Below are 54,665 nucleotides of genomic sequence, written 5' to 3'. Positions count from 1 at the left end.
TCGCGGACCCCCACCCACCCCCTCCCACCCACAAACGGGAGGGGACGGGGCTGTGGGGTTGGGGGTTGTCGGACGTAAAGCGCAGCAGTCCGACAACCCCCAACCCCACAGCCCCGGCACCGCACCCAAATCAGCCCCGCGCAGCGGCCCCGCCGAAGGCGCAAAAGAAACACCCCCAAGGCGGCAAACCCCACAACGCGGGAAGCCCCCAAACGCCAGCGGATACCCTCGGCCCCGTGCAAAAGAACATCCCCACCCCCGGCTTCGCCGACGACGACGGCTCCGCAGACCCCGCCCTCGCCGCGGCACTCGCGGCATACGCGGCGGACCCCGGCACCGAACCCGCCCTCCTGACGGCCCTGGCCGACGCCCGCCTCCTGGTCCCGGTCGTGGCGGTCCTCGGCGAGGTCGAGACCGGCCCCGACGGGCTGCGCCGGGAGAAGACCAGCGACATGGCGGTGCCCACCCTGACCGCCCCCGACGGGCGTCGCGCCCTCCCCGCCTTCACCTCCATGGAGACCCTCCAGCGCTGGCGCCCGGACGCCCGCCCGGTCGCGGTGCCGCTGCGGCAGGCCCTGTCGGCCGCCGCGCACGAGCAGGCCGACACGGTCGTCATCGACCTGGCCGGTCCGGCCACGTACCAGCTGACCGGCGCCGCCCTGCGCGCCCTCGCCGAGGGCCGGACCACCGCCGATCCGCTCGCCGACCCGGCCGTGACCGAGGCGCTGCGCGCCGTCCTCGCCGCCGAGCCCGCGGTTCTCCTGGCGCACCTGACGCCGTCCGCGGAGACCGACGGCACCCTCGCCCTCGGCCTGGCCCCGGGTACGGTCCCCGCCGAGGCCGCCCAGCGGCTGGCGCAGGCGCTGTCCACGGACGAGACCCTCCGCGGCCGGCTGGTCCGCGGACTGGACCTGGCCCTCCTCCCGCCGGGTGCCGAAGCCGCCGGGGAGCCGCTCTACCAGCGCTGATCCGCCGGATTCCGCTCGTGTGCCGCCCGCGCCCAACGGGCGGCTTCGTGCTCCGGGCCGCACAATGCGAGGAGAGCTCAAGATCCACGCGAGGAGAGCCCATGGAGACCACGGAGACCCGCACGGTCGTATCCGAATTCCTCGGCACGCTGCTCCTGGTGTTCTTCGCCGTCGGCGCGGCAGTGCTGGCCGGCGAATACATCGGCACCTTCGGCATCGCCCTGGCCTTCGGATTCGTCATGCTGGCGCTTGCCTACACCCTCGGCCCGATCTCGGGCTGCCACATCAACCCCGCGGTGACGCTCGGCATGCTGTTGGCCCGGCGCATCACGGTCCGTACGGCCGTCGAGTACTGGATCGCGCAGATCCTCGGCGGCATCGTCGGTGCGGCCCTGCTCTTCCTGGTCGCCAAGCAGGTGCCGGGGCTCCAGACCCACGCCGCGTTCGGCACGAACGGCTGGGGCGACCGCTCGGCGGTGCACATCAACCTCGGCGGCGCGTTCGTCGCCGAGATCGTGATGACGTTCCTGTTCGTCTTCGTGGTGCTCGGCGTCACCCACAAGGTGGCGGTGCTGGGCTTCGGCGGCCTGGCGATCGGCCTGGCCCTGGGCACCGTCCACCTCATCGGCATCCCGCTGGACGGCACCTCGGTGAACCCGGCGCGGAGCCTCGGCCCGGCGATCTTCGCGGGCGGTGCGGCCATCACCCAGGTGTGGCTCTTCATCATCGCGCCCCTGATCGGCGGCGCGCTGGCGGCGCTGGTGCACCAGATCACCCACCCGCCGCAGGAGCCGGTCGTGGTCGCCGACCGGGCCGCCCGCGGCGAGCCCAGCACGCCGGACGAGCCGGCGTCCGGCGACCGTGTCTGAGGCGCCCGCCACGCCCCGCGACGACGACGAGCCCCGGCCGCATGGCGGCCGGGGCTCGTCGTCGCGTGCGGGTCCGCCCGCCGGGCTCAGCCGTAGACCGGCCCGGTGAACTTCTCGCCGGGGCCCTGGCCCGGCTCGTCCGGCACCACGGACGCCTCGCGGAAGGCGAGCTGGAGCGACTTCAGGCCGTCCCGCAGCGGTGCCGCGTGGTAGGAGCCGATCTCGGTGGCGCTGGCGGTGACCAGACCGGCCAGCGCCTGGATGAGCTTGCGGGCCTCGTCGAGGTCCTTGTGGTCCTCGCCGTCCTCGGCGAGCCCGAGGTTGACCGCCGCCGAGCTCATCAGGTGCACCGCGACCGTGGTGATGACCTCGACGGCCGGGACCTCCGAGATGTCCCGGGTCATGGTCTCGAAGTCGGGCCGCGCCGGGCCGGCGGCCTCCGGGTCGGCCGGCTGCTGGGGGGTCTGCTCGCTCATGGGCTGGGGCTTCACTTCCTGCTGAGGGGTCGCCCCCCAGCCTATGGCCCTCGTCCGGCGGTCCCGCGCCCGGGAGCCGCCGTCCCCGGGGACGGCGGGTGTCCGGCCGTACGGCGACCGTCACCCGTCCGCACGAGAGTGCGGCTCCCCTCTTGACTCGTGTATTCTGGTTGCTGCGACCGGCCGGACACATAGGTGACCGGCCCACAAGTGGAGGCTCCGATCTCCCACCCGACCGATCTCAGGTTGGCGGGTCAACGGTCCGGCTGCGCCCCGCGGATGTTTCGCGGCGGTGCTCCTGATCCACGTGGAGCCCCGCCTGTGTCCCGTCGGGGCATTTTTTGATGTACCGGCGCGGTTGGTCACACCGAACAGACGTTACGCGGCAGTCCGCCAGGCCGTCGCGTGGTGCTACCGAGGAGGATCCATCAGCGCCGAGCCCCGCATCAACGACCGGATTCGCGTCCCCGAGGTGCGACTCGTCGGTCCCAGTGGCGAGCAGGTCGGCATTGTGCCGCTTGCCAAGGCCCTGGAGCTTGCGCAGGAGTACGACCTCGACCTGGTCGAGGTGGCGGCGAACGCCCGTCCGCCGGTCTGCAAGCTCATGGACTACGGAAAGTTCAAGTACGAGTCGGCAATGAAGGCCCGTGAGGCGCGCAAGAACCAGGCGCACACGGTCATCAAGGAGATGAAGCTCCGGCCGAAGATCGACCCGCACGACTACGACACCAAAAAGGGTCACGTCGTTCGGTTCCTCAAGCAGGGTGACAAGGTCAAGATCACGATCATGTTCCGTGGTCGCGAGCAGTCCCGCCCCGAACTGGGCTTCCGACTGCTCCAGCGGCTCGCGGAGGACGTCCAGGACCTCGGCTTCATCGAGTCGAACCCGAAGCAGGACGGCCGGAACATGATCATGGTCCTCGGTCCGCACAAGAAGAAGACCGAGGCGATGGCCGAGGCCCGCGAGGCGCAGGCTGCCCGCAAGGCGGAGCGCCAGGGTGGTGCTCCCGCGGAGGCTGTTGAGGCGCCCGCCGAGGAGCCCGCCGAGGCGTGACCTCTTGGGTGAGTTGCCCCGGATGCACGCCGGGGCACCCGCCCCGGAATAACCGACACATCTGACGCTCCCACATGCCGGTCCCCGCCGGTGGGAGCGCCACTGACGAGGAGAGAACGGCGCATGCCGAAGAACAAGACGCACAGCGGTGCCAGCAAGCGCTTCAAGGTCACCGGCTCCGGCAAGGTGCTGCGCGAGCGCGCCGGCAAGCGCCACCTGCTCGAGCACAAGTCGTCCCGCGTGACGCGTCGCCTCACCGGCAACGCCGAGATGGCCCCGGGCGACGCCGCGAAGATCAAGAAGCTTCTCGGCAAGTGAGCCGGGGCGCGCCGCCACACGGGCGGGGCGCACCGACCGAACCGGGACCCACGTCGAACCGGGTCGTGTGACGAACAACCACGACCCCGCTACAAGGAGTTAACAAGTGGCACGCGTCAAGCGGGCAGTCAACGCTCACAAGAAGCGCCGGGCGATCCTGGAGCAGGCCAGCGGTTACCGCGGCCAGCGCTCCCGCCTGTACCGCAAGGCCAAGGAGCAGGTGACCCACTCCTTCGTCTACAACTACAACGACCGCAAGAAGCGCAAGGGCGACTTCCGTCAGCTGTGGATCCAGCGCATCAACGCCGCTGCCCGCGCCAACGGCATGACCTACAACCGCTTCATCCAGGGTCTGAAGGCCGCCAACATCGAGGTGGACCGCAAGATCCTCGCCGACCTGGCCGTGACCGACGCCAACGCGTTCGCCGCGCTGGTCGAGGCCGCCCAGAAGGCGCTGCCGAGCGACGTCAACGCCCCGAAGGCCGCCGCCTGAAGCGCAGTCTGACAGCGTGCCGACGTCGTGACGACGTCGTGAGTGCGGACCCGTGGGCCCCGGCCTGCGGGTCCGCCGCGTTTCCGGGCCCTTCCCCGGGCCCTCGGTCCGCCCCCGCCCCTCGACGCCGTACGAGCGGGGACCCCTGAGCGGGGGAGACCCCCTGCGCCCGACCGGGCGCCCGCACCGAACGAAAGAAGCGAGCCGCCGCCGATGGGCACCCCCGAGCTGATCTCCCCGCGTTCCCCGCGCGTCGCCGCCGCCCGGCGTCTGGCCCGCCGCCACTTCCGGGGCAAGGAACGCCGGTTCATCGCCGAGGGCCCGCAGGCCGTCCGCGAGGCCGTCGCGCACCGGGTCGGTGCAGCGCCCACCCTCATCGAGCTGTTCGCCACCGTCGAGGCGGCCGAGCGGCACGTCGAGATCGTCGAGGCGGCCCGGGCGGCCGGGGTGCCGGTGCACTTCGCCGACGACCGGACCGTCGCCGACGTCTCGCAGACCGTCACCCCGCAGGGGCTGGTGGGCGTCTGCCGCTTCCTGGACTCGCCGTTCGAGGAGGTCCTCGCCGCCCGCCCGCAGTTGGTCGCGGTGCTGGCCAACGTCCGGGACCCCGGAAACGCCGGTACGGTGCTGCGCTGCGCGGACGCCGCGGGTGCCGACGCGGTGGTGCTGACCGACGCCTCGGTGGACCTCTACAACCCCAAGTCGGTGCGGGCGTCGGTGGGTTCGCTCTTCCACCTGCCGGTCGCGGTGGGCGTACCGGTCGAGCAGGTCGTCACCGGGTTGCAGGGCGTCGGGGTGCGGATCGTCGCCGCCGACGGGGCCGGCGACCGCGATCTGGACGCGGAGTTGGACGCCGGCGCGATGGGCGGGCCGACCGCCTGGGTGTTCGGCAACGAGGCGTGGGGGCTGCCCGCGGAGACCCGGGCGCTGGCGGACGCCGTCGTGCGGGTGCCGATCCACGGCAAGGCCGAGAGCCTCAACCTGGCGACCGCCGCCGCGGTGTGCCTGTACGCCTCCGCGCGCGCCCAGCGCACCACCGGAGGCTGCCGCGCGACGTCACCCGCCGGAGGGGCGTAGCCGCGATCCCGACGGTCGGGCCGGGCCGAGCTAGTAGTCTTGCCAGCTCCGGCCCGGAAGGGGGTAACACGGCGATGACGGCGAGGACTTCGGCCAGCACTGCCGCCGCTGACGAGCGCCCGTCCGAGGTGGCCGGCGCGGTCCTCGGCCTGACCCCCGACGACCTCCCCGACGGCCTGGTCGTCGCCGACGAGCACGGTCGGGTGATCTGCTTCAACGCCGCCGCCGCCCGGATCACCGGAATCGAGCCGCCGGCCGCGCTGGGGCGGCCGGTCGGGGACGCGCTGCCGTTGCAGGACCTGGAGGGCCGGCGCTGGTGGCAGCTGACCGACCCGTACGGAGGGCTCGCCATCCGGCGCGGCCAGCCGGAGCGGAACCTGCTGCTCGGGGGCCGCGAGGTGCTGGTCTCCGCCCGCTACGTCCGCACCCGGCCCACCGGCCCGGTGCGGCGCCTGGTGATCGCGCTGCGCGGCACCGAGGCGCGCCGGCGCACCGAGCTGAGCCATGCCGAGCTGATCGCCACCGTCGCCCACGAGCTGCGCTCGCCGCTCACCTCCGTCAAGGGCTTCACCGCCACCCTCCTCCAGAAGTGGGAACGCTTCACCGACGACCAGAAGCGGCTGATGCTGGAGACGGTGGACGCCGACGCCAACCGCGTCACCCGGTTGATCGCCGAGCTGCTGGACATCTCCCGGATCGACTCCGGGCGGCTGGAGGTCCGCCGCCAGCGGGTCGACATGATCGCCGCGGTCCGGCGGCACGTGCAGGCGCAGACCACCGCGGGCCAGCTGCCGGACCGCTTCTTGATCCGGTTGCGGGAGCCGCTGCCCGATCTGTGGGCAGATCCGGACAAGGTGGACCAGGTGCTGGGCAACCTCCTGGAAAACGCGGTGCGCCACGGCGAGGGAACCGTCACCATCGAGGTCGGACCGGTGAAGGACACCAGTGGGGGAGGGGGGACGAGCGTCACCGTGAGCGACGAGGGTCCCGGCATCCCCGAGGAGTCGATGAGCCGCGTGTTCACCCGTTTCTGGCGGGGCAGCAAGCGCGGCGGCACCGGGCTGGGCCTCTACATCGTCAAGGGCATCGTCGAGGCCCACGGCGGCACGATCACGGTCGGCCGGGCCCCGGCCGGCGGCGCCCAGTTCCGATTTAGCCTGCCCGTCGCGACCCCGGCCTTCCTGGCCTGAGGGGGCGGCGGGCGCCCCGCGTCGGCCCGGACGGGGTCGACGGCGGGTCCGGGAGGGCCCGCCCCTTAGACTTGACCTTTGGCACCTTTGGCGCACAGGCATCGCGGACACGCGGGCGCAGAGCCGAGGCGAAGCCAGCCGCGCCAAGCCACACCACCGGAAGCACGGGAAGAGATGTCCGCACCCAATAAGTCGTACGACCCTGTCGAGGTCGAAGCCCTGAAACCGGAAGAGATCGCCCGACGGGTCGATGAGGCGCTGGCCGCCATCGCCGCCGCGGGGGACCTCGACGCGCTCGCCCAGGCGAAGATCGCGCACGCCGGTGGCACGTCGCCGCTCGCCCTCGCCAACCGTGAGATCGGCGCCCTCCCCCCGCACGCCAAGGCGGACGCCGGCAAGCGCGTCGGCCAGGCCCGCGGCCGGGTCAACCAGGCGCTCAAGGTCCGCCAGGAAGAGCTGGAGGCGGAGCGCGACGCGCGCGTCCTGGTCGAGGAGGCGGTGGACGTCACGCTGCCGTACGACCGGGTTCCGGCCGGCGCCCGGCATCCGCTGACCACCTTCATGGAGCGGGTCGCCGACGTCTTCGTCGCCATGGGCTACGAGGTCGCCGAGGGCCCCGAGGTCGAGGCGGAGTGGTTCAACTTCGACGCCCTGAACTTCGTGCCGGACCACCCGGCGCGCCAGATGCAGGACACCTTCTTCGTGCGGGGCAACGGCACCGAGGGCGACGAGTCCGGCGTGGTGCTGCGCACCCACACCTCGCCGGTGCAGGCCCGTACGCTGGTCGACCGCGAGCCGCCGGTCTACGTCGTCTGCCCGGGGCGGGTCTACCGCACCGACGAGCTGGACGCCACGCACTCGCCGGTCTTCCACCAGATCGAGCTGCTCGCCGTCGACGAGGGCCTGACCATGGCGGACCTCAAGGGCACCCTGGACCACATGGTCCAGGCGCTGTTCGGTCCGGACATGAAGACCCGGCTGCGGCCGAACTACTTCCCGTTCACCGAGCCGTCCGCCGAGATGGACATGGTCTGCTACGTCTGCCGCGGCGCGTCCGTGGGCGACCCGGACCGGCCCTGCCGCACCTGCTCCAGCGAGGGCTGGATCGAGCTGGGCGGCTGCGGGATGGTCAACCCCAAGGTGCTGATCGCCTGCGGCGTCGACCCCGAGAAGTACAGCGGCTTCGCCTTCGGGTTCGGAATCGACCGGATGCTGATGTTCCGGCACAACGTGGAAGACATGCGCGACATGTTCGAGGGCGACGTCCGGTTCACCCGGCCGTTCGGGATGGAGATCTGATGCGGGTCCCGCTTTCTTGGCTGCGGGAGTACGTCGACCTGCCGGCGACGACGACCGGCCGTGACCTGCAGGAGAAGCTGATCGGGGTCGGCCTGGAGGTCGAGACCGTCGAGCGGCTCGGCGAGGGCCTGACGGGTCCGCTGGTCGTCGGCCAGGTGCTGACCATCGAGGAGCTGGACGGCTTCAAGAAGCCGATCCGCTTCTGCACGGTGGACGTCGCCCAGGCCAACGGCACCGGTGAGCCGCAGGAGATCGTCTGCGGTGCCCGCAACTTCGCGGTCGGCGACAAGGTCGTCGTGGTGCTGCCCGGCGCGGTGCTGCCCGGCGACTTCAAGATCGCCGCCCGTAAGACGTACGGCAGGAAGTCGCACGGCATGATCTGCTCCGGCGACGAGCTGGGGATGGGCGACGACGGGTCCGGCGGCATCATCGTGCTGCCCCCGGAGGCCGAGGTCGGCGCCGACGCGATCGAGCTGCTGGAGCTCCGCGACGAGGTGCTGGACATCGCCGTCACCCCGGACCGCGGCTACTGCCTGTCGATGCGCGGCGTGGCCCGCGAGGCGGCCATCGCCTTCGGGCTGCCGCTGCGCGACCCGGCGCTGCTGGACGTGCCGCCGCCGAACGCCGGCGGCTACCCGGTCCAGGTCGGCGACCCGATCGGCTGCGACCGCTTCACCGCGCGCACCGTGACCGGCCTGGAGCCGGAGGCCCGCAGCCCGATCTGGCTCCAGCGCCGGCTGCAGAAGGCCGGTATGCGGCCGGTCTCGCTCGCCGTGGACGTCACCAACTACGTGATGTTGGAGCTGGGCCAGCCGCTGCACGCCTACGACCGTTCGACCGTGGACGGTCCGATCGGCGTGCGCCGCGCCACGCCCGGCGAGGAACTGGTCACCCTGGACGGCACCAAGCGGGTGCTGGACGGCGCGGACCTGGTCATCACCGACAACCGCGGCCCGATCGGGCTGGCCGGTGTCATGGGCGGCGCCAACACCGAGATCGCCGCGCCGGCCGTCGACCCGGAGACCGGGCGGCTGAGCGGCACCACCGACGTGGTGATCGAGGCCGCGCACTTCGACGCGATCACCATCGCCCGGACCGCCCGCCGCCACAAGCTCTCGTCGGAGGCCGCCAAGCGCTTCGAGCGCGGGGTGGACCCGGAGGCGGCGTCCGCGGCCGCGCAGCGGACCGTGGACCTGCTGGTGCTGCTCGCCGGCGGCACCGCGGAGGTGGGCGTCACCGAGGTCGTCTCGCCGCGCGGGCCGCGGACGATCACCATCCCGGCGCACCACCCGGACCGGGTCGCCGGTGTGACGTACGGCCGGGAGACCGTCGTCCGCCGCCTCCAGCAGGTGGGCTGCGACGTCTACGGGCAGGACGAGCTGGTGGTCACCGTGCCGTCCTGGCGCCCCGACCTCAGCGAACCGAACGACCTGGCCGAGGAAGTCATCCGGCTGGAGGGCTACGAGAACCTCCCGTCCACGCTGCCGCTGCCGCCCGCCGGCCGCGGGCTGACGGAGCGTCAGCGCCTGCACCGCCGGGTCGGCCGGGTACTGGCCGGCGCCGGCTACGTCGAGGCGCTGAACTACCCGTTCACCGGCCAGGCGGTGCTGGACCAGCTCGGCATCGAGCCGGACGACCCGCGGCGGGACGCGGTCACCCTGGTGAACCCGCTGTCCGACGAGGAGCCGGACCTGCGCACCACCCTGATCCCCGGGCTGCTGGCCGCGCTGCGCCGCAACTACGGGCGGGGCAACCACGACGTGGCCCTCTTCGAGACCGGCCCGGTGTTCCGGGCGACCGGTCAGGAGCAGCCGGCGCGCCGCCTGGTGGTGGACCGCCGGCCGACCGACGACGAGATCGCGTCGCTGGACGCCTCGCTGCCGCAGCAGCCGCGCCGGGCCGCCGTGGTCCTGGCCGGCGCGCGCGAGCAGGCCGGCTGGTGGGGCTCCGGCTACCCGGCCGGGTGGGCCGACACCATCGAGGCGGGCCGGCGGGTCGCCCGCGAGGCCGGCGTCGAGCTGATCGTGCGTCAGGACCAGCACGCCCCGTGGCACCCGGGCCGGTGCGCGGCGCTGCTCGCCCTCGTCGACGGCGAGGAGGTGCTCGTCGGCAACGCCGGTGAGCTGCACCCGCGCGTCGTCAAGACGCTGGGCCTGCCGGACCGCACCAGCGCGATGGAGATCGACCTGGACCGCCTGGAGCGGGCCGCGGCCGGTGCGCTGAAGGCGCCGCGGATCTCCACGTTCCCGGTCGCCACGCAGGACGTCGCGCTGATCGTCGACGCCTCGGTGGCGACGGCGGACGTCGAGGCCGCCCTCCGGGACGGTGCCGGCGCACTGCTGGAGTCGGTCCGGCTGTTCGACGTCTTCACCGGTGAGCAGGTGGGTGCCGGCAAGAAGTCGCTGGCCTACGCGCTGCGGTTCCGGGCGGACGACCGCACGCTGACCGCCGAGGAGGCCACCACGGCCCGGGACGCGGCGGTCGCCGTCGCGCTGGAGCGGGTGGGCGCGGTCCTGCGCGGCTGACGCCCCGGCCCCGTGCCCCGTACGGGCCCCCGTCCACACTGGTGGGCGGGGGCCCGTACGCGTGCCGCGGGCGGCCGCCACCTGCGCGTCCCCCGGTCGCCGCGTTCCGGCCCCGACCGTTCGCGGCCGGTTCACACGGGGTGCGAACTCCCCCTGATTACGCTGGACTTACGGAGTCCGTACGTCCCTGGGGGGCGAGGCATGGAGCCCAACACGCTGCTCGACGCGATCCTGGACGAGGCCGGCATCTCCCACGCCGGGCTCGCGGCGCGGGTCAACCACCTCGGGCGGCAGCGCGGGCTGGCGCTGCGCTACGAGCACACCGCGGTGGCGCGGTGGCTCAAGGGACAGCGGCCGCGCGGGCAGGTCCCGGACCTGATCTGCGAGATCCTCGGCGAGCGGCTGCACCGGCCGGTGGGGCTGGCCGACATCGGGTTCAGCGGGCCGGACACGCGCCAGGCCCCGGGCACCCCGCTGTCGGGGTTCGTCGAGCGGGCCACCGCGCTGTGGCGGTCCGACGAGCAGCAGCGGCCGCACGTGGTCGCCGCCCCCGCGCTCACCGGGACGTCGGCGATCATCCCGGTGTGGGAGTGGGAGAACCCGCCGGAGGACTTCGACGTCTCGCGCGACGGGGTGGCCCGGGTCGGAATGGCCGACATCGAGATGCTCCGGGTGGCGCGGACCCACTACGAGCAGATGTACCGGAAGGCGGGTGGTGTCGCTACCAGAGCACGCATCGTCGGATTCCTCAACACCGAGGCGGCGCCGCTGCTGCGGGGCAGCTACAGCGATGCGACGGGGCGTCAGCTGCACCGGGCGACCGGTGGGCTGGTGGCCGTCGCGGGCATCTGCGCGTACGACTCGGACGCTCTCGGGCTGGCCCAGCGCTACTTCCATCAGGCGCTGCGGCTGGCGAAGGCCAGCGGGGACCGCGGGCTCGGCGCGTACATCATCGCGCTGTTGGTCAACCAGTCCCTCTTCGTACGGGAACACCGCCAGGCGGTCGCCTTCGCGGAGGCGGCCCTGCGCGCCGCGGGCGGACAGCTCACCCCGGCGCTCTCGGCCGACCTGCACGCCATGCAGGCCAAGGCGTACGCGCGGCTGGGCGACGGCGCCGGCGCACTGGACTGCATCCGGCGGGCCGAGGCCGCGGCGGAGCGGATCCGCCCCGGGATGGAGCCCGCCGAGACGGGCTACGTGCAGCCGGGCCTGGTGAACGTACAAGTGGCGGAGGCGCTGCTCAGCCTGGGGGACCTGCGGGCCGCCCGGGAGCAGGCGGACGCCGCCGTGGACACCCCCGCACACGACCGCGGCCGGGTGCACCGGCTGGCCATGCTCACCCACATCGAGCTGCGCCAAGGGGACACGGACCGGGCCGTGGCCAACGCCGCGGAGATGACGGAGCAGGCTCGGGGCATGGAGTCGCAGCGCCTGCGGGACCGCCTGCGAGCAGTGCGCGAGCATCTGGCGGAGACCGGGAGCTCCGCGACGGACGAGGCTGCCGATCTCATCGACGAGGTGCTGCGCGTTCCGCTGTGACCGGGCTCGTGTCACCTTGCCGGCTCAACAGCGGAAGGTGGCAGTTACGTGCGTTGGAACAATCTCAGCGAAAAGCCGGTCTACGCGAATCCCTGGTTCCGGGTCAACCTGGCCGATGTGGCGCTGCCCGACGGCCGTCACCTGGATCACTTCCTGATCCGGATGCGGGCGGTCGCGGTGGCCACCGCGGTCAACGAGGCCAATGAGGTGCTGCTGCTGTGGCGGCACCGGTTCATCACCGACAGCTGGGGCTGGGAACTGGCCGCCGGCGTCGTGGAGGACGGGGAGGATCCGGCCGCCGCGGCCGCGCGGGAGATGGAGGAGGAGACCGGGTGGCGCCCCGGACCGCTCCACCACCTCCTCACGGTGGAGCCGTCCAACGGCCTCACCGACGCGCGGCACCACATCTACTGGTCCGACCGTGCCGAGTACCTCGGCGTCCCGGAGGACGACTTCGAGTCGGACCGGCGCGAGTGGGTCGACCTCAAGCTGGTGCCCGACATGGTGCTCAGGGGGGAGGTGCCGGCCGCCAACATGGCCGCGGCGCTGCTGATGCTGCACCACATCCGGCTCGGCTGAGGTCGGTCGGAGTCAGCGTCCGGAGAGCTGCCACAAGGTGGCCGCCAGCGCGGCGAGCCCCGTGAGGGCGACGAGCGAGGGCAGTGGCCAGCGGCGGCTCTCCAACCGCGTGACGCGGGCCTGCAGTTCGTCTGCTTCCCGCGTGTTCTGCTCGCAGCGCTCGGCCTGCAACCTGAGCTGGCCGTCGACGGTAGCGGTGCGCACGTCGAGTAGGCGTCTGAGCTCCGCTAAGTCGGCGGTGATCGGATCGGGGTCCCGGTGGGCGGTCACGTTCCGCTCCTCTTTCCTTCTCCTGGTGGCGGTCGGGGGGTTACCCGCACCAGTCAACTGTGCTGCGGAGAAAGGCGGGAGCGTGTGCGGAGGGCCGATCCGGGTCAGCGGTTCACACCCCGTGCGAAGTGACGCACGGTGAGCATTTCGCACGGGGTGCGAAGCGGGCGCACCGAGATGGCGCATTCACACACTGTCATCAACGGCCGGAAGGAGGTTGACTCTTAGGTACGGGGGCCGAAGCCGGCGGTCGGGCGCCCGCCGGCCGGATCCGCCCGCCGAACCATCCCCCGAGCGGCGGGCGGACGGCCCCCGTACCTCCGCCCGCGGAGCGGGCCCGTCAGTAGGAGTAGAACCCCGACCTGCGGTTTCCGGCTCTTCCCGGGGCCTGCGGGGTACTCAGTGCCTCTTCAGGGACAGTTGGCTGTGAGGCGCGGGCGCCTCTGCTCTACGGGCTTCTGGCCTGGCGCACACCCCACGACCCGCTACGCGCGCCGCCACTTCTGCGTCACCGCGCTGCTGGCGGAGGTGGAGGTCGAGAAGGGTGAACCAACTGCTCGACGGACTGGCGGACGTGGAGCTGGCAGGCGGCGGAACCGCTGGAGCGGGGGGTGTTCACGCCGGAGCAGACGTTGCGGGTGCGCTTCAGGCCAGTGTGTAGGAGCGAGGATCGATGGCTAGGGGGGCGTGGGTCCCGCCAGGACCTCGGTCTTGGCGGGACCCACGCCGATGAATTCTTTAGGCGTACTGCTTGACGGACGGATTGCAGATGGTCGGAGCAGTAGCAGCTGAAGTCTCTTGGACCGCGCGGGTGTGTGAGGTAGAAGGGACGACGACTGCCAATGGGTGGGTCGTGGAGGGCGCTTGGGCGGCGGGCGTCGCCACGGTCGGGATGAGGGCGAGCAGACCAATAGAGGCAGCACGCATCATGAGGTTAGCCTTACTTTATTCATGCCCCTGTACCCGTGCGCACATGTGAAGGCACGGTTAATGGGGTCGAGGAAGTGTTGAAGCGTGTGGGCGACGCTACACGGGGCCGCGGATCATTCCTAATCCTCAGTCCGTCGCCCCATTCGAGGTTTGTTGCAGCCGGCCACCCACCCGTGCGGCTGCGCCCTCGTCGCCTAGTTCGCGGAATATGCCAAGGGCATTTTGCCAGAGTGTTTTGGCTGTATCGAGTGCGCCTTCAACGTGCCGGATTTCCGCCAAGGCCTCCAATGCTCGCCCCGTTTCCTCGGGATCCTGGGTGCGACGGGCCAAGAGGAGCGCGGACTCGAAGTGCTCGGCGGCCTGCCGCAGCTGTCGTATGGCGGCTTCCGCGTTCCCCAGGTGGCGTAGGGCGCGGCACTCCTCGTAGCGGGCGCCGATGCTGCGCGCGAGGTCAAGCGCCCGGGTGTGATAGTCGATGGCCTCAGGGAAGCGCCCCAGGTCGTGCTGGGCGGTGCCGAGACCGATGAGTCCGTTGGCCTCGTTCTTCCGGTCACCGAGTCGCTGAAAATCGAGGAGGCAGTCCCGGTAGAGATTTGACGCTTCCTGGGCGTTTCCGGCGAGAGCCGTGACATCTGCGAGGTTGAACCGGGCTATCGCCTCGTCATGCGGATTTCTGATTTCCTTCGCGATATCGAGTGCTTCCTCGATGTACCGTCGAGCGGATGAGATATTTCCCAACCGCACATGGAGATCGCCCAGATTGTTCTTCGTCTTGCCGACAGTCCTCGTATCGCCGGCCCGCTGGGATTCGTCAATTGCTTCCAGGAAACGCTCCTGCGCCTTTTGGTACTCGCCCAGGTGCAGCAGGACGATGGCGATGTTGTTCATGTACTTGGCGCGGTTCGCGGCGTTTCCGGATTCGTTCTGTACGGCGAGCGCCTGCAAGTAGAAGTCCAGCGCCGTCCGATACTTTCCGCGATTCCAGTCGAGCACGCCGAGCGCGCGCAGCGCCTCGCTCTTCGCATCCGGGTCGCCCAGGGTGCGGGCCAGTTCCAGTGCGCGGTGGCAGGCTTCCTCGGCCTGCGGGTAGTGGCCGGTCTGCGCGTGCGCGCCGCCTAGATCCAGCAGGGCGAGGCAGAGCGCGCGCTGGTCATCGGCGCGCTGCCAGTGACTGACGGCGTGCCCGTGCAACCGGTCGGCGTGCGTCCAGTGGCATTCGGCGTCGAGGAAGCCGGCCAGTACGTGACAGAGCTGGGCGGCACGCCCGGGGGAGCCGTGAACGCGGTCGTAGTGCTCTGTGGTGAGGAGGTTGGCGCGTTCGAGGCTCAGCCATGACCGCGCGTCAGCAACATCCCGGAAGGGAGGCAACGGCCAAGGCCCTGGATCGAGTTCACGGTCCAGGCGCAGCCGCTGAGGGTAGATCAGTGCGTCGGCCCGTGACGCAGTACACAGATAAAAATCGGTTAATCGGTTAAGGGCGTTACGCCGCTCGGTCTCGTCGCTCTTGGCGTTGGCCAGGGCGCGCGCGTACTCACCCAGAAGATCATGGAATCGGTACCGATGAGGGGCGGGTTCCTGCAGCAGGTGGCACTGCAGTAATGCCTCAAGGAGCCGCTCGGTTGCCTCCAGCGACCGGTTCAGCAGGGCGGCAGCCGCGTACGGTCCGAACTCCGATCCCAAATGCAGACCGAGCAGGCGGAATGCGGACTGTTGCCCGGGCGTCAGCGTTTGGTACGAGATTTCGAATGCGCGGCCTATTTCGCGGAAGCCGTCCCGGATTTCTCCCAGCCGTCCAGAACCGCGTGTGAGGTGCTCGCGGAGGGTGGCCAGCGTCCATGACGGGTGGGCGCTGAAGCGGTTGGCGACCAGCTCGATCGCCAGCGGCAAATGCCCGCAGAGGCGGACGATTTGCGCGACTTCCCTGGTGTCCTGGCTGCGGTGCTCCCCGGCGAACTGCAGAAAGAGCGCAATCGCGTCCTGTGGCGGCAGTACGTCCAGAGCCAGTGAGTGGGCGCCGGGCAGGCCGGCCAGGTGCAGTCGGCTCGTGACGATCGCCAGGCTGGGGGAGTCGCTGGGGAGGAGGGGGATGACCTGGGAGGGCGAGGCGGCATCGTCCAGGACGAGGATCACCCGCCGGCGCGCCAGCAGGGTGCGCCACAGTGCGGTGCGTTCCTCGACGTCGGCAGGGATGGCGTCGGCGGGGACGCCCAGCAGGCGCAGCAGCATGGCGAGCGCCTGGCCGGCTTCCAGTGGTTCCTGTACGCGCGCGTGGGCGCGGAGATCGAGATAGAGCTGCCCGTCGGGGAACCGGTCGCCCATGTGCCGCGCGGCGTTGATCGCCAGCGCCGTCTTGCCGATCCCGGCCATCCCGGAGATCGATTCCAGGGTGACCACCGACCCGTGGTCGGCAACCGCACGGACGGCCTGGCTCAGCCGCTGTAGCTCCGCCTGCCGTCCGATGAGGGCGGATTGCCGGGGCAGATTGTGCGGTGCAGGCATCACAACGGGCGGTACGGCGCGGGAGGGGGCCGCGACGGACCCGGTGGTCGCGATGGCGCCGGCGGATGCGAGGGACATGGCGGGCTCTGCGGGCCTCGTGGTGGACCCGGCTGAATCGGCGCTCCCGGGGAGCAGGTCCTGCATCGGCGCGCGCCGGAGGATGCGCTGATGGATGTCCGCCAGTTCCTGCCCCGGCTCCGTGCCCAATTCGGCGCGCAGTCTGCGTAAGGCGACCTGGTAGACGCGGAGGGCGTCGGCATGCCGTCTGCATCCGTAGTAGGCGACCATGAGGTGGCCGATCAGTGTTTCGTCGTCGGGGTGCTGGTCCACCAGGTCGGCCAGGTCCCCGACGACGTCGGCAAAACGGTGCAGCCGCAGTTCGAGGGCGATCCGGGAGGACGTGACGCCGAGGCGCCGCTGGGCGAGCTTCCTTCGTGTGCGCTCGGGCCACAGTCCGGGTAGCCCGGCGAGCGCATCGCCCCGCCAGAGACCGTCGGCCTGGTGCAGGAGGTCGATGGCGGTTTTGGTGTCCCCGCCGTCCGCTGTGGAACGGGCCTCGGAGGTCAGGTGCTGGAAGCGGTGCCAGTCGATCGAGCCTGCGTCAGCACGCAGCGCGTAGGTGTGCGCGTGACGTGAGATATGTGGTGTGTCGGGTCCGGAACCGTACTCGCGCAGCGCCTTGCGGATGCGCGACACGTAGACGTGGACGTTCTTACGGTCGTTGGCCGGCGGATCGCCCTCCCAGAGGCGGCCGACGAGCGCATCCAGCGAGACCGGACGGCCGGCTTCCAGCGCGAGTGAGGCCAGGACCAGACGTTCTTTGTCCGAACCGAGGCCGAAACAGCGGCTTTGTGCCACGAGTCCGACCGGGCCGAGCACTTGGATTTCCACCAGCGCCTCCCCCTGGCAGCGCACCCCCCGCCGTTAACGACTATGACAGGGGTCACAAAAGAGGGGCCAGAGGGCCTGACGCAATGGCCGAATTCCTATGCCGTTGCTCTATGTCAGGGTCTCCATGCCGCACTTGATGGGTAGTTACCCTCCGGTCAATGTCCGACCGATCATGTATACGTGATCGATTTGTGAGCGAGGTGATCCACTTTTTGGCGCAGAAGTGATCGGCAGTGGGGTCGGTGGAACTGGGGGGCGGATGGGTCGGGACGGGAACGTGGTCGGCGGCGAGGCGCAGCTCAACGGCCCCGTCATCCAGGCGGGAGAGGTGACCGGCGGCATCCATCTTCATGGCGCCGGGCGACAGTCAGCCCTTCCGGTACCACGCCAACTCCCACCCCTCACGGCCCATTTCATGGGCCGCTCCGACGACCTGGCGGCCCTGGACGATCTGCGTTCCCGGCACGATGGGCACTCGGCGCCGCTGATAGTGGTCAGCGGTCCTGCCGGCGTCGGGAAGACGGCGTTGGTGACACGGTGGCTGCGCGACACCGACGAGGCGTATCCGGACGGCCATCTCTACGCCGACCTGCGCGGGCACTCCCCCGAGGGGCCCGCCGAGCCCGGAGAGATCCTCGGCCAGTTCTTACGTGCCCTCGGAGTGGGCCCGGTCCCGGCTGGGTTGGCCGAACAAGCCGCGCTCTGGCGTTCGGTCACGGCGAACCTCCGGATCGGCATAGTGATCGACAACGTTCTGTCCGCGGCCCAGGTCCGGCCCATCCTGCCCGGCGGCAGTCGAGGACTCACCGTCGTGACCAGCAGAAACCGGCTGACTGGACTGGGCGTGGACGGCGCTCGGGTGTACCACCTAGGCGTCTTGGATCCGGCAGCGGCCGAGGAACTCCTGTCGCGTGGAGTGGGTAGGGAACGGGTGCAGAAGGAGGCCGCGGCGGCTCGCGAGGTGGTTCTGCTGTGCGCCGGCCTCCCCCTGGCCGTATGCCTGGCTGCCGCGCGTCTCGCAGCGCGGCCCCAGCAGCCGCTGCGCGCCCTGGTCGACGCGCTGGCCGAGGACCGTGATCGCCTGGAGGAGTTGACAGTGGAAGGGGAAAAGGCGGTACGCAGCGGGCTGGACGGCTCGTATGCGGTCCTGTCGGAGGGCGCCGCGAGGCTGTACCGGCGTTGGGGCCTGCTGCCGGTGCGGGTATTCGAAGTACGCAGCGCGGCGGCGGTCTGCGGGGTGCCGATGCGGGTGGCCGAGCGGCTGATCGACGCGCTGCTCGAGGCCAATCTGCTCGAGGAGTCCGGGCCTGACGCCTATCGCTTCCATGATCTGGTGCGGCTCCATGCGCGTGAGCGTGGTTTCCTGGACGAGACGGACGACGCCCGAAGCGAGACCCTGCGTCGGGCGTGCGACTGGTACCTGGCGACCGCCACTGAGGCTCAACGGCTGTTGACGCCCATTCAGCTCACCCTGCGGCGGGACTTCGCCTTCTGCCCCGAAGGTCTCCCGCTCCCGTTCGACGACGAGACCGGGGCACTGGAGTGGTTGGCCGCGCACCGACTGGACCTGCTGGAAGCCGTCCGCACCGCGACCGGACAGGGCTGGTACGACACGGGCTGGCAGATCGTCGATGCGATGTGGCCGCTGTTCCTGCGGTTGAGGCACTACGGCCTGTGGATCGAGGCCCACGAACTGGGGCTCGCCGCCGCGGAGCGCGCCGGTGACCGGGCCGCGGAGCGCCAGATGCTCAACTCCGGCGCCATCGGCTTCACCAGCGCGCATCGCATCGACGACGCCATCGACTGGTACCACCGGTCCTTGATCGCCGCGCGCGAGGCCGGCGATGTACGAGACGAAGGACAGGCACTGCACGGTCTGGGCACTTGCCATCGCGAGGCGGGCCGCACGGGGCAGGCCGTCTCGTACCTCTCCCAGGCCATCACGGCGTGGGAGGGTTGCGGATATCAGCGCGGCGCCGCGCTGTCCCGGATCATCGTCGGTGAGATCGCCCTGGAGAGCGGCGACATCGACCGAGCCGTCGACTGTTTCTCCCAGGCGCACACCTTGCTGACCGAGGTACGGGACCCGTACGACGCGGCGCGGGCGCTGGCCTTCCTCGGATACGCGCACACACTGGGCGCAGGCCCGAGGCAACGGGCCGCAGACGCCGGGGCCGATGCCTACGAGCGAGGCATCGGCGAACTCCGGGAGGCGCTGGCCGTATTCGAGGGGTCGGGAGCGACTCATTGGCGGGCCAGGACCTTGGAACTGCTCGGCCGGAGTGCCCAGCACCATGGCGATAGGGCTGCCGCCCGGGAGTTCTACGAGCGTTCCCGGGCGGCTCACCTGCCGCACAGCCCTGATGAGGCGGAGCGGCTGGCAGGGCGGTTGGGCGATCTGGGTGGGTGAAGCTGCTGGGAGGCGGACACTCCCCAGGGGGACTCGACCACAGCCTTGTAAGGGGTGCTCGCACCCCCTACAGGCCCACAACGCGGCGGGCAGCGGCGGTTTTCCCGTTGCCCGCCGCCTGACCGACTCGATGGGCCTCGGTAGGTACCAGGCTCTCAAGCTGTGGACGTAGCGTGCGTCAGAACGACCATCGACGCCAGCTGGCCCCATGGTTGCCCCGCTGCCGCCCAGCCATACAGGCAAGAGGGAAGCAACGCCCGGTCCGCGGCCGTGGGTGGACTTCCGCACCAGGACGGCGCGGGCACCAGCCACGGTCGCACCCGCCCTCGGCCGCCCCGGCGTTCCGCCACTGCCCAGCCCCCGTCATCCAGGGGCAGCGTGGCGAGCCGGCAGCCGACCCGGTCGGCGAGTACGTCCGTCACCCAGCGCAGGGCGTGGTCGCGTGGGCGGGGGACGCTGCCGTGCAGCAGGTCGGCGCACCCGAGCCAGCGTTCTTCGGCACAGAGGTCGATGTCGACCGCGAAGTGGTCGTGCAGGCAGGGCAGCCGGTCTGCATCGGCGCGCTCATCGGTGATCCTGGCCGTCCCGTCGCCCTGCGCAATGACGCAACACACGCCTTCCCTCACGGCCTCCACCACATACGCGCCTCCCGGCGTACCGAGAACCATCCGTAGCGTCGGCGCCCCGGTGCCGGGCAGGGCCCATCGGTCGCCGGCTGCCATGGCAGGTTCGACGCTCACCAGCCGGCCGCCGCGTCGCAGCCATCGGGGCGCATCGGACGTGGCCGCCGTCATGCCGGGACCTCCGACTCTCCTGCGTGCCAGGTGTCCCCGTCATCCCTTGCCACCCAGGTCTGCAGCGTCGGCGGAAGCGGCAAGCGCCGGGTGAGGGCGGGGAACGCGGGCTGGCCGAGGCCCAGGACGCGGTACATCAGCCGCCGCATATTCCGGCTGAACCGGCCGGGTTCGGAGGTGATGCGCGCAGCAATGGCGGCGTAGTCCTGCCGTCGGTATTCGGCCGCCGCATAGTCCAGTTGTTCCAGCAGCCCGTGGGCCGGCGACAGCGTTGGTGCGGTGAGGGCGAGCGCGGCGGCCGGCGATGCGGGGTTGATCTCCCGTTCCGGTGACGCCGCCAACAGGATCGGCGCGTGGGTGAGCGTGCCGTAGAGGGTGACCGAGCCGTGGTCCCCGATGATGCCGTCGGCTGCGATCAGGACCGTTCGCCAGTCCGCCTCGGGCGGCACCACCGCGATGCCCCGCGTCCGGCATTGCGCCAACCAGGCGTGTACCTGCCAGGCCCCGTGCCCGGACCACACATTGGGGTGGACGAGGATGGCCACCCGTAGGGAGTCGTCGTTCAGCTCGCTCAGGAGCCGGGGCAACAGCGTCTCGAACGAGCCGAAGGACGAATGCGGACCCCAGGTGGAGACCACGCCGATCAGCCGCTCCCGGGCGCCGATGCCGAGCGCCCTTCGGTAGGCATCGCGCTGCGGCAGGCTGATCGCCATCCGGTCATGCGCCGGGTCACCGGCCACGACCGCCACAGGAAGGGCCGCTGGGCAGTGACGTGCCAGTTCGCCCGCATCGTCCTTGTGGGGCAGTACGACGGCGGCCGGCAGTGGCCTGCCGTCCGGCACGATGTCCCGCCGGGACAGTCCGGCCACCCACTCCTTGCCCGAAGGCCCCACCCGCTTGAGGTAGTTGGCGCCATGGGGCAGCGTGATCAGCGGGCCCCGGATCTCCTCGACGCCACGCGGACCGGCGGCCAGTACGAGATCGAACTCCATCCGTACTGCTTCCTGCCAGGTGAGCTGCGCACTGCCCAGCCGGCGGAGCAACTGCGCTACCCCGTCGCTGAACTCATGCGGCGGCGCGGTGAACATCACCTGCACGCGGAAGTCCGACTCCAGCAGCGAGAACACCTCCCGCAGCCGCTTCCCGTAGGGCACGGTGTGCACGATGACCAGGATGCGTTTGCGGCCGACCAGCGTCAGCCACTCGCGCTTGCACTCCGATTTCTGGCTCTCCCGTCCCAGCCCGTAGGACGTGGTGATTGCCGACATGACATCCCCCAATGTCTGCTGTCCGACGCCGTCGTCGTGACCGCCGCCTCCCGTTGCCTCCCGCCGATCCGCGGGGCTATGGAGGAGGTGCCCGGGTGGGTGTGCGAAAGGCTTGCTGAGCGGTTGCAGAAAGCTTGCTGCGCGGGATGCCGGCCGCGGCCTAGAGCGTTTGCGCCGGTCAGGGCGTGTTGTTGCCGAACGTCGCCAGCCAGGGGGTGGTCCGAACGGGGCGGAGTGCACGCCGCGTTTGAGTGTCACTGGCGTGGGCGTGTGGTGGTGCCTCGCCGGAGGTGGTGCCGGTTCGCCGGTTCGCTGGAGTCGGTGCTTCGTCACGGCCGGTTTGTGACCGTCGTGGGGGGACTGTCTCTTACCGTTCCGGCCGAGGGCGAACGCGGCTTCGTCGCCGACCACCAAGTCCAGCGCGGGAACGCACCGCGGGGCAACGGCCCGACAGCTCCGAAAGACGCAAAGTCCCAGGCCCCAGGTAAGGGGCGGTTATCTGCCTGGCGATGGCGCTCGCTGGGTTGTTTTCCAGTGAGGGCCCCGTTGGCTGGGTCCGATTGCGTGGACGAGTTGTCTGCGGTGGCAGCGGAGCCACTCGGTGGCCGCCACTGGCGCTGCTCCAGGCGAACTCCCTCTGAAACAGCGCCACTTGGTGGCATCGGCGCGCTTTTCTAGTACGAGTAGAACCCCGACCCGCTCTTCCGCCCCAACCGCCCCGCGTCCACCATCCGTTGGAGCAGCGGGGGAGCGGCGTAGAGCGGCTCCTTGTATTCCTCGTACATGGAGGCGGCGACCGAGGCGACGGTGTCCAGGCCGATCAGGTCGGAGAGCTTGAGCGGGCCCATCGGGTGGGCGCAGCCCAGCTCCATGCCGTTGTCGATGTCCTCGCGGCTGGCCATGCCGGACTCGAACATCCGGATCGCGGAGAGCAGGTACGGGATGAGCAGGGCGTTCACCACGAAGCCCGAGCGGTCCTGCGCGCGGATGGCGTGCTTGCCGAGCACGTTCTGGACGAGCGCCTCGGCGCGCTTGAGGGTCTCCTCGCCGGTGGTGAGGGCCGGGATCAGCTCGACGAGCTTCTGCACCGGTGCCGGGTTGAAGAAGTGGATGCCGATGACCTTGTCGGGCCGGGAGGTGGCGACCGCCAGCTTCACCAGGGGGATGGACGAGGTGTTGGAGGCCAGGATCGCGTCCGGGCGCACCACCACCTGGTCGAGGACCTGGAAGATCTCGGTCTTGACCTGTTCGTTCTCCACGACGGCCTCGATGACGAGGTCACGGTCGGCGAACTCGCCGAGGTCGGTGGTGAAGCTGAGCCGACCGAGTGTCGCGTCCCGTTCGGCCACGGTCAGCTTGCCGCGTTCGGCGGCCTTGCCGAGCGAGTTGGTCAGGCGGGTGCGCCCCAGCTCCAATGCCTCGCCGGTGGTCTCCGCAACCTTGACGTCCAGCCCGGCGCGGGCGCACACCTCGGCGATGCCAGCGCCCATCTGGCCGCAGCCGACCACTCCGACGCGTGCAATGTCGGCGAATGAGTCCGTCACCTCGTGCCTTTCGCTGATCTTCAGGACCGGCGGTACGCCGTAAGGGTCCGACGCCCGCCTCGCCCCCGACGTTACTCCGCGAGGTGCTGGGAGGACGGCGCCGGGGCGGGCATTCTAGGGCTGCCACACGGGACATAACGGACAAGATGGGGGCTTTTCATGCGAGGGATCACACGCCGTGGGTTCGGCGCGGCGGCACTGGGTGCCAGCTCGCTGCTGCTGGGCGCGAGCGCCCGGGCGGGCGCCGGCACGCCGGCCCGCCGTGAACTGCGCGGGATGTGGCTGGCGACGGTGGCCCACCTGGACTGGCCGTCCCGGCCCGGCCCGGACCGCGCCGCCCAGCAGCGGGAACTGGCCGGGCTCTTCGACACGGCGGTCGAGCGGCGGTTGAACGCGGTGTTCTTCCAGGTGCGGCCGACGGCCGATGCGCTGTGGCCGTCGCCGTACGAGCCCTGGGCGGAGTGCCTGACCGGCGTCCAGGGCCGCGATCCGGGCTGGGACCCGCTGGAGTTCGCGGTCCGCGAGGCCCACCGGCGCGGGCTGGAGCTGCACGCGTGGTTCAACCCGTACCGGGTCGCCAACCACACCGACCCGGGCCGACTGGCGCCCGAGCACCCGGCCCGCCGGCACCCCGGCTGGGTCCTGCCGTACGGCGGCAAGCTCTACTACAACCCCGGGCTGCCCGAGGTCCGCCGCTTCGTCCGGGACGCGATGCTGGACGCGGTGCACCGCTACCCCGTCGACGGGGTGCACTTCGACGACTACTTCTACCCGTACCCGGTCGCCGGCCAGACGTTCCGCGACGACGCGGCCTACGAGGCGTACGGCGCGGATTTCGCCAACCGTGGCGACTGGCGGCGGGACAACATCAACCTGCTGATCCGGGAGGTACGGGAGGGGATCGCGCGCACCGGCCGGCGGGTGCGGTTCGGCGTCAGCCCGTTCGCGGTCTGGCGCAACGCCGCCACCGATCCGCACGGTTCGCGGACCCAGGCCGGGGTGCAGACCTACGACGACCTCTACGCCGACACCCGGCGCTGGGTGCGGGAGGGCTGGCTCGACTACATCGTGCCGCAGGTGTACTGGCCGCTGGGGTTCGCCGCCGCCGACTACGCGGAGCTGGTGCCGTGGTGGGCCCGGACCGTGGCGGGCACCCGGGTGGACCTCTACATCGGCGAGGCGCTGTACAAGGCGGGCCGGACCGCGCAGCCCGAAGCCTGGCGGGACCCGGCCGAACTCTCCCGCCACGTCGCCTTCGCCCGGCGGTACCCGCAGGTCGGCGGGCACGTCTACTTCTCGACCAAGGACGTGGTCAAGGACCCGCTGGGGGCGCTGGCCCGGGTCGTGGAGGACCACTACGGGGGTGCCGCGGCCCGGCGGTGACGGGGCTCGGCGTGCGGGCGGGCCGCGGCGGTGGCGGGTCGCCGCGCGGGCGCCCGTCACCGCCGTGGGGTCGTCAGCGGATGGTGTGGGGTTCCTTGGACCTGGGGTGCTGGACGACGCAGTCCGGGCCGGGCCACATGATCGTCTCGTGGCCGTCCTCGGCGCGGATGCGGTAGGGCGGTTCGCCGTTGGTTCCCAGCACCTCCACGATCTCGACCATGTGGTCGCTGTGACCGACGGTTCTGCCGTGCATCAGCAGCCGGTCGCCCTTGCTCGCGTGCATCTGGGCTCCTCCCGCCTCGGGCGGCCGCCTACCGGGGCGGCCGACGCGCGCGACGGCCTGGCGGTGGGACGGCCAACGGATTGCGGGCCCGGGAACGGCCCGGACGGCACTCCTGCCATCGCCGCCAGTTTATGTCCGCGGGCCCGGGGCGCACCCGGGGAGCCGGACCGCCCCGGGCCCGGACCGCCGCCCGGGCCCGCCGCCGTCACGCCCGGGCCCGCTGGGTGACCACGATGCACGCCAGCACCGCCAGCGCCGTCAGGGGCGCGGCCGGCGGCAGCCGCTCGTCCAGCAGCACCACCGACCAGATCAGGGTCAACAGCGGCTGGGCGAGCTGGAGTTGACTGGCCCGGGAGACGCCGATGGCGGCCATCCCGCGGTACCAGACCACCATCCCGAGGAAGGTGGAGCCGAGCGCCAGCCACAGCACGCCGGCCACCGCGTGGCCGGTCAGGTGCAGCGGCTCGGCGGTCAGTGCCCAGGCGGCGCCCGGCACCGTCACCGGCAGCGCCAGCACCAGCGCCCAGCCGATCACCTGCCACCCCGGCAGGTGACGGGCCAGCCGGCCGCCTTCGGCGTAGCCGGCCGCGCACACCAGTAGCGCCGCGAACAGGAACAGGTCGCTGGTGTCCAGGGCGCCGCCGCTCTGCTGCACCGCGAAGGCGATGACGGCCGCCGCGCCGACCAGTGCGGCGCCCCAGAAGGTGCGCGAGGGCCGGGCTCCGGTGCGCACGGCGGAGAACGCCGCGGTGGCCAGCGGCAACACCCCGATGACCACGGCGGCGTGCGAGGTGGTGGAGGTCTCGAGCGCGAGGGTGGTCAGCAGCGGGAAGCCCAGGACGACGCCGCCCGCCACCACCGCGATCCCGGCCCAGTGGCGGCGCTCGGGGACCCGGACCCGGCAGGCCGCCAGGCAGGTGCCGGCCAGTGCGGCGGCCAGCACGCTGCGCAGCATCACCACCGTCCAGGGGCCCATGCCCTCCAGGGCCCAGGCGGTCGCCGGGAAGGTCAGGGAGAAGGTGGCGACGCCGAGCGCGGCGAGTAGGACGCCGGAACCGGGCGCGCGGGTCGCGCGCGCCGGACGGGGCGCGGCGGGGGCGGGCTCCGGGGCGGTGACCGCTATCGGTGCGGCGGCGATAGCGCTATCGTTGGCTCTCATGCATGAGCGTAGCAGTGGGGCTGAATTGGCCGCGACCCTGCGAGAAGAGCTGAAGCGCTACTCATCAGGGGAGAAGCTGCCGTCGAGTCGTGCCCTGATCGAGCGGCACCGGGTCAGCCCGGTGACGGTCTCCCGGGCGCTGGCCGAACTGGTCGCCGAAGGACTGGTCGTCACCCGCCCCGGCGCCGGGGCGTTCCGAGCCGAGCCGCGCCGCGCGGCACCGCGTCCCGCGGATACCTCCTGGCAGGAGATCGCGCTGAGCGCCGAACCGGCCGGCGACCAGGTGCCGCGCAGCGTCGACGCCACCGGCGTACTGGCCACCCTCGCCACCCCGGCACCCGGCGTCATCGAGCTCAACGGCGGCTATCTGCACCCCACCCTCCAGCCCGAGCGCGCCCTGGCCGCCGCGCTGGCCCGGGCCGGCCGGCGGCCCGGCGCCTGGAGCCGTCCGCCGGTGGGCGGCGTCTCGGAGCTGCGGGCGTGGTTCGCCCGGGAGATCGGCGGCCCCGGCGGCCCGCTCGCCGCCAGCGACGTCCTGATCACCGCGGGCGGCCAGAGCGCCCTGACCGCCGCCGTGCGCGCCCTCGCCGCGCCCGGCGCCCCGGTCCTCGTCGAGTCGCCGACCTACCCCGGCATGCTGGCCGTCGCCCGCGCCTCCGGCCTCCGCCCGGTCCCGGTCCCGGTGGACGCCGACGGGGTCCGCACCGACCTGCTCGCCGACGCCTTCAGGGCCAGCGGCGCCCGGCTCTTCGTCTGCCAGCCGCTGTTCCAGAACCCGTCCGGCGCGGTGCTGGCCGCCGAGCGCCGCCGGGAGGTGCTGCGGGTGGCCCGGGCCGCCGGCGCCTTCGTGGTCGAGGACGACTTCGCCCGGCTGCTGGGCCACGCCGACGCGCCCCCGTTGCCGCCGACCCTGATCGCCGACGACCCCGACGGCACCGTGGTGCACGTCCGCTCGCTGACCAAGGCCACCTCGCCGAGCCTGCGGGTGGGCGCCCTGGCGGCCCGCGGCCCGGTGCTCGACCGGCTGCACGCCATCCAGGTCGTCGACAGCTTCTTCGTCCCCGGACCCCTCCAGGAAGCCGCGCTCGAACTCGTCGGCTCGCCGGCCTGGACCCGCCACCTGCGGCTGATCGCGGGGGAGTTGGCGGTGCGTCGGCAGGCCCTGCGGACCGCGCTGCACCGCGAGCTGCCGGCGCTGGACGCCGCGGGACCCGAGCGGCGCACGCCGCTCGGCGGCTACCACCTGTGGCTGCGACTGCCCGCCGGCACCGACGAGGCGGCGCTGACCGGCGCCGCGCTGCGGGCCGGCGTCGCGGTGGCGGCCGGCCGCCCCTACTTCCCGGCCGAGCCGCCGGCCGCCCACCTCCGGCTGAGCTTCGCCTCGGCGGCCGGCGTCGGAGAGTTGGCCGAGGGGGCCCGCCGTCTCCGGGTCGCCTGCGACGAACTGGGCGTTGTGGTGGCCTGAAACGGGTTGCCCGGCCGGCCCGGCAACCCGTTCGACTCGGGCCCGCCCCGTCTGCCAGGCTCCCGGCATGACTGCCCGCGCCCTCGACGGCTACGAGGTCTCCACCGACCCGGACCGGCTCGACTCCGACCTGGTCCACCACTGGCTCGCCACCGACTCCTACTGGGCGCTCGGCCGCACCCGCGCACACCACGACCGGGCCCTCGCCGGCTCGCTCAACTTCGGCCTGTACGCGTCCGGTTCGGGGCGCCAGGTGGCCTACGCCCGGATCGTCACCGACTACGTCACCTTCGCCTGGCTCTGCGACGTCTACGTCTGCCGCGACGACCGCGGCAAGGGGTTGGGCACCGCCCTGGTGGAGGCGGTCGCCGCCCACCTGGCCCCGCACGGGCTGGCCCGGATCACCCTCGCCACCAAGGACGCGCACGGCGTCTACGCCAAGGTCGGCTTCCGGCCGCTGACCTCCCCGGAGCAGTGGATGACGCTGGGGCTGCTCGATCCGGGCCCGGTCGGTCCCTGACGCCGGGAGCCGGGCCGGGGCTCCCGCACCGCCGCCCGCCACCTGGGCGGTCGCCCGGCTGGCGCGCCCCGGTTCAGCCCGGGGCGTGCGGTCCGCGATCCGGTGGCCCGGCCTCCCGGCGCAGCCAGGCGTTGGCCGCCGCGACCCGGCCGACCACCCGCAGCTTGGCGTAGGCGTGCTCCAGGTGCTTGTCGACGGTCCGCGGGCTGATCGCCAGCCGGTGCGCGATCTGTTGGTTCGTCAGGCCGTCGGCGAGCAGGCCCAGCACGGCCGATTCGCGGTCGGTGACCAGTTCCCTGACCGGGGCCGGCGCCGGCGGGGCGAGGCGGCCCAGGACCCGGCTGAGGCGGGTGCGCAGCAGACCGGCCGCGGCCAGGTCGGCGTCGCTGAACTCGCTGCCGTGCCGGTCGCGGCTGACCACCACCGAGACCCGCCGCGGCACGCCGGCGACGTACCCCGCGGGGAACGACATCGCCAGCTGCCGTTCGGCGCCGAACGGCCGGTAGACGTCGGCGTAGAACGGCAGCGCGTGGAACTCGCCGGTGGTCTGCAGGGCCGAGCGGAGCAGGGGGGTGCCGCTGCCGATCCGGGTGTGCCGGACGAAGGAGTCGCAGCGCCACCCGCGGTCGAAGGCGTCCAGCACGTCCCGGCTCAGCAGGTCGTCCGGGAGGGTGCGCAGCGGATGGGCCGGATCCGGCCGGGGCGACCAGATGACGCTGTCGCCGGGCAGCGCGCCGAGCAGCAGCGGGAGCAGCGCCGGAACCAGGGCGTCCTCGTCCACGGCGTCGATCAGGAGGTCCACGACGGAGAGGATGCGCCGCAGGCCGGCCTGCGCGGCCGCGCTCATACGTCCAGCGTGCCGAGCCGCCCGACCCCGGTCAAGGCCGAGCGGACGGCTCCCGGGGCGTTCGGGAGCCGTCCGGAGCGGGGCCGCCCGGCCGGCCGGGGGAAGACCGGCCGGGGGCGTCGGGCGCGGTTAGCGCCCGACGGCATAGACGCGGTTGACCGGGCTCTGCGTCGCCAGCCGCCAGTGGTGCAACCCGGCCGCTTCGGCGAGGTCCCGCAGGGCCCCTTCACCCGCGTGGTTCCCCAGGGCCTGCGGACCGTGCTGGGCCAGCGCGGAGGGCAGGCACACGGCCACCGAGGCGGCGGTCAGCACCCGCCCCACCGGAGTGGCGTTCTCCTCGTCGCGCGCGGAGGCGTTCGGCTCGACGATCATGCAGGTGCCGCCGTCGGCCAGGGCGTGCGCGGCGTGCCGCAGCGCGGCCCCCGGGTCGCCGATGTCGTGCAGGCAGTCGAAGTAGGTGATCAGGTCGAAGTCCGCGCCGGGGAAGTCGTCGGCGGCCGCCACCTCGAACGACACCCGGTCGGCCACGCCCTGTTCGGCCGCGACGCCGCGGGCCGCCTCGACCGACGGGCGGTGGAAGTCGTAGCCGGTGAAGCGGGAGTGGGGGAAGGCCCGCGCCATCAGCGCCGTCGAGTAGCCGTAGCCGCACCCGACGTCCGCCACCGTGGCGCCGCGCTCCAGCTTCTCCACCACGCCGTCCAGCGCGGCCAACCACTGGGGCACCAGCGCCGCCGTGTAACCGGGGCGGAAGAACTTCGCGGTGCCCTCGAACAGCGCCGGCCCGTGCTCCTCCCAACCGATGCCCGCACCGGTGCGGAACGCTTCCACCAGGCTGTCCTCGGTGGCGTACACCGCCTGGAGCACGGTGAAGAAGCCGGCCGCGTAGCTGGCGAGCGCGGGGTCGGCGAGGACCGCGGCGTGCGCGTCCGGCAGCAGGTACGTGCCGCGCTCCGGCGCGTACGTCACGTACTCGCCGGCCACCTGGGCCGCCAGCCACTCCCGGACGTACCGCTCGACCAGTCCGGTGCGGGCGGCGAGCTGCGCGGCGGTCAGCGGGCCGGCGCCGGCCATCGCCCGGTACAGCCCGAGCCGGTCGCCGAGTGAGGTGCACAGGCCGGCGACCGCGGCCCCGCCGTCGGCGATGACCCGTTCCAGGAACGCGTCCACCCGGTCCTGTCGGGTGGTTCCGCCGTTCCCGGCGGCACCCGGTGCGGCCGGGGCGGACACCGCCATGGCCGTCACCTCCTCGCCACGCTGCCTCGTGCTTCCACTGCATCAGGTCGTGCGGTCGGCGCGCCATACGTGGTTCCCCGTACGCGCGGCGCCGGGCGGGCGCGGGCGGCCGACACTGAAGGGGAGGAGGTGGTGGGCGATGCGCAAGATGATCGACTGCCGGGACCACCCGAGCGAGACGGGGTGCAGCCTCGTCCTCATCGGCGAGGAGGACGAGGTGCTCCGCGCCGCCACCGCGCACGCGATCTCCGTGCACGGCCACACGGACGGCCCCGAACTGCGCGAACAGCTCCGCAAGTCCCTCAGGAACGAGATGCCGCAGCCCGCGTGAGCCGACGGCCCAGCGGTGGGTCGGGTCCGGCCGTCCCCGGGGGCGGCCGGACTTCCGCGTCCGGGGACGGTACCCGCGTTCGGGCCCGCAGCGGTCGTCGTACCGCGCCGCCGGGCGCAGGATCGTCCTGGGGCGGCACGCCGACCGGCCGCCGCCCCGCGGTGGCGCCCGCGGCGTCCGGCCACCCGAGGGTGCGCCCGCGGCCACCGGGACGAATCGGGAAGGCGACGACGGGAGCGGGCCGATGGCGGACGGCGCGGCGCACGACACGCCGGAGCGGCCCCCCGCGGACCGGCCGCGCACCGGCCTGGACCGCCGGCACTTCCTCGGCGCCGCCACCGGGCTCGCGGCCCTCGCCACCGGCCTGGCCGGCTGCGACTCCCCGGGCGGCGCCCCCGGTGGCCACCGGCCCGCCGACCCGCTCGCCGCCGAGCGCACCCGCCCCGGCGACCCGGACTGGCGGCTGGCCGCCACCGGCCCCCCGGACGCGATCGAGGGCTATGCGGACCGGGTCAGCGTGCGGCCGGGCGAGGAGTTCGGCCTGCACGTCTCCACCACCGCACCCGGTTTCCGCATCCGTGCCTACCGGGTCGGTTGGTACGGCGGCGCCCAGGCCCGGCTGGTGTGGCGCTCGGATCGGCTCGCCGGCCGGCGCGGCCCCGCCCCGCGACTGGTCGCCGACACCCGCACCGTGGAAGCCGGTTGGCCGCGCACCACCACCGTCCGCACCGCCGGCTGGCCGCCCGGCGCCTACCTGCTGCGCCTCGACGCCGACCACGGCCACCAGCGCTACGTCCCGCTGGTGGTCCGCTCGACCGGCGCGGCGGGCCGCACCGTCCTGATGCACGCGGTGACGACCTGGCAGGCGTACAACGCCTGGGGCGGCCACAGCCTCTACCAGGGCCGGGACGGCGCCTACGCCACCCGCTCCCTCGCCGTCAGCTTCGACCGCCCCTACGACGCCACCGGCGCCGAGAAGTTCCTGGTGTACGAGCGCGCCCTGGTGGTGCTGGCCGAGCGGCTGGGCCTGCCGCTGGCCTACACCACCTCGGTGGATGTCCACGACGACCCGGGCGCGCTGCGCGGCGCCACCGCCGTGCTCTCCCTCGGCCACGACGAGTACTGGACGCCGCAGCAGCGCGACCACGTCACCCGGGCCCGCGACGGCGGGAGCAACCTCGCCTTCCTCGGCGCCAACGCGTGCTTCCGCCGGGTCCGCCTGGACGCCGGTCCGGCCGGCCCGTTGCGCACCGTGACCTGCTACAAGACCGCCTACCGCGACGACCCCGGGTTCGCCGTCCGCCGCGACCCGCCCACCCACGACTTTCGCGCGCCGCCCGCCGCCGACCCGGAGTCGGCCCTGACCGGCGTCTTCTACGAGGGCTACCCGACGGACGCGCCCTACGTCGTGCACGGCGCCGACCACTGGCTCTTCGAGGGCACCGGGGCCCGGGCCGGCGACGCCTTCGACCACCTGGTCGGCGTGGAGTACGACCGGGTCACGCCCGCCGCCCCCACCCCGGCGGACCTCCAGATCGTCGCGCACTCCCCGTTGGTCTGCCGGGGCCGCGCCAGCCACGCCGACTCCGCCTACTACACCGTCCCGGGCGGCGCCGGGGTCTTCGCCACCGGCACCATGCGCTGGGTCGAGGCCCTCATGGCGGGCACCCGGGACAACGGCCGCAACCACGGCCTGGACCGGCGCACCGGCGCCTTCGTCACCCGCACCACGGAGAACCTGCTGCGGGCCTTCGCCGCGGGTCCGGCGGCGCACCACCGCCCGGCACCGGAGCCCAACACCGCCCGGGTGTACGGGAGGTGACCCGCCGGGTGCGACTCAGCGGGCCGCCCCGCGCCGCGGTGCCGGGTCATTCCTCCAGGGCCGTCGCCAGGAGTTCGAGGTCGGCCAGGAGCGTGGGCAGGCGCTGCGGCGGGATCGCGTCGACCATCCGCTGCTCGACGGCGTAGACGGCCTCCTGGACCACGGCCAGGCGCCGGTGGCCCTCCTCCGTGAGGTGGGTGGGGCGGGCGCGGCCGTGGTCGGCGGTGGCGGGGCGGGTGATCAGGCCCGCGTCCTGCAGGCCGCGCAGGACGACGTTCCCGGATTGCCGGGTGACGAAGGTCGCGCGGGCGAGGTCGGCGTTGGACATGCCGGGGCGCTGGGCGAGGAGTTCGAGGGTGGAGTACTGGGGCACGGTGAGCCCGTGCGCGCGCAGGACCTTGTCCATGGCGGCGCGCAGGGCGGCCTGGGCCCGTTTGACCAGGTACCCGACGTGGTGGGTGACGTCGGGTACGGGCTGCGGCGGCCCGGTGGGCGTCCTCTCGTTCATGTCAGCATTTTGACATGAGACCTCGGGGCTCCCTAATCTCTCCCATGTCAAAGTTTTGACATGGAAGTGGAGGAAGTGCTCGTGTCTGTTGCCATCGACGGCCCCGATTTCGTCGCCCTACAGGTCCGTGACGTGGCCGCCGCCGCCGCGTTCTGCGAGCGGCACCTGGGCCTGCGCCGGGCCGCGGTCTCGCCGCCGCACGCGGTCGTCTTCGACACCCGGCCGACCCCGTTCGCCGTCCGGCAGCTCCTGCCGGGCGTCGACCTCGCCGACGCCGCACGCCCCGGCCTCGGTGTGGTGCTCTGGTTCCGGACGCCCGACGCCCCCAGCTCCACGACCAACTCGTCGCCGCCGGCGTCACGATCCTCGCCCCGATGGCCGACAGCCCGTTCGGGCCGATGTTCTCCTTCGAGGGCCCGGAGGGCTACACCCTCACCGCGCACGGGGGCTGACCGGGCGTCAGCGGTCCGCCGGGCGCAGGAACGTGCGGGCGCCGCGCAGCGTGGTGCGCAAGGTGCGTTGCGTCCGCGTGCTGTCCAGGCGGACGTCCAACGCCCCCGGGGCACCGGTGCCGGCGCGCCGGCCGGGCGTCAGCCTGGCGGCGTCCAACCCGTCGCGGCCGGCGACCAGGACGCCGAGTTCGTGGCGGCTCACGGCGTCCGCACCCGCGAGGTGGTACGTGCCCGCGCGGGCGGAACCGGCCAGTTCGAGGAGGGCCCGGGCGAGGTCGGCGACGTGCACGGGGCACCGGACGTCGTCCGTGAAGAGCACGCCCTCCCGCCGCCCGGTGGCCAGGTCGCGGACGAACGTCTCGTGCACCGAGTCGCCGTCGCCGAGGATCAGCGAGGTGCGGGCGACGGCGGCGGTCGGGGCGAACAGCCGGATCGCCGTCTCGGCCGCCGCCTTCGCGGCCCCGTACGGGGTGACCGGATCCGGCGCGGCGGATTCGTCGTAGTGGACGTCGGCGCCGGAGAAGACGGCGTCACTGGACACGTGCACCAGCCGGGCCCCGTACTGGCCGGCGGCCAGCGCGAGGCGGATCGCGCCGTCGGCGGTGGTCGCCCAATCCGCCTTGCGGTAGGCGGCGTTGATGACGACGTCCGGTCGGGCCGCCCGGAGCACCGGTGCGATCTCTTCGCCGCGCCGCAGGTCCAGGGGCAGCCAGCGGATCCGGGGGAGTTCGCCGGCGCGGGTGGCGAAGGTCGCCGTCACGGCGTGCCCGGCCGCCCCCGCCTGCCGTGCCAACTCGCGCCCCAGGAAGCCGCTGCCGCCGACGATCAGGAGGTCCATGGCCCGCCACGGTAGGCCCGCCGCCGCGCCCCCGTCTGCCGGGTATCGGGCCAACTCCCCTGCGGGGCGCCTGTCTTACGGGCGGTTCGGTGGGCGGCGGCGCGCTGCGCGGGTGACGGCCCGGCCTCCTCGCGCGGGAGCGACCCGTAGTTTCTCTTGACGGAAACGCTACGTTGCGTTCATGCGGCGGGAACGGAATTGCCCTGTGAGCTCGCCGTCATGGCCGATAGGATCCGGGGAATCGTTGCGGCAACCTTCGAGTTCCTACGGCAAACGCCGCCAGCTCGTTGCAATGGATGGTGAGTGAACGCGCCGCCGGAGACGCCGCGGACCGGGAAGGGGGCCGCCATGCCGGGAGGCAGACTCACCCAGCAGGAACGCCAGCAGATCGCACGGGGGTTGGCCGACGACCTGGCCTGCGCCGAGATCGCCAGGCGCCTGGGCCGCCCGACCTCGACCGTCACGCGCGAGGTGCTGCGCAACGGCGGCCCCACCGCCTACCGTGCCGACCTGGCCCACCGCGCCACCGCGCACCGCGCCCACCGGCGTCGACAGCCCGCGCCGCGCGACCCCGGGGCGCCCGCGCAGGTCCCCGCGCAGGTCCCCGGGCGCGACGCCGAGGCGGTGCGCGCCTACGAGGAGGCGTTCGCCGCCGTCCTCGTGCGATCGGGCCTGCCCGCGATGACGTCCCGGGTGCTGGTCTGCCTCTACACCGCCGACGCCGGCAGCCTCACCGCGTCCGAACTGACCCGGCACCTCCAGGTCAGCCCGGCGTCCGTCTCCAAGGCGATCGCGTTCCTCGAAGGGCAGGGCCTGGTCCGCCGGGAGCGCGACGACCGCCGCCGCGAGCGCTACGTCGTCGACGACGACATCTGGTACCAGGCGATGCGGGCCAACGCCCGCGCCAACGCCCGGCTCGCCGAAACCGCACGACGGGGCGTCGACGTCCTCGGCCCCGGCACCCCGGCCGCCGCCCGCTTCGAGGGCATCGCGCGCTTCGTCGACGTCGTCGGCGAGAGCATGGCCCGCGCCGCGGAGCAGGCCCGCGACGTCCTCCACGGCGAGCCCGGGGCACCCTCGGGCCCCGCTGCCCCGCCGCGCGCGGAACACCCGTAGCGGGCCGCCCCGACCGCACGGGCGGCCCGCTCAGCGGCGGGTGGCCGGGGCGCCCGTGAGTGCCGTGTCGGCGGCGTCGAGGATCGCGCCGAAGACGTGGGCGACGACCGGCTTGGCGAGTGCGCGGGTGAGGGCGCCGCCGACGAGGGGGAGGGGCACCTGGAACGCGGTGGTCCAGGCGACGAGGGTGCCGCCGGGCACTTCGGTGAAGGTCATCCGGCCCTGTTCGTGCCGAGCCGGCGGGATGCTGCGCTCGACGGTGTAGTCGAAGTCGTACGGCGGGTGGTAGGCGGTGATCCGCTCGCGGAACCAGCCGATCACCCAGGTGTGCAGCCGGACGGCGCCCACTCCGTAGGGGGCGTCCCGTCCCGGCCGGGCCAACCGCGCCTTCAGGACGAACGGCGTGCGGGTGTAGTGGGTGGTGGTGGCGCACCAGTCGAAAACGTCGGCGATCGGCGCCGCGATGACGCGTTGCACGGTCAAGGTTTCCATGACCCGTCCCTTCTCGTGGCCGGCGGGCGCGGAACGACGGCCGTGCCGAGGCCGCCGGGATCGCCCTGCCGTTCCCCAGGAAGACCCCGCAGGGCCCGCAACTGTGACGCCGCCCGTCGTGACGTGCGTCACCCCGCCGGTCGACGGGGGCGCTCCGTCGTGGGCGCGTCACCGTGACGCCGCACGGAGCATTGCATAAAACTGCATTCATCCGTATAGTCATGCCATCGATGAGGAGGGTCCAGGGGCATGACGGTACGAGCAGCAGTCGCCGGTGCGAGCGGATACGCGGGAGGTGAGCTCCTGCGCCTGCTCCTGGGGCATCCGGAGGTCGAGATCGGCGCGGTGACCGGGCACTCCAACGCGGGCCAGCGCCTGGGCACCCTCCAGCCGCACCTCGGCCCGCTGGCCGACCGGGAGCTGGCGCCGACCACGCCCGAGGTGCTGGCCGGCCACGACGTGGTGTTCCTCGCGCTGCCGCACGGCCAGTCCGCCGCGGTCGCCGAAGGGCTCGGCCCCGACGTCCTCGTCGTGGACTGCGGCGCCGACTTCCGCCTGGCGGACGCCGCCGACTGGACGGCGTTCTACGGCTCGCCGCACGCCGGCACCTGGCCGTACGGCCTCCCCGAACTGCCCGGCGGCCGTGCCGCGCTGGCCGGGACCAAGCGGATCGCGGTCCCCGGCTGCTACCCCACCGCCGTCTCGCTCGCGCTCTTCCCGGCCTACGCGGCCGGCCTCGCCGAGCCGGAGGCGGTGATCGTCGCGGCGTCCGGCACCTCCGGCGCGGGCAAGGCGCTCAAGCCGCACCTGCTCGGCTCCGAGGTGATCGGCTCGATGAGCCCCTACGGCGTCGGCGGCGGGCACCGGCACACCCCGGAGATGATCCAGAACCTCAGCGCGGCGGCCGGCGAGCGGGTCGGGGTGTCCTTCACCCCCACCCTGGCGCCGATGTCCCGCGGCATCCTCGCCACCTGCTCGGCCAAGGCCCGGCCCGGCGTGGACGCCGCCGCGGTCCGCGGCGCGTACGTGAAGGCGCTGGCCGGCGAGCCTTTCGTCCGGCTGCTGCCCGAGGGGCAGTGGCCCGCCACCGCCGCCGTGCAGGGCTGCAACGCGGTGCAGGTCCAGGTGGCCCTCGACGCGGCGGCCGGCCGGATCATCGCGATCAGCGCCATCGACAACCTGACCAAGGGGACCGCCGGAGGCGCGGTCCAGAGCATGAACATCGCCCTCGGCCTCCCCGAGGAACTGGGCCTTTCCACGATTGGAGTCGCGCCGTGAGTGTGACGGCAGCGCAGGGATTCCTCGCGGCGGGCATCGCCGCCGGCATCAAGGCGAACGGCAACCCCGACCTCGCCCTGGTGGTCAACAGCGGACCGCGCCTGGCCGCCGCCGGCGTCTTCACCTCGAACCGCGTCAAGGCCGCCCCGGTCGTCTGGTCCGAGCAGGTCGTCAAGGGCGGCCGGGTCTCCGCGGTGATCCTCAACTCCGGCGGTGCCAACGCCTGCACCGGCCCGCTGGGCTTCCAGGACACCCACGCGACCGCGGAGAAGGTCGCCGACGTGCTGGACGGGCACAGCGCCGGCGAGGTCGCGGTGGCCTCCACCGGCCTGATCGGCGTGCGCCTGCCCATGGACAAGCTGCTGCCGGGGGTGGAGAAGGCCGCCGCCGAACTCACCGGCCACGGCGGCGAGAAGGCCGCGATCGCGATCAAGACCACCGACAGCGTCCACAAGACCGCGCAGGTCGCCAAGGACGGCTGGACCGTCGGCGGGATGGCCAAGGGCGCCGGCATGCTCGCACCCGGCCTGGCCACCATGCTCGCCGTGCTGACCACCGACGCCGACGTGCCGGCCGAACAGCTGGACGCCGCGCTGCGCGCCGCCACCCGCACCACCTTCGACCGGGTCGACTCCGACGGCTGCACCTCCACCAACGACACGGTGCTGCTGCTGGCCTCCGGCGCCTCCGGCGTCGTGCCGGAGGCGGCCGCCTTCGTCGAGGCGGTCCGCGAGGTCTGCGGCGACCTCGCCCGGCAGCTGATCGGCGACGCCGAGGGCGCCAGCAAGGACATCCGCATCGACGTGATCAACGCCGCCACCGAGGACGAAGCGGTGGAGGTCGGCCGCTCCATCGCCCGCAACAACCTCCTCAAGTGCGCCCTCCACGGCGAGGACCCCAACTGGGGCCGGGTGCTCTCCGCCATCGGCACCACCTCCGCCACCTTCGACCCGGACCGGCTCAACGTCGCCATCAACGACGTCTGGGTCTGCAAGAACGGCTCGGTGGGCGAGGACCGGGAGTTGGTCGACATGCGCTACCGCGAGGTGCGGATCACCGCCGACCTCGCCGCCGGCACCGAGTCCGCGGTGATCTGGTCCAACGACCTCACCGCCGACTACGTCCACGAGAACAGCGCGTACTCCTCATGACCGGACCCGCCGCGCCCCCGTGCGCACCGGTCGGACACCCCACCCAGCGGAACGAGGCCGCATGACCACCCGCAAGCACAACGCGCTGCCCAAGGCCCGCACGCTCATTGAGGCGCTGCCCTGGCTGACCCGGCACCACGGCAAGACCGTGGTGATCAAGTTCGGCGGCAACGCCATGATCGACGACGCGCTCAAGCGCGCCTTCGCCCAGGACGTGGTCTTCCTGCGGCACGCCGGCCTGCGCCCGGTCGTCGTCCACGGCGGCGGCCCGCAGATCAGCGCCCAGCTCGAACTGCTCGGTCTGGAATCGGAGTTCAAGGGCGGCCTGCGGGTCACCACGCCCGAGGCGATGAACGTCGTCCGGATGGTGCTGGCCGGCCAGGTCCAGCGCGAGCTGGTCGGCCTGCTCAACGAGCACGGCCCGCTCGCCGTCGGCATGACCGGCGAGGACGCCCGGCTGATGTCCGCCACCAAGCACTACGCGCAGGTCGACGGCGCGCCGGTCGACATCGGCCGGGTCGGCGAGATCACCGCGATCGACTCCGGCGCGGTGCAGGCGCTGCTGGACGACGGCCGGATCCCGGTGATCTCCTCCATCGCCCGCAGCAGCGACGAGGAGGACGCCTCCGGGGTGTTCAACGTCAACGCCGACACCGCCGCCTCGGCCCTGGCGGCGGCGCTCGGCGCGGAGACCCTGATGGTGCTCACCGACGTCGAGGGGCTCTACGAGGACTGGCCGCACAGCGACGAGGTGATCTCCCGGCTCACCGCGAGCCAGCTGGAGAAGCTGCTGCCCGACCTGGCCAGCGGCATGGTCCCGAAGATGCAGGGCTGCCTGTACGCGGTGCGCAACGGGGTGCGCAACGCCCGGGTGATCGACGGGCGGGTCCAGCACTCGATCCTGCTGGAGATCTTCACCGACGAGGGCATCGGCACGATGGTGGTCCCGGACCCCGAACCGGCCACCGCACCGCGCGGCGGTATCGCACACCACACCACGCAGGGGGCGGCATGAACACGACGGCGGGGAACCCGACCACCGGGGACGCGGCGGCCGGGCACGGTCCGGTCGGCAACGACGCCCTGACCCGGCGCTGGCAGGGCGCCATGATGGACAACTTCGGCACCCCCCGGGTCCCGCTCGTGCGGGGCGAGGGCGCCACCGTCTGGGACGCGGACGGCACGGCGTACCTCGACTTCCTCGGCGGGATCGCGGTCAACGCGCTCGGCCACGCGCACCCCGCGGTGGTCCGCGCGGTCACCGACCAGATCGCCACCCTCGGCCACGTCTCGAACCTCTTCGTCAGCGAGCCCACCGTGGCCCTCGCCGAGCGGCTGCTGGCGCTCGCCGGCCGGCCCGGCCGGGTCTACTTCTCCAACTCCGGCGCCGAGGCCAACGAGGCCGCCTTCAAGATCGGCCGGCTGACCGGCCGCACCCACATGGTGTCCACCGCTGGCGGCTTCCACGGCCGCACCATGGGCGCCCTGGCCCTCACCGGCCAGCCCGGCAAGCAGGACCCGTTCCGCCCGCTCCCCGGCGACGTCGACCACGTCCCGTTCGGCGACGTGGCCGCCCTCCGTGCCGCCGTCACCACCGACACCGCCTTCGTCATCCTGGAGCCGGTCCAGGGCGAGAACGGCGTGGTCGTCCCGCCGCCCGGCTACCTCGCCGCCGCCCGCGAGATCACCGCCGCGACCGGCACCCTGCTGGTCCTCGACGAGATCCAGACCGGCATCGGCCGCACCGGGCACTGGCTGGAGTCCCTCGCCCAGGGCGTCGAGGCCGACGTCATCACCCTCGCCAAGGGCCTCGGCGGCGGCCTCCCGATCGGCGCCACCCTCGCCTTCGGCCCGGCCGCCGAACTCCTCACCCCCGGCTCGCACGGCTCGACGTTCAGCGGCAACCCGGTGGTCTGCGCCGGCGCCCTCGCGGTGCTGGACACCATCGAGGCGGACGGCCTGCTCGACCACGTCAAGCGGGTCGGCGAGCGGCTGCGCGCCGGGATCGAGGCCCTGGAGCACCCGTTGGTCGGCCAGGTCCGCGGCGCCGGGCTGCTCCTCGGTATCGTCTTGACGGGGCCCCTCGCGCCACAGACGCAACGAGCGGCCCAGGACGCGGGACTTCTGATCAACGCGGTCGCGCCGGACGTCATCCGGCTCGCCCCGCCGCTGATCGTCTCCGAAGAGCAGGTGGAGACCTTCCTCCAGAAGCTCCCCGGCGTCCTTGAGACGGCCGCACAACCGGCCAACGGGGAACGATGATCCGGAGACTGACGCAACGATGACCGAGCCGCAGGACACCGAGCCGCAGACCAACGGCCCGGCCGTGCCGCAGACCCGCACCGCCCGCCACCGCCGGATCGTGGACATCCTCAACCGGCAGCCGGTCCGCTCCCAGAGCCAGCTCGCCAAGCTGCTCGCCGACGACGGGCTCTCCGTCACCCAGGCGACGCTCTCCCGCGACCTGGACGAACTGGGGGCGGTGAAGATCCGCAACACCGGCGGTGAGCTGATCTACGCGGTACCGAGCGAGGGCGGCGACCGCAAGCCGCGGGCGCCGCTGGGGGAGTCCGCCAAGGAGGAGCGGATGCGCCGCCTCTCCGGCGAACTCCTCATCTCCGCCGAGGCGTCCGCCAACCTCGTCGTCCTGCGCACCCCGCCGGGTGCCGCCCAGTTCCTGGCCTCCGCCATCGACCAGGCGGAGCTCCACGACATCCTCGGCACCATCGCCGGCGACGACACCCTGCTCCTGATCAGCCGCGATCCGGCGGGTGGCCAGCAGCTCGCCGACCACCTGCTGCAACTGGCGGAAGGGGCGCGGTAGGGCCGACGGGGCAGGTGGCCGCCCGGCCACCGCCCCGCCCGCCGCTGCACGCACAACGCCGAGGCCGCCTTCGCATCTCTGCGAAGGCGGCCTCGGCGTTCGTGCACCGTCGGGACGACAGGATTTGAACCTGCGACCCCTTGACCCCCAGTCAAGTGCGCTACCAAGCTGCGCCACGTCCCGGTGCTCGTACCGACCGGGAGTCCCGGTCGGGGCGTGCAGAAAGAAAAATACCCTGTCCCGGCCGATGAATCCAAAGCGGGGTCCTTCCGGGGCGTTCCCGGAGCCCCGAGCGGGGGCGGAGCGACCGTGCTTCGATGGAAATATGTCCGCAAAAACTCCCAAAGCGAAGAAGGCGCAGGCGGCGCACGGGGTCGAGGTGCGCCGGGTGTACGACCCGCCGGAGCCGGCGGACGGGGCGCGGGTCCTGGTGGACCGGCTGTGGCCCCGGGGGATGGCGAAGGGGGACGAGCGGGTCGCCGACGCCGAGTGGTGCAAGGACGTGGCGCCGTCGTCGGAGCTGCGCAAGTGGTACGGGCACGACGAGGAGCGGTTCGGGGCGTTCGCCGAGCGCTACCGGGCCGAGCTGGCCGCGGGGGCGCCGCAGGACGCGCTGGCCCATCTGCGGGAACTCGCGTCCAGCGGCCCGCTCGTCCTGTTGACGGCGACGAAAGAGGTGCCGCTCAGCCATGCGGAGGTGCTCCGCGAGGTGCTCGGGGAGCGCTGAAGGCGCCGGGGTGCCCCGCTCGCGGGCGCCGTTCCGTGCCGGTCTCGCCGCCGTGAAGCGCCTCTGACCTGGGACTTCCCCGTTCATTGACGAAACATACGGTCCAGTGCATACTTATGCCTACGAGCGTATGCGCCACCGTGAGGAGAAGCCCGTGACCGAGCGCGTCGTACTCGCCTACTCGGGCGGTCTGGACACCTCCGTCTGCATCGGCTGGATCGCCGAGGAGACGGGCGCCGAGGTCATCGCCGTGGCGGTGGACGTCGGTCAGGGCGGCGAGGACCTCGACGTCATCCGCAAGCGGGCGCTCGCCTGCGGTGCGGTGGCGGCCGAGGTCGCCGACGCCAAGGACGAGTTCGCCGACGAGTACTGCCTCCCGGCGATCAAGGCCAACGCCCTCTACATGGACCGCTACCCGCTGGTCTCCGCGCTGTCGCGGCCGGTCATCGTCAAGCACCTGGTCGCCGCCGCGCGCAAGCACGGGGCGAGCACCGTCGCGCACGGCTGCACCGGCAAGGGCAACGACCAGGTGCGCTTCGAGGCCGGCATCTCCGCCCTCGCCCCCGACCTGCGGTGCATCGCCCCGGTCCGGGACTACGCGATGACCCGGGACAAGGCGATCGCCTTCGCCGAGAAGGCCGGGCTGCCGATCGCCACCACCAGGAAGTCGCCGTTCTCCATCGACCAGAACGCCTTCGGCCGCGCCGTGGAGACGGGCTTCCTGGAGGACCTCTGGAACGCGCCGACCGAGGACGTCTACGCGTACACCGAGGACCCGGCCGCCGCCCGCGCGGCCGACGAGGTCGTCGTCACCTTCCGGGCGGGCGCGCCGGTCGCCCTCGACGGGCGGCCGGTCACCGTCCTCCAGGCCGTCCAGCAGCTCAACGCCCGTGCCGGCGCGCAGGGCGTCGGCCGGATCGACATGGTCGAGGACCGGCTGGTCGGCATCAAGTCCCGCGAGGTGTACGAGGCGCCGGGTGCGCTCGCGCTGATCACCGCGCACCAGGAGCTGGAGAACGTCACCGTCGAGCGCGAACTGGCCCGCTACAAGCGGCAGGTCGAGCAGCGCTGGGGCGAGCTGGTCTACGACGGCCTGTGGTTCTCGCCGCTCAAGCGGGCCCTGGACGGCTTCGTCGACGAGGCCAACCAGGTCGTCTCCGGCGACGTCCGGATGACCCTGCACGGCGGCCGCGCGGTGGTCACCGGCCGGCGCTCCGCGCAGTCGCTCTACGACTTCGACCTCGCCACCTACGACACCGGCGACACGTTCGACCAGTCGCTCTCCAAGGGCTTCATCGAGCTGTTCGGCATGTCGAGCAAGATCGCCGCCAAGCGGGACCTGGCAGGCTGACCCTTCCCGGGCCGGCGCACGGGGTGCCCCGTCCGCCGCCCGAGCGCCCAGCGGGCTGATCGCCAGCCCGTCCGGCGCTCGCCGTGAATTCCACCATCCACGAGGAGCACAGCTAGTGAGCAGCAACAACGGCGACGTCCGGCTCTGGGGCGGTCGTTTCGCCGACGGGCCGGCCGAGGCGCTCGCCAAACTCTCCGCCTCCGTCCACTTCGACTGGCGGCTGGCCCCCTACGACATCGCCGGCTCCCGTGCCCACGCCCGCGTGCTCCACAAGGCCCAACTGCTCACCGCCGACGAGCTGACCCGCATGCTCGACGGCCTGGACCGGCTCGAACGCGACGTCGCCGACGGCTCGTTCACCGGCACCATCGCGGACGAGGACGTGCACACGGCCCTGGAGCGGGGGCTGTTGGAGCGGCTCGGTCCGGACCTCGGCGGCAAGCTGCGCGCCGGCCGGTCTCGCAACGACCAGGTCGCCACGCTCTTCCGGATGTACCTGCGGGACCACGCCCGGATCGTCGGCGGGCTGCTGGCCGACCTCCAGGAGGCGCTGATCGGCCTCGCCGAGGCGCACCCGGACGTCGCCATGCCGGGCCGCACGCACCTCCAGCACGCCCAGCCGGTGCTCTTCGCCCACCACGTGCTCGCGCACGTCCAGGCGCTGTCCCGGGACGCGGAGCGGCTGCGGCAGTGGGACGAGCGGACCGCCGTCTCGCCGTACGGCTCGGGCGCGCTGGCCGGCAGCAGCCTGGGCCTCGACCCGGAGGCGGTCGCCGCGGACCTCGGCTTCGAGCGCGGCTCGGTGGGCAACTCCATCGACGGCACGGCCTCGCGGGACTTCGTCGCGGAGTTCGCCTTCATCACCGCGATGGTCGGCGTCAACCTCTCCCGGATCGCCGAGGAGGTGATCGTCTGGAACACCAAGGAGTTCTCCTTCGTGACCCTGCACGACGCCTTCTCCACCGGCTCCTCGATCATGCCGCAGAAGAAGAACCCGGACATCGCGGAGCTGGCGCGGGGCAAGTCGGGCCGGCTGATCGGCAACCTGACGGGCCTGCTGGCGACGCTGAAGGCGCTGCCGCTGGCGTACAACCGCGACCTTCAGGAGGACAAGGAGCCGGTCTTCGACTCCTGCGACCAACTGGAGGTGCTGCTCCCGGCGTTCACCGGGATGATGGCCACCCTGACCGTCAACCGGGAGCGGATGGAGGAGCTGGCGCCGGCCGGTTTCTCGCTGGCCACCGACATCGCGGAGTGGCTGGTCAAGCAGGGCGTGCCGTTCCGGGTGGCGCACGAGGTGGCCGGTGAGTGCGTCAAGGAGTGCGAGGCGCAGGGCATCGAGCTCGACCAGCTCACCGACGAGCAGTTCGCCAAGATCTCGCCGCACCTGACGCCCGACGTCCGCGGCGTCCTCAACGTCCCCGGTGCGCTCGCGTCCCGCGACGGCCGCGGCGGCACCGCGCCGTCGGCGGTGGCGGTGCAGCTCGCCGAGGTGCGGGCGGACCTGGTGCGGCAGCAGGAGTGGGCCGCGGCCAAGAAGTGAGGCGGGCGCGGCGGGCGCCGCGCGAGCCGACCGACGAGGGCGGCCCCCACCACGAGGGTGGGGGCCGCCCTCGTCGTCGTGCCCGCCGGCGACGGGGCAGGCTCCGGCGCGGTGACGGCTGAGGCGTCGCCTTATTGAATGAGACACTCACGTCTCATCCGGGTACTCTGTGTCTCATGGCTGTGGATCGAGAACGGGTACTCACCGAGGCCGCCGCGCTGCTCGCCCGCCGCGCGACGACGTCGATGGACGAGATCGCCCGCGCCGCGGGCATCAGCCGGGCGACCCTGCACCGGCACTTCGCCGGCCGGGAAGCGCTGATCCGGGCCCTGGAGGAGCACGGCATCGAGCGGTTCGCCCAGGCCATGGACGCCGCCCGGCTCGACGACGGGGACGCCGCCGCCGCGCTGCGCCGCCTGGTCCGCGAGGCCGAACCGGTCGCCGGCGTGCTGGCCTTCCTCTTCACCGAGAACGAACTCTTCGAGAGCGGGCCGGTCAACGCCGGCTGGGCCCGCCTCGACGCCCGGCTCGCCGCACTGTTCCGCCGCGGCCAGGAGGAGGGCGACTTCCGGGTCGACCTCAGCACGGCCTGGCTGACCGAGGCGTTCTACGGCCTCCTCGGCGCCGGCGCCTGGGCGGCGCACGAGGGCCGCGTCGCCCGGCACGACCTCAACCACTCGATCGCCGAGCTGCTGCTCGGCGGCATCCGACGGAGCATGGAGAAATGAGCGATCCCATAGCCGCAGGGCGGCCCGGTGCAGCCTCGGGACGGGCCGGTTCGGCCCATCTGGACGAGCAGCCCCGGCCGGGCCGCTGGCTCGCGCTCTCGGTCCTGGTCCTGGCGGTCCTGCTGGTCGGCGTCGACGCCACCGTGCTCGGCCTCGCCACCCCCTTCCTCAGCGAGGACCTGCGGCCGTCCGGCACCCAGCTGCTGTGGATCGGCGACGTCTACTCCTTCGTCATCGCCGGCCTGCTGGTCTCCATGGGCAGCCTCGGCGACCGCGTCGGCCGCAAGAAGCTGCTGCTGATCGGCTCGGTGGCGTTCGGCGCGCTGTCGGTGTTCGCCGCCTACGCCACCAGCCCGTCGATGATGATCGTCGCCCGGGCGCTCCAGGGCGTGGCCGGTGCGACGCTGATGCCCTCCACCCTCGCCCTGATCCGCAACCTCTTCCACGACCCGAAGGAACGCAGCCTGGCGATCGGCATCTGGGGCGCGATGGCCTCGGCCGGCACCGCGGTCGGGCCGGTCCTCGGCGGCTTCCTGCTGGGCCACTTCTGGTGGGGCTCGGTCTTCCTGATCAACCTTCCGGTGATGGCGCTGCTGGTCGTCGTCGGCGCCAAGGTGATCCCGGAGTCCCGCAACCCCGCACCCGGCCCGTGGGACGTCCCCAGCGTCCTGCTGTCCCTGGTGGGCATGGTCGGCGTCGTCTACGCCGTCAAGGAGGCGGCGGTGCACGGCCTGCGGTGGGACATCGGGCCGGCCGCGGTCGTCGGCCTGCTCGCCCTGCTGCTGTTCGTCCGCCGTCAGCTCACCCTCGAAGCGCCGCTGCTGAACATGAAGCTCTTCCACCACCGGGGCTTCTCCGGCGCGGTCCTGGCCGACCTGCTGACCATCCTCGGCATGTCCGGACTGGTCTTCTTCCTCTCCCAGTTCCTCCAGATGGTGCAGATGCGCTCGCCGCTCAACGCCGGGCTGGTCGAACTCCCGGCCGCGGTCGGCGCGGTGGGGGCCGGCCTGGCCGCCGGCTGGGTGGCCCGCCGGCTGTCGGTGCGCCTGGTGGTGGCCGGCGGCCTCGCCGTGGTCGGCCTCTCACTCGCCGGCTGCATGGCCCTGCACGCCGACACCGGCACCTTCGCGCTGTGCACCCTGCTGTTCGCCGTGGGCATCGGCGCCGGCTTCGCCTTCACGGTCACCGCCGACGTCATCCTCTCCAGCGTGCCCAAGGAGGAGGCCGGCGCCGCCTCCGCCGTCTCCGAGACCGCGTACGAACTCGGCGCCGCGCTCGGCATCGCCCTGCTCGGCTCCATCGTCACCAGCATCTACCAGGGCTTCGCCACCCCCGTCGGCGTACCCGAACACGCCGCCGACGCCGCCCGCTCCTCGCTCGGCGGAGCCGTGGAAACCGTCGGCCACCTACCCGCCGACCAGGGCGTGACGCTGCTGAAGGCCGCTCAGGACTCGTTCGTCAGCGGCGTGGACACCGCGGCCGGAATCGGCGCGGTGGTGCTGCTGGGCGCCGCGGTGGCCGCGTGGTTCCTGCTCCGCGGCCAGGCGCTGGCGGACAGCGTGGCGCCGGAGCCCGCGGCGGACCCCGAGGCCGCGCCGATGGCCGGCTCCGGAACCACCCGGCACCCGTAAGGCCCCACCCGGCGGGCGAACGAGGGACTCCGCCCCGCCCCCTGCCCCCACGCAGGCGTGTCCCGTGGATCGTGACCGCACGTACCGGCCATGATCCACAGGACACGCCCCTGGGGGCGACTGTCCCCTGCCGTTCACGCCCGGTACGCGTCTTGGTGGCCGGTTGTCCCGCACGGCTCGCTTGACTCTCCCGTCGTCCCCCCAACGGTCGGACCCGCTCAGGAGAGTGACGCAGTGCGCGACATCGGACGACGGTCCTTCGTAACCGCCGCGGGGGCGATGGCCACCGCGAGCGCGATCGGCACCAACGCCTACGCCACCGGCCACGCCCGCGACGCCGCCACGGCCGACGAGTACGTCGACGTCCAACTGCTCAACATCACCGATCTGCACGGTTATCTGCAGGGCGCCCCGGGCGCCAACTCCGTCATCACCGGCACCGGCGGCAAGCGCCACACCGTCGGTGGCGTCGCCTACATGGCCGCCCACCTGGAGCGGCTGCGCGCCGGACGGCGCAACTCGCTCTTCTTCGCCCCCGGCGACCTCTTCTCCGGTTGGGAGTTCGACGCCGCCTCCTTCGCCGACGAACCCACCATCGAGGCCCTCAACGCCCTCCAGTTGGACTTCGCCTCGGCCGGCAACCACGAGTTCGACAAGTCGACGGTCTTCCTCAAGGAGCACATGGAACGCGGCCGGGCGTTCCCGGTCGTCGGCCGCGACGTGTCCTTCACCGACTCCACCGGCCACCGCTTCCGCGGCGCGAACTTCCCCTACTACAGCGCCAACATGGTGTGGCACGACACCGGCCAACGGGTGCTGCCGCCGTACAACATCGTGCACGTCGACGCCGGCCGCGGCCGGCGGCTGCCGATCGGCTTCATCCACCTGACCGCCATCGGCACCGAGTCCTTCCCCGGTTCCTACCAGCCCGGCCTGCGCACCCTGGACGAGCTGGAGACCGCCAACCGCTGCGCGGCGGCCCTGAAGAGCCGGGGCGTCAACGCGATCGTCCTCAGCATGCACGACGGCGCGGTCGCCGGCAGCAACTTCGAAAGCGGCACCAACCCCTCCGGCCCGGCCTACGAACTGGCCCTGCGGGTCTCCCCGCTCATCGACGCCATCGTCACCGGCCACTGGCACTGCGCCTTCACCATGATGCTGCCCGACCCCAAGGGCGTGCCCCGCCCGTTCGTCGAGGCCGGCTGCTACGGCCAGATCATCAACGAGATCAACCTGCGGCTGGACCCGGTGAGCGGGAAGGTGATCCGGGAGCTGACCACCTCCGTCAACCACCCCAACACCCGCGACGTGACGCCGGATCCGGAGCTGAAGTCGATCGCCGACTACTGGGCGGGCTACGGCGCCCGTCGCGCCCGCACCCGGATCGGCACCCAGACCGCCTCCTTCACCCGACGCCGCAACGCGGTGGGGGAGTCCACCATGGGCAACCTCGTCGCCGACTGGGCGCTGTGGGCGGGCGGCCAGCCGCACGGCCCGATGGACGACCGCGGCGGCCACCGCAACGTCCCCGCCGAACTCGCCGTCATCGCCCTGGCCCCGCGGGTCGGTGCCGCGATCATCGGCGCCGACCTGGTGCGCGACGAAGCGTCGGACGGCGTGGTCACCTTCGGGCAGGCGTGGAACGCGGTCGGCTTCGGCGACCCGATCATGACCGTCACGGTCACCGGCCGGCAGATCCACGACGCCCTGGAACAGCAGTGGGCGTCCACCGCCGGCGAGGGCCTGTCCTTCTCGCCGCTCGCCGTCTCCGGGAACGTCCGCTACACCTTCGACGCCGCCGGCCGGGCCGGGCACCGGATCGAGCCCGCGGACGTCCGCATCGACGGCAAGCCGCTGGACCTCACCCGCCGCTACCGCCTCGCCGCCCCCTCGTACACCCTCATCAACCAGGACGGCTTCAGCGCGTTCACCGGCTTCACCGATCCGGTCCGGCACACCCGGGACTTCGAGAGCTTCATCGCCTACGTCCGCTCCCGACGCCGGCTCTCCCCGTCCGAACTGAACCGCATCACGGTCAGGAACGCCCACCTCGCCGGCGCCCGGGTCGGTTCCGTCGCCGAGCACCAGCAGCTCCTCCAGGACGCCGGAGACCGCATCCCGCGCCCCGAGGAGGCGTTGCGCAAGGCGCTCGCCGGCGACGCCGAGGGCCAGCGCGCGCCCGGCGGCTTCCGGGTCCCCTGCTGACCGCCCGGTAACGGCCGCAGCACGCCGAGGGGCCCCGTCCTGGCCGGACGGGGCCCCTTGTGCCGTGCGCGGCGGGTCAGGCGGCGGCGCGGACCTTCGTGGCGTACACGTCGACGTACTCCTGGCCGGACAGCTCCATGACGTCGCTCATCACCTCGTCGGTGACCGCCCGCAGCACGTACCGGTCCCGGTCCATGCCGTCGTAGCGGGAGAACTCCAGCGGCTCGCCGAAGCGCACGGTCACCGGGGCGAGGTGCGGGCGGCCCTTGCCGCCGGGCTGCACCTTGTCCGTGCCGACCATGGCGAACGGGACGACCGGGGCGCCGGTCATCAGCGCGAGCCGGGCGACGCCGGTGCGGCCGCGGTACAGCCGGCCGTCGGGGGAGCGGGTGCCCTCCGGGTAGATGCCGAACGCCTGGCCCTGCTCCAGGATGCGGCGGCCGGTCATCAGCGCCGCCACGCCGCCGCGCCCGCCGTCGCGGTCCACGGGGACCATCCCGGCGGTGGTGAAGAACCAGGCCATCAGCCGGCCCTTGACGCCCTTGCCGGTGACGTACTCGTCCTTGCCGATGAAGTACACCGGGCGCTTGACCACCAGGCTCAGGAAGAGCGAGTCGATGAACGTGACGTGGTTCCCGGCCATGATCACCGGACCCGTCTCAGGGATCCGCTCCATGCCCTCGACCTTCGGGCGGAACAGGACGCGCATCATCAGTCCGAGGATCGCCTTCAGCACAATGCGGGACAACGGGCCCTCCGGGTCGTGGTGGTCAGGTCAAGGCGGCACAGCGCTCCGCAGCCCAGGACCATACTCGCGGGTCACTCCCGCGCGCACATCGGGTTCACCGGGCCGATACGCAGAGTTGACGTGCGTCACGTCCATGTTCCCCACAGTCCTCGCGGACGTCTCCCCGGCATCACCCGTCCGTGCTTACGATCAAGGGGCTTCCGGGAGGGTCCACCGACGCCTTCCGGACCGTGGACACACCGGAAACCCCCGGTACGTCCGGAATGCCACCGGTCGCACCGGGACACGACGCAGAACGAGGAGCGCGGGCATGGAGAAGCGGCACGAGCCGGGACGACGGACGGTACTGGGCGCCGCGGCCCTGGGCGCAGGGGCGGCCGTACTGGCCGGCGCGGGACAGGCGAACGCCGCGGGGCGGACGGAGCCGGCCGGTGCCCCGGCGCACCGGCCGGCTCCCGCCGGCCGGCCCGCCAAGCTGCCGGTCCCGCTGGTCGTCGGCCACCGGGGCGCGAGCGGCTACCGCCCCGAGCACACCCTGGGCTCCTACCAACTCGCCCTCGACATGGGCGCGGACGTCATCGAGGCAGGTGACCTCGTCCCCACCAAGGACGGTCACCTGATCCTGCGCCACGAGCCCGACATCAGCGCCACGTCCGACGTCGCGCAGCACCCGGAGTTCGCCGGCCGCCGGACGACCAAGACCATCGACGGCAAGAAGATCACCGGCTGGTTCACCGAGGACTTCACGCTCGCCGAGATCAAGACGCTGCGCGCCAAGGAGCGCATACCGGACGTCCGCCAGCACAACACCCTCTACGACGGCGTCTGGCCGATCCTCACCTTCGAAGAGGCCCTGCAGTGGGCCGAGAAGAAGGGGCGCGAGCGCGGCCGCCCGGTCTGGCTGCACATCGAGACCAAGCACCCCACCTACTTCCGCAAGCTGGGCCTGGGCCTGGAGGAGCGCCTCGCTCACCTGCTGCGCCGGTACGGCCGGCACACCGCGCACGCCCCGAACTTCCTCCAGTCCTTCGAGCCCAGCAGTCTCAGCCGGCTCGGCGAGCTGGGCGTGAAGTGCCCGAAGGTCGTCCTGCTCGACGAGCCGTCCGTGCGGCCCTGGGACTTCGTCGAGTCCGGTGACCCGCGCACCACCGCCGACCTGCTCAAGCCCGCGGGGCTGAAGTGGATCGCCGGCTTCGCCCAGGGCATCGGCCCGTGGCTGCCGCAGGTCATCGCCCAGGACGCCAAGGGCAAGCTCGGCGAGCCCACCGCCCTGGTCCGCGACGCGCATGCCGCCGGACTGGTCGTCCACCCGTACACCGTGCGCAACGAGAACAGCTTCCTGCCGCTGGACTTCCAGGTCGGCAAGGACCCGGCCGCCTACGGCAACTCGCTCGCGTACTTCAAGGCGCTCTTCGCGACCGGCATCGACGGCCTGTTCTCCGACAACCCGGACACCGCGCTGGTCGCCGCCGAGGAGTTCCGCCGGCACTGACCCCCGCGGCGCGCCCGGACCGGCGCCCGGCTCCACCCGTCCGTCCACTCATCTGAGTTGGCAATGTCACAGGGGAGCTTGGCGCCGGTCCGTTCCGCTTGTCCCGTATGCCCGCGCAGAATGCCTGCGGCGGCGATTGCCGCGGCCGAATGCCGGGGAGTCCGGAAGCGGACAGCGAACCGAAAAGGGGAGGCAAACGCGCATGGGCACGAGCGTGACCATCTCGACGGCGACCGACGACGACGCCGAGCAGATCCTCAAACTCCAGTACCTCTGTTACCAGCCCGAGGCCGAGCTCTACGACGACTACGGGATCGAGCCGCTGACCCAGACGCTGGATTCCCTGCGCGCCGAACTCTCCGGCGACTGCGTCATGGTGGCCAGACTCGGCCGGGAGGTCGTCGGCTCGGTGCGCGGCACGGTCGACGCCGACGGCACCGCCAGGATCGGCAAGCTGATCGTGCACCCCCGGCTCCAGCGGCACGGGCTCGGCGGCCGGCTGCTGGCCGCCGTCGAACAGCGGCTGGCCGAGGACCGCTCCGCCAAGCGCTACCGCCTCTTCACCGGCCACCGCAGCGAGGCCAACCTCCGGCTCTACCGCAGCCACGGCTACGCGCCGGTCGGCACCGAGCAGCTGAGCCAGCGGCTGAGCCTGGTCACGCTGGAGAAGGAGCCGGCCGCAGCGCTGTGACGCCGGTCCGGGCCCGCCGCGCGGGCCCGGACGCCGCACCCGCTACGCGGTCGCCGTACGGGCCCGGCGCAGCCACATCAGCCCGGTGACCGGCAGGGCGACCGGAATGAAGAGGTAGTCCATGCCGAAGTACGACCAGACCGTGGAGTCGGCGAACGCCGCCGGGTCCACCAGCGTCCAGGTGCCGATGCCGACCACTCCGAGCAGTTCCAGCGCGCAGCAGGCGATCGCCGCCCGGCGGGCGCCCTCGCCGCCGCGCACCAGCGAGAAGGTGATGAAGCCGTAGACCAGCGCGGAGGCCGCCGACAGCAGGTACGCCAGCGGGGCGCGGTCGAACTGGGCGATCAGCTGGTAGATCGAGCGGGACGCGGCGGCCACGGTGAACACGCCGTACAGGGTGACCAGTAGCCGCCCCGGGCCCGCGGCCAGCCTCGTGGCCGGGTCCCGGACCGTGGATTCCTGTGCGGCATCGGCCGCCGTGGTCTTCGGCGCAGTCTCAGGCACTGCCGCCTCCCCAAATGTCGAAGAGCCGTACTTCCAGCACGGCCAGCACCACGGAGCCCGCGGCGACGGTGGCCGAACCCCACCGGGTCCGCTCGGACAGCGACATGAACCCGGTCGCCGGAACGCACGCGACGGCCCCGAGCAGGTACGCCAGGAAGAGCGCGGTGCCCTTGTCGGGGGTGTCTCCGCCGGCCAACTGCGCTATGGCGACGATGAGTTGGACGACGCACAGCAGCGACACCACGGCCATGCCGATGAAGTGCCAGTCCTTGGTGGGTTCGTTGCGGTACGCGGCGAAGCCGCACCAGGCGGCCAGCGCGCAAGCGGTCACGCCGACCGCGATCGTCAGCGCGTCGATCACCGCGGCCTCCGGTCGAGGCGGCCGCGCGCCGTGGGGTTGTGGGGCATGGGCCCGATGCTAATCGGCGCCCGGCGGAGCACCGCGTCCGGCCCCGCCGTGGCCCGCCGGGCCGGCGCCGCGGCGCGCGGGCCGCCGATGGTCGTGGCGTTGGCCACAGCCCGTCCGGCGCCGGAGGGTCGGCCCCTCGCCGGGGCTCCACCCCGCCACCGGCATCCGTGCAGGCCACGGCCGACCGACCAAGATCGTCCAGGTGGGACGGGGTGCGGTCCACGGGTCGGTCACCGGTGTCCGATATGCGGACGGGGTTGATCGGGCCATACCGCTGTCTGGTTTACTGACCGCCATGACCACGACGAGCAGCCGCACCCCCGCGACCGAGGCGTACTCCACGCCCGGTGCTCGTTGCATGTGTCGAATGTGTGACCGCTGAGGGCCCCCGCCTGAGCCTCGCGCCCCGAAGCGAGACCTGCCGCCATGAGCCGACCGCCGCACCCCCGCGCCATCGGTCGCCCCGCGTCACCGGAAGCCGGAGCCGGGCCCCGCGCCCGCCGCCGCTCCTCGTTTCCCCCTGCCGCACTCGCCAAGAATGCCCCGTGCCCGGCGGGCCAGCCGCCGAGCACTCGACAGTGACGGAATTCCCTGTGATCACCACAACGGGCCTGACCAAGGTCTACCGCTCGGGAGGCCGTGAGGTCACCGCCCTGGACGGCGTCGACCTGCACGTCCGAGAGGGCGAGGTGTACGGCGTCATCGGCCAGAGCGGCGCCGGCAAGTCCACCCTCATCCGCTGCCTCAACCTCCTGGAGCGCCCCACCTCCGGCACGGTGACGGTGGCCGGCCAGGACCTCACCGCCCTCGGCGGCGGCGGCCAGCGCGCGAACGCGGCCCTGCGCGCCGCCCGCAGCCACATCGGCATGGTCTTCCAGCACTTCAACCTGCTGTCCTCGCGGACCGTCCAGGACAACGTCGAACTGCCGCTGGAGATCCTCAAGGTCCCGCGCCGCGACCGCGCCCGCAAGGCCCTGGAACTGCTGGACCTCGTCGGCCTCGCCGACAAGGCCAAGGCGTACCCCGGCCAGCTCTCCGGCGGCCAGAAGCAGCGCGTCGGCATCGCCCGCGCCCTGGCCGGCGACCCCAAGGTGCTGCTCTCCGACGAGGCCACCAGCGCCCTGGACCCGGAGACCACCCGCTCCATCCTGACGCTGCTGCGCGACCTCAACCAGCAGCTCGGCCTCACCGTCGTCCTCATCACGCACGAGATGGACGTCGTCAAGACCATCTGCGACTCCGCCGCGCTGATGAAGGGCGGCCGGATCGTCGAGCAGGGCACCGTCGCGGAGCTGCTCGCCACCCCCGGCTCCGAGCTGGCCCGTGAGCTGTTCCCGGTCGGCGGCGAGTCGTTGGCCGAGGGCCGCACGGTCGTCGACGTCACCTTCCACGGCGACGCCGCCACCCGGCCGGTGATCTCCGAACTGGCCCGCACCTACAACGTCGACGTCTCCATCCTCGGCGCCGCCATGGACACCCTCGGCGGCAAGCAGGTCGGCCGGATGCGCATCGAACTGCCCGGCCGCTTCGAGGAGAACGTCGTGCCCATCGGCTTCCTGCGCGAGCAGGGTCTCCAGGTCGACGTCGTCGACGGCGCCGCCGACGACGCCCCGACGACCACCCCGCTCCAGAAGGAAGGTGCCCAGTGAGCTGGAACGACATGCAGCCGCTGCTGTCCGACTCCACCCTCGACACCCTCTTCATGGTGTGGTGGTCCACGTTCTACGCGGTCCTCATCGGCGTCCCCGTCGGCGTCCTGCTGCACCTGAGCGCCCGCGGGGCCATGCTCCAGAACGCCGTGGTGAACAAGGTCCTCGGCGCGATCGCGAACATCGGGCGGTCCTTCCCGTTCCTGATCCTGATCGTGGTGCTGATGCCGTTCACCCGGCTCCTCGTCGGCACCTCCATCGGCCCGACCGGCGCGGTGGTCCCGCTGACCAT

At 72.5% G+C, this 54,665-nt stretch carries 49 protein-coding genes, 1 tRNA gene and 1 pseudogene (1 of these 51 only partly in view); 34 read left to right on the top strand and 17 right to left on the bottom strand.

What is annotated here, in order from left to right:
* Nucleotides 1-236: 236 nt before the first annotated feature.
* Together ABD385_RS19505 and ABD385_RS19500 are read left to right on the top strand one after the other, a co-directional pair.
* A complete protein-coding gene (locus ABD385_RS19505; protein WP_344577571.1) occupies nucleotides 237-968 on the top strand; it encodes an SseB family protein in 732 nt (243 codons plus the stop codon).
* A 101-nt stretch (nucleotides 969-1,069) separates the two neighbouring features.
* Nucleotides 1,070-1,837 carry an MIP family channel protein gene (locus ABD385_RS19500; RefSeq protein WP_344577567.1) on the top strand — a complete coding sequence of 256 codons (768 nt, stop codon included), beginning with the start codon at nucleotides 1,070-1,072 and terminating at the stop codon, nucleotides 1,835-1,837.
* Between the two features lie 86 nt (nucleotides 1,838-1,923).
* Here the strand turns inward: ABD385_RS19500 and ABD385_RS19495 are convergent, their stop codons facing one another.
* Nucleotides 1,924-2,313, bottom strand: a complete 390-nt coding sequence (locus ABD385_RS19495) for a DUF1844 domain-containing protein (RefSeq protein ID WP_344577565.1) — start codon at nucleotides 2,311-2,313, stop codon at nucleotides 1,924-1,926.
* A 358-nt stretch (nucleotides 2,314-2,671) separates the two neighbouring features.
* Here ABD385_RS19495 and infC point away from each other — a divergent pair, with 358 nt between their 5' ends.
* The 9 genes from infC to ABD385_RS19450 all read left to right on the top strand — a co-directional run bounded on the left by infC (nucleotide 2,672) and on the right by ABD385_RS19450 (nucleotide 12,387).
* A complete protein-coding gene (infC, locus tag ABD385_RS19490; RefSeq protein ID WP_344577598.1) occupies nucleotides 2,672-3,367 on the top strand; it encodes a translation initiation factor IF-3 in 696 nt (231 codons plus the stop codon).
* A gap of 123 nt (nucleotides 3,368-3,490) precedes the next feature.
* Nucleotides 3,491-3,685 carry a 50S ribosomal protein L35 gene (gene rpmI, locus ABD385_RS19485; RefSeq protein WP_016576627.1) on the top strand — a complete coding sequence of 65 codons (195 nt, stop codon included), beginning with the start codon at nucleotides 3,491-3,493 and terminating at the stop codon, nucleotides 3,683-3,685.
* A 106-nt stretch (nucleotides 3,686-3,791) separates the two neighbouring features.
* A complete protein-coding gene (rplT, locus tag ABD385_RS19480; RefSeq protein ID WP_016576626.1) occupies nucleotides 3,792-4,178 on the top strand; it encodes a 50S ribosomal protein L20 in 387 nt (128 codons plus the stop codon).
* A 213-nt stretch (nucleotides 4,179-4,391) separates the two neighbouring features.
* Complete coding sequence (locus tag ABD385_RS19475; protein WP_344577560.1) at nucleotides 4,392-5,255, top strand: TrmH family RNA methyltransferase; 864 nt, start codon at nucleotides 4,392-4,394, stop codon at nucleotides 5,253-5,255.
* 74 nt (nucleotides 5,256-5,329) lie between these two features.
* A complete protein-coding gene (locus ABD385_RS19470) occupies nucleotides 5,330-6,445 on the top strand; it encodes a sensor histidine kinase (protein WP_344577553.1) in 1,116 nt (371 codons plus the stop codon).
* 174 nt (nucleotides 6,446-6,619) lie between these two features.
* Nucleotides 6,620-7,744, top strand: a complete 1,125-nt coding sequence (pheS, locus tag ABD385_RS19465; protein WP_016576623.1) for a phenylalanine--tRNA ligase subunit alpha — start codon at nucleotides 6,620-6,622, stop codon at nucleotides 7,742-7,744.
* Nucleotides 7,744-10,269 (top strand): phenylalanine--tRNA ligase subunit beta, encoded by a 2,526-nt coding sequence (gene pheT, locus ABD385_RS19460; RefSeq protein ID WP_344577541.1) that lies wholly within the window; start codon nucleotides 7,744-7,746, stop codon nucleotides 10,267-10,269. The genes pheS and pheT overlap by 1 nt, the downstream gene beginning before the upstream one ends.
* A gap of 201 nt (nucleotides 10,270-10,470) precedes the next feature.
* Nucleotides 10,471-11,808, top strand: a complete 1,338-nt coding sequence (locus ABD385_RS19455; protein WP_344577539.1) for an NsdA family TPR-like regulatory protein — start codon at nucleotides 10,471-10,473, stop codon at nucleotides 11,806-11,808.
* Nucleotides 11,809-11,856: 48 nt separating this feature from the next.
* Complete coding sequence (locus ABD385_RS19450; protein ID WP_344577535.1) at nucleotides 11,857-12,387, top strand: NUDIX domain-containing protein; 531 nt, start codon at nucleotides 11,857-11,859, stop codon at nucleotides 12,385-12,387.
* A gap of 12 nt (nucleotides 12,388-12,399) precedes the next feature.
* On the opposite strand, the gene ABD385_RS19445 is transcribed toward ABD385_RS19450, so the two are convergent.
* On the bottom strand, nucleotides 12,400-12,657 hold the full coding sequence (locus ABD385_RS19445; protein WP_344577532.1) for a hypothetical protein: 258 nt from the start codon (nucleotides 12,655-12,657) through the stop codon (nucleotides 12,400-12,402).
* Between the two features lie 1,056 nt (nucleotides 12,658-13,713).
* A complete protein-coding gene (locus ABD385_RS19440) occupies nucleotides 13,714-16,977 on the bottom strand; it encodes an AfsR/SARP family transcriptional regulator (RefSeq protein WP_344577528.1) in 3,264 nt (1,087 codons plus the stop codon).
* 277 nt (nucleotides 16,978-17,254) lie between these two features.
* On the opposite strand from ABD385_RS19440, the gene ABD385_RS19435 reads away from it, so the two are divergent.
* Nucleotides 17,255-19,387 (top strand): tetratricopeptide repeat protein, encoded by a 2,133-nt coding sequence (locus ABD385_RS19435; RefSeq protein ID WP_344577524.1) that lies wholly within the window; start codon nucleotides 17,255-17,257, stop codon nucleotides 19,385-19,387.
* Nucleotides 19,388-19,542: 155 nt separating this feature from the next.
* Here the strand turns inward: ABD385_RS19435 and ABD385_RS19430 are convergent, their stop codons facing one another.
* The 3 genes from ABD385_RS19430 to ABD385_RS19420 form a co-directional block, all read right to left on the bottom strand.
* Nucleotides 19,543-20,181 carry a hypothetical protein gene (locus ABD385_RS19430; RefSeq protein ID WP_344577522.1) on the bottom strand — a complete coding sequence of 213 codons (639 nt, stop codon included), beginning with the start codon at nucleotides 20,179-20,181 and terminating at the stop codon, nucleotides 19,543-19,545.
* Nucleotides 20,178-21,449 (bottom strand): hypothetical protein, encoded by a 1,272-nt coding sequence (locus ABD385_RS19425; RefSeq protein ID WP_344577519.1) that lies wholly within the window; start codon nucleotides 21,447-21,449, stop codon nucleotides 20,178-20,180. Before ABD385_RS19425 ends, ABD385_RS19430 begins: the two co-directional genes overlap by 4 nt.
* A 674-nt stretch (nucleotides 21,450-22,123) precedes the next feature.
* A complete protein-coding gene (locus ABD385_RS19420; RefSeq protein WP_344577516.1) occupies nucleotides 22,124-22,993 on the bottom strand; it encodes a 3-hydroxybutyryl-CoA dehydrogenase in 870 nt (289 codons plus the stop codon).
* A gap of 159 nt (nucleotides 22,994-23,152) precedes the next feature.
* Here ABD385_RS19420 and ABD385_RS19415 point away from each other — a divergent pair, with 159 nt between their 5' ends.
* A complete protein-coding gene (locus ABD385_RS19415) occupies nucleotides 23,153-24,376 on the top strand; it encodes a glycoside hydrolase family 10-like protein (protein ID WP_344577515.1) in 1,224 nt (407 codons plus the stop codon).
* A gap of 73 nt (nucleotides 24,377-24,449) precedes the next feature.
* Here ABD385_RS19415 and ABD385_RS19410 read toward each other — a convergent pair whose 3' ends face one another.
* Both ABD385_RS19410 and ABD385_RS19405 read right to left on the bottom strand, forming a co-directional pair.
* Nucleotides 24,450-24,659 carry a DUF1918 domain-containing protein gene (locus ABD385_RS19410; protein ID WP_344577513.1) on the bottom strand — a complete coding sequence of 70 codons (210 nt, stop codon included), beginning with the start codon at nucleotides 24,657-24,659 and terminating at the stop codon, nucleotides 24,450-24,452.
* Nucleotides 24,660-24,864: 205 nt separating this feature from the next.
* Nucleotides 24,865-25,818, bottom strand: a complete 954-nt coding sequence (locus ABD385_RS19405) for a DMT family transporter (RefSeq protein WP_344577511.1) — start codon at nucleotides 25,816-25,818, stop codon at nucleotides 24,865-24,867.
* On the opposite strand from ABD385_RS19405, the gene ABD385_RS19400 reads away from it, so the two are divergent.
* Nucleotides 25,817-27,283, top strand: a complete 1,467-nt coding sequence (locus ABD385_RS19400; protein WP_344577508.1) for an aminotransferase-like domain-containing protein — start codon at nucleotides 25,817-25,819, stop codon at nucleotides 27,281-27,283. The two genes, ABD385_RS19405 and ABD385_RS19400, sit on opposite strands and share 2 nt — an antisense overlap.
* 67 nt (nucleotides 27,284-27,350) lie before the next feature.
* Nucleotides 27,351-27,803, top strand: a complete 453-nt coding sequence (locus tag ABD385_RS19395) for a GNAT family N-acetyltransferase (protein WP_344577505.1) — start codon at nucleotides 27,351-27,353, stop codon at nucleotides 27,801-27,803.
* Between the two features lie 73 nt (nucleotides 27,804-27,876).
* On the opposite strand, the gene ABD385_RS19390 is transcribed toward ABD385_RS19395, so the two are convergent.
* The gene (locus ABD385_RS19390; protein WP_344577503.1) at nucleotides 27,877-28,650 is read right to left on the bottom strand and encodes a helix-turn-helix transcriptional regulator; all 774 of its coding nucleotides are present in this window, start codon (nucleotides 28,648-28,650) and stop codon (nucleotides 27,877-27,879) included.
* Nucleotides 28,651-28,779: 129 nt separating this feature from the next.
* Nucleotides 28,780-29,883 (bottom strand): class I SAM-dependent methyltransferase, encoded by a 1,104-nt coding sequence (locus ABD385_RS19385; protein ID WP_344577500.1) that lies wholly within the window; start codon nucleotides 29,881-29,883, stop codon nucleotides 28,780-28,782.
* A 139-nt stretch (nucleotides 29,884-30,022) separates the two neighbouring features.
* Here ABD385_RS19385 and ABD385_RS19380 point away from each other — a divergent pair, with 139 nt between their 5' ends.
* The gene (locus ABD385_RS19380) at nucleotides 30,023-30,214 is read left to right on the top strand and encodes a DUF1059 domain-containing protein (protein ID WP_344577497.1); all 192 of its coding nucleotides are present in this window, start codon (nucleotides 30,023-30,025) and stop codon (nucleotides 30,212-30,214) included.
* A 244-nt stretch (nucleotides 30,215-30,458) separates the two neighbouring features.
* The gene (locus ABD385_RS19375) at nucleotides 30,459-32,036 is read left to right on the top strand and encodes a N,N-dimethylformamidase beta subunit family domain-containing protein (RefSeq protein ID WP_344577494.1); all 1,578 of its coding nucleotides are present in this window, start codon (nucleotides 30,459-30,461) and stop codon (nucleotides 32,034-32,036) included.
* Nucleotides 32,037-32,082: 46 nt separating this feature from the next.
* On the opposite strand, the gene ABD385_RS19370 is transcribed toward ABD385_RS19375, so the two are convergent.
* Nucleotides 32,083-32,544 carry a MarR family winged helix-turn-helix transcriptional regulator gene (locus tag ABD385_RS19370; RefSeq protein ID WP_344577491.1) on the bottom strand — a complete coding sequence of 154 codons (462 nt, stop codon included), beginning with the start codon at nucleotides 32,542-32,544 and terminating at the stop codon, nucleotides 32,083-32,085.
* Nucleotides 32,545-32,604: 60 nt separating this feature from the next.
* Between ABD385_RS19370 and ABD385_RS19365 the strand changes: the two are divergent.
* Nucleotides 32,605-32,996, top strand: a pseudogene (locus ABD385_RS19365) (VOC family protein).
* 7 nt (nucleotides 32,997-33,003) lie between these two features.
* On the opposite strand, the gene ABD385_RS19360 reads toward ABD385_RS19365, so the two are convergent.
* On the bottom strand, nucleotides 33,004-33,834 hold the full coding sequence (locus tag ABD385_RS19360; RefSeq protein ID WP_344577489.1) for an SDR family oxidoreductase: 831 nt from the start codon (nucleotides 33,832-33,834) through the stop codon (nucleotides 33,004-33,006).
* Nucleotides 33,835-34,182: 348 nt separating this feature from the next.
* Between ABD385_RS19360 and ABD385_RS19355 the strand changes: the two genes are divergently transcribed.
* Nucleotides 34,183-34,950: a helix-turn-helix domain-containing protein gene (locus ABD385_RS19355; RefSeq protein WP_344577486.1), complete on the top strand. Its 768-nt coding sequence runs from the start codon at nucleotides 34,183-34,185 to the stop codon at nucleotides 34,948-34,950.
* 30 nt (nucleotides 34,951-34,980) lie between these two features.
* Here ABD385_RS19355 and ABD385_RS19350 read toward each other — a convergent pair whose 3' ends face one another.
* Nucleotides 34,981-35,442 (bottom strand): SRPBCC family protein, encoded by a 462-nt coding sequence (locus ABD385_RS19350; protein WP_344577484.1) that lies wholly within the window; start codon nucleotides 35,440-35,442, stop codon nucleotides 34,981-34,983.
* A 249-nt stretch (nucleotides 35,443-35,691) separates the two neighbouring features.
* On the opposite strand from ABD385_RS19350, the gene argC reads away from it, so the two are divergent.
* From argC to ABD385_RS19325, 5 genes are all read left to right on the top strand, one after another.
* Nucleotides 35,692-36,720: an N-acetyl-gamma-glutamyl-phosphate reductase gene (argC, locus tag ABD385_RS19345; protein WP_344577483.1), complete on the top strand. Its 1,029-nt coding sequence runs from the start codon at nucleotides 35,692-35,694 to the stop codon at nucleotides 36,718-36,720.
* Nucleotides 36,717-37,871, top strand: coding sequence for a bifunctional glutamate N-acetyltransferase/amino-acid acetyltransferase ArgJ (gene argJ, locus ABD385_RS19340; protein ID WP_344577482.1), 1,155 nt, complete (start codon nucleotides 36,717-36,719; stop codon nucleotides 37,869-37,871). The genes argC and argJ overlap by 4 nt, the downstream gene beginning before the upstream one ends.
* A 61-nt stretch (nucleotides 37,872-37,932) precedes the next feature.
* Nucleotides 37,933-38,886, top strand: a complete 954-nt coding sequence (gene argB / locus ABD385_RS19335) for an acetylglutamate kinase (RefSeq protein WP_344577479.1) — start codon at nucleotides 37,933-37,935, stop codon at nucleotides 38,884-38,886.
* Nucleotides 38,883-40,133, top strand: coding sequence for an acetylornithine transaminase (locus ABD385_RS19330; RefSeq protein WP_344577476.1), 1,251 nt, complete (start codon nucleotides 38,883-38,885; stop codon nucleotides 40,131-40,133). Before argB ends, ABD385_RS19330 begins: the two co-directional genes overlap by 4 nt.
* Before the next feature lie 19 nt (nucleotides 40,134-40,152).
* Entirely contained in the window at nucleotides 40,153-40,695 is a 543-nt protein-coding gene (locus ABD385_RS19325) for an arginine repressor (RefSeq protein WP_016571459.1), read from the top strand.
* Between the two features lie 109 nt (nucleotides 40,696-40,804).
* On the opposite strand, the gene ABD385_RS19320 is transcribed toward ABD385_RS19325, so the two are convergent.
* Nucleotides 40,805-40,878: transfer RNA gene (locus ABD385_RS19320), tRNA-Pro, on the bottom strand.
* 142 nt (nucleotides 40,879-41,020) lie between these two features.
* Between ABD385_RS19320 and ABD385_RS19315 the strand changes: the two genes are divergently transcribed.
* The 6 genes from ABD385_RS19315 to ABD385_RS19290 all read left to right on the top strand — a co-directional run bounded on the left by ABD385_RS19315 (nucleotide 41,021) and on the right by ABD385_RS19290 (nucleotide 48,880).
* Complete coding sequence (locus ABD385_RS19315) at nucleotides 41,021-41,422, top strand: DUF488 domain-containing protein (RefSeq protein WP_344577473.1); 402 nt, start codon at nucleotides 41,021-41,023, stop codon at nucleotides 41,420-41,422.
* A 154-nt stretch (nucleotides 41,423-41,576) separates the two neighbouring features.
* Nucleotides 41,577-42,773 (top strand): argininosuccinate synthase, encoded by a 1,197-nt coding sequence (locus ABD385_RS19310; RefSeq protein WP_344577472.1) that lies wholly within the window; start codon nucleotides 41,577-41,579, stop codon nucleotides 42,771-42,773.
* Between the two features lie 115 nt (nucleotides 42,774-42,888).
* Nucleotides 42,889-44,316 (top strand): argininosuccinate lyase, encoded by a 1,428-nt coding sequence (gene argH, locus ABD385_RS19305; protein ID WP_344577468.1) that lies wholly within the window; start codon nucleotides 42,889-42,891, stop codon nucleotides 44,314-44,316.
* Nucleotides 44,317-44,492: 176 nt separating this feature from the next.
* Nucleotides 44,493-45,044, top strand: coding sequence for a TetR/AcrR family transcriptional regulator (locus ABD385_RS19300; RefSeq protein ID WP_344577465.1), 552 nt, complete (start codon nucleotides 44,493-44,495; stop codon nucleotides 45,042-45,044).
* Complete coding sequence (locus tag ABD385_RS19295; protein ID WP_344577463.1) at nucleotides 45,041-46,675, top strand: MFS transporter; 1,635 nt, start codon at nucleotides 45,041-45,043, stop codon at nucleotides 46,673-46,675. Before ABD385_RS19300 ends, ABD385_RS19295 begins: the two co-directional genes overlap by 4 nt.
* A 234-nt stretch (nucleotides 46,676-46,909) precedes the next feature.
* Complete coding sequence (locus tag ABD385_RS19290; RefSeq protein WP_344577462.1) at nucleotides 46,910-48,880, top strand: bifunctional metallophosphatase/5'-nucleotidase; 1,971 nt, start codon at nucleotides 46,910-46,912, stop codon at nucleotides 48,878-48,880.
* A gap of 76 nt (nucleotides 48,881-48,956) precedes the next feature.
* On the opposite strand, the gene ABD385_RS19285 is transcribed toward ABD385_RS19290, so the two are convergent.
* Nucleotides 48,957-49,628 (bottom strand): lysophospholipid acyltransferase family protein, encoded by a 672-nt coding sequence (locus tag ABD385_RS19285; RefSeq protein ID WP_344577459.1) that lies wholly within the window; start codon nucleotides 49,626-49,628, stop codon nucleotides 48,957-48,959.
* 310 nt (nucleotides 49,629-49,938) lie between these two features.
* On the opposite strand from ABD385_RS19285, the gene ABD385_RS19280 reads away from it, so the two are divergent.
* Together ABD385_RS19280 and ABD385_RS19275 are read left to right on the top strand one after the other, a co-directional pair.
* Nucleotides 49,939-51,120: a glycerophosphodiester phosphodiesterase gene (locus ABD385_RS19280; protein ID WP_344577457.1), complete on the top strand. Its 1,182-nt coding sequence runs from the start codon at nucleotides 49,939-49,941 to the stop codon at nucleotides 51,118-51,120.
* Nucleotides 51,121-51,322: 202 nt separating this feature from the next.
* Nucleotides 51,323-51,811 carry a GNAT family N-acetyltransferase gene (locus ABD385_RS19275; RefSeq protein ID WP_344577455.1) on the top strand — a complete coding sequence of 163 codons (489 nt, stop codon included), beginning with the start codon at nucleotides 51,323-51,325 and terminating at the stop codon, nucleotides 51,809-51,811.
* A 42-nt stretch (nucleotides 51,812-51,853) separates the two neighbouring features.
* On the opposite strand, the gene ABD385_RS19270 is transcribed toward ABD385_RS19275, so the two are convergent.
* Nucleotides 51,854-52,240: a hypothetical protein gene (locus ABD385_RS19270; RefSeq protein WP_344577596.1), complete on the bottom strand. Its 387-nt coding sequence runs from the start codon at nucleotides 52,238-52,240 to the stop codon at nucleotides 51,854-51,856.
* Between the two features lie 67 nt (nucleotides 52,241-52,307).
* Nucleotides 52,308-52,676 (bottom strand): hypothetical protein, encoded by a 369-nt coding sequence (locus ABD385_RS19265; RefSeq protein WP_344577453.1) that lies wholly within the window; start codon nucleotides 52,674-52,676, stop codon nucleotides 52,308-52,310.
* A 641-nt stretch (nucleotides 52,677-53,317) separates the two neighbouring features.
* On the opposite strand from ABD385_RS19265, the gene ABD385_RS19260 reads away from it, so the two are divergent.
* A complete protein-coding gene (locus ABD385_RS19260; protein WP_344577451.1) occupies nucleotides 53,318-54,373 on the top strand; it encodes a methionine ABC transporter ATP-binding protein in 1,056 nt (351 codons plus the stop codon).
* On the top strand, nucleotides 54,370-54,665 hold the start of the coding sequence (locus ABD385_RS19255) for a methionine ABC transporter permease (protein WP_344577449.1). It continues 439 nt past the right edge of the window; 296 of the gene's 735 nt are visible here — the first part of the coding sequence; its start codon is at nucleotides 54,370-54,372; its stop codon lies off the right edge, out of view. The genes ABD385_RS19260 and ABD385_RS19255 overlap by 4 nt, the downstream gene beginning before the upstream one ends.

This window comes from Streptomyces lunalinharesii, from assembly GCF_039532155.1.
Classification (GTDB): domain Bacteria; phylum Actinomycetota; class Actinomycetes; order Streptomycetales; family Streptomycetaceae; genus Streptomyces; species Streptomyces lunalinharesii.
Note: the sequence above shows the minus strand (reverse complement) of the source record. Positions and strands in the feature narration are given on the sequence as shown.

Bases quoted from the DNA above. Each gene is read 5' to 3' on its own strand.
- ABD385_RS19500 (WP_344577567.1), top strand. From the start codon at position 1,070: ATGGAGACCACGGAGACCCGCACGGTCGTATCCGAATTCCTCGGCACG.
- ABD385_RS19495 (WP_344577565.1), bottom strand. From the start codon at position 2,313: ATGAGCGAGCAGACCCCCCAGCAGCCGGCCGACCCGGAGGCCGCCGGC.
- rpmI (WP_016576627.1), top strand. From the start codon at position 3,491: ATGCCGAAGAACAAGACGCACAGCGGTGCCAGCAAGCGCTTCAAGGTC.
- ABD385_RS19475 (WP_344577560.1), top strand. From the start codon at position 4,392: ATGGGCACCCCCGAGCTGATCTCCCCGCGTTCCCCGCGCGTCGCCGCC.
- ABD385_RS19470 (WP_344577553.1), top strand. From the start codon at position 5,330: ATGACGGCGAGGACTTCGGCCAGCACTGCCGCCGCTGACGAGCGCCCG.
- pheS (WP_016576623.1), top strand. From the start codon at position 6,620: ATGTCCGCACCCAATAAGTCGTACGACCCTGTCGAGGTCGAAGCCCTG.
- pheT (WP_344577541.1), top strand. From the start codon at position 7,744: ATGCGGGTCCCGCTTTCTTGGCTGCGGGAGTACGTCGACCTGCCGGCG.
- ABD385_RS19455 (WP_344577539.1), top strand. From the start codon at position 10,471: ATGGAGCCCAACACGCTGCTCGACGCGATCCTGGACGAGGCCGGCATC.
- ABD385_RS19430 (WP_344577522.1), bottom strand. From the start codon at position 20,181: ATGACGGCGGCCACGTCCGATGCGCCCCGATGGCTGCGACGCGGCGGC.
- ABD385_RS19425 (WP_344577519.1), bottom strand. From the start codon at position 21,449: ATGTCGGCAATCACCACGTCCTACGGGCTGGGACGGGAGAGCCAGAAA.
- ABD385_RS19415 (WP_344577515.1), top strand. From the start codon at position 23,153: ATGCGAGGGATCACACGCCGTGGGTTCGGCGCGGCGGCACTGGGTGCC.
- ABD385_RS19410 (WP_344577513.1), bottom strand. From the start codon at position 24,659: ATGCACGCGAGCAAGGGCGACCGGCTGCTGATGCACGGCAGAACCGTC.
- ABD385_RS19400 (WP_344577508.1), top strand. From the start codon at position 25,817: ATGCATGAGCGTAGCAGTGGGGCTGAATTGGCCGCGACCCTGCGAGAA.
- ABD385_RS19405 (WP_344577511.1), bottom strand. From the start codon at position 25,818: ATGAGAGCCAACGATAGCGCTATCGCCGCCGCACCGATAGCGGTCACC.
- ABD385_RS19395 (WP_344577505.1), top strand. From the start codon at position 27,351: ATGACTGCCCGCGCCCTCGACGGCTACGAGGTCTCCACCGACCCGGAC.
- ABD385_RS19390 (WP_344577503.1), bottom strand. From the start codon at position 28,650: ATGAGCGCGGCCGCGCAGGCCGGCCTGCGGCGCATCCTCTCCGTCGTG.
- ABD385_RS19385 (WP_344577500.1), bottom strand. From the start codon at position 29,883: ATGGCGGTGTCCGCCCCGGCCGCACCGGGTGCCGCCGGGAACGGCGGA.
- ABD385_RS19380 (WP_344577497.1), top strand. From the start codon at position 30,023: ATGCGCAAGATGATCGACTGCCGGGACCACCCGAGCGAGACGGGGTGC.
- ABD385_RS19375 (WP_344577494.1), top strand. From the start codon at position 30,459: ATGGCGGACGGCGCGGCGCACGACACGCCGGAGCGGCCCCCCGCGGAC.
- ABD385_RS19370 (WP_344577491.1), bottom strand. From the start codon at position 32,544: ATGAACGAGAGGACGCCCACCGGGCCGCCGCAGCCCGTACCCGACGTC.
- ABD385_RS19360 (WP_344577489.1), bottom strand. From the start codon at position 33,834: ATGGACCTCCTGATCGTCGGCGGCAGCGGCTTCCTGGGGCGCGAGTTG.
- ABD385_RS19355 (WP_344577486.1), top strand. From the start codon at position 34,183: ATGCCGGGAGGCAGACTCACCCAGCAGGAACGCCAGCAGATCGCACGG.
- ABD385_RS19350 (WP_344577484.1), bottom strand. From the start codon at position 35,442: ATGGAAACCTTGACCGTGCAACGCGTCATCGCGGCGCCGATCGCCGAC.
- argC (WP_344577483.1), top strand. From the start codon at position 35,692: ATGACGGTACGAGCAGCAGTCGCCGGTGCGAGCGGATACGCGGGAGGT.
- argB (WP_344577479.1), top strand. From the start codon at position 37,933: ATGACCACCCGCAAGCACAACGCGCTGCCCAAGGCCCGCACGCTCATT.
- ABD385_RS19330 (WP_344577476.1), top strand. From the start codon at position 38,883: ATGAACACGACGGCGGGGAACCCGACCACCGGGGACGCGGCGGCCGGG.
- ABD385_RS19325 (WP_016571459.1), top strand. From the start codon at position 40,153: ATGACCGAGCCGCAGGACACCGAGCCGCAGACCAACGGCCCGGCCGTG.
- ABD385_RS19315 (WP_344577473.1), top strand. From the start codon at position 41,021: ATGTCCGCAAAAACTCCCAAAGCGAAGAAGGCGCAGGCGGCGCACGGG.
- ABD385_RS19300 (WP_344577465.1), top strand. From the start codon at position 44,493: ATGGCTGTGGATCGAGAACGGGTACTCACCGAGGCCGCCGCGCTGCTC.
- ABD385_RS19295 (WP_344577463.1), top strand. From the start codon at position 45,041: ATGAGCGATCCCATAGCCGCAGGGCGGCCCGGTGCAGCCTCGGGACGG.
- ABD385_RS19280 (WP_344577457.1), top strand. From the start codon at position 49,939: ATGGAGAAGCGGCACGAGCCGGGACGACGGACGGTACTGGGCGCCGCG.
- ABD385_RS19275 (WP_344577455.1), top strand. From the start codon at position 51,323: ATGGGCACGAGCGTGACCATCTCGACGGCGACCGACGACGACGCCGAG.